The sequence below is a fragment of the Acidocella facilis ATCC 35904 genome, from assembly GCF_000687875.1.
Classification (GTDB): domain Bacteria; phylum Pseudomonadota; class Alphaproteobacteria; order Acetobacterales; family Acetobacteraceae; genus Acidocella; species Acidocella facilis.
This window is the reverse complement of record NZ_JHYG01000017.1, coordinates 1-41,743: the sequence shown is the minus strand read 5'-3', so window position 1 is coordinate 41,743 and position 41,743 is coordinate 1. Positions and strand designations below refer to the sequence as shown.

48 protein-coding genes and 1 tRNA gene are annotated in these 41,743 nt (G+C 64.6%); 25 read left to right on the top strand and 24 right to left on the bottom strand.

Features of this window, described 5'->3' with window-relative positions; genetic code table 11:
- A partial coding sequence (locus tag T331_RS0115130; protein WP_026440630.1) for an integrase core domain-containing protein occupies nt 1–227 on the top strand: 227 nt, incomplete at its 5' end.
- A 1-nt stretch (nt 228) separates the two neighbouring features.
- Here the strand turns inward: T331_RS0115130 and T331_RS0115125 are convergent.
- Nucleotides 229–735, bottom strand: a complete 507-nt coding sequence (locus tag T331_RS0115125) for a DUF6538 domain-containing protein (protein ID WP_322786143.1) — start codon at nt 733–735, stop codon at nt 229–231.
- A 65-nt stretch (nt 736–800) separates the two neighbouring features.
- A tRNA-Gln gene (locus T331_RS0115120) sits at nt 801–874 on the bottom strand.
- Between the two features lie 147 nt (nt 875–1,021).
- On the opposite strand from T331_RS0115120, the gene T331_RS0115115 reads away from it, so the two are divergent.
- From T331_RS0115115 to guaB, 3 genes are all read left to right on the top strand, one after another.
- Nucleotides 1,022–2,080 carry a Ppx/GppA phosphatase family protein gene (locus T331_RS0115115; RefSeq protein ID WP_026440628.1) on the top strand — a complete coding sequence of 353 codons (1,059 nt, stop codon included), beginning with the start codon at nt 1,022–1,024 and terminating at the stop codon, nt 2,078–2,080.
- Entirely contained in the window at nt 2,077–2,751 is a 675-nt protein-coding gene (locus T331_RS0115110; protein ID WP_026440627.1) for an RlmE family RNA methyltransferase, read from the top strand. The genes T331_RS0115115 and T331_RS0115110 overlap by 4 nt, the downstream gene beginning before the upstream one ends.
- Nucleotides 2,752–2,848: 97 nt before the next feature.
- Entirely contained in the window at nt 2,849–4,345 is a 1,497-nt protein-coding gene (gene guaB / locus T331_RS0115105; RefSeq protein WP_026440626.1) for an IMP dehydrogenase, read from the top strand.
- Here guaB and T331_RS20060 read toward each other — a convergent pair.
- Nucleotides 4,327–4,500 (bottom strand): hypothetical protein, encoded by a 174-nt coding sequence (locus T331_RS20060; RefSeq protein ID WP_155992747.1) that lies wholly within the window; start codon nt 4,498–4,500, stop codon nt 4,327–4,329. The two genes, guaB and T331_RS20060, sit on opposite strands and share 19 nt — an antisense overlap.
- Before the next feature lie 312 nt (nt 4,501–4,812).
- Between T331_RS20060 and T331_RS18605 the strand changes: the two genes are divergently transcribed.
- The 5 genes from T331_RS18605 (at nt 4,813) to T331_RS0115080 (ending at nt 8,233) form a co-directional block, all read left to right on the top strand.
- On the top strand, nt 4,813–5,151 hold the full coding sequence (locus T331_RS18605) for a hypothetical protein (protein ID WP_155992746.1): 339 nt from the start codon (nt 4,813–4,815) through the stop codon (nt 5,149–5,151).
- Between the two features lie 12 nt (nt 5,152–5,163).
- Nucleotides 5,164–5,376 (top strand): hypothetical protein, encoded by a 213-nt coding sequence (locus T331_RS0115095; protein WP_026440625.1) that lies wholly within the window; start codon nt 5,164–5,166, stop codon nt 5,374–5,376.
- Between the two features lie 98 nt (nt 5,377–5,474).
- Entirely contained in the window at nt 5,475–5,939 is a 465-nt protein-coding gene (locus T331_RS0115090; protein WP_026440624.1) for a hypothetical protein, read from the top strand.
- A gap of 156 nt (nt 5,940–6,095) precedes the next feature.
- Nucleotides 6,096–6,830: an ABC transporter ATP-binding protein gene (locus T331_RS0115085; protein ID WP_026440623.1), complete on the top strand. Its 735-nt coding sequence runs from the start codon at nt 6,096–6,098 to the stop codon at nt 6,828–6,830.
- The gene (locus tag T331_RS0115080; RefSeq protein ID WP_026440622.1) at nt 6,830–8,233 is read left to right on the top strand and encodes a hypothetical protein; all 1,404 of its coding nucleotides are present in this window, start codon (nt 6,830–6,832) and stop codon (nt 8,231–8,233) included. Before T331_RS0115085 ends, T331_RS0115080 begins: the two co-directional genes overlap by 1 nt.
- Nucleotides 8,234–8,239: 6 nt before the next feature.
- On the opposite strand, the gene T331_RS0115075 is transcribed toward T331_RS0115080, so the two are convergent.
- Both T331_RS0115075 and panC read right to left on the bottom strand, forming a co-directional pair.
- Complete coding sequence (locus T331_RS0115075; protein WP_008492714.1) at nt 8,240–8,536, bottom strand: PilZ domain-containing protein; 297 nt, start codon at nt 8,534–8,536, stop codon at nt 8,240–8,242.
- Nucleotides 8,537–8,649: 113 nt separating this feature from the next.
- Nucleotides 8,650–9,474 carry a pantoate--beta-alanine ligase gene (panC, locus tag T331_RS0115070; RefSeq protein WP_008492716.1) on the bottom strand — a complete coding sequence of 275 codons (825 nt, stop codon included), beginning with the start codon at nt 9,472–9,474 and terminating at the stop codon, nt 8,650–8,652.
- 77 nt (nt 9,475–9,551) lie between these two features.
- Here panC and cydD point away from each other — a divergent pair, with 77 nt between their 5' ends.
- Together cydD and cydC are read left to right on the top strand one after the other, a co-directional pair.
- On the top strand, nt 9,552–11,237 hold the full coding sequence (cydD, locus tag T331_RS0115065) for a thiol reductant ABC exporter subunit CydD (protein WP_026440621.1): 1,686 nt from the start codon (nt 9,552–9,554) through the stop codon (nt 11,235–11,237).
- Nucleotides 11,234–12,862 (top strand): thiol reductant ABC exporter subunit CydC, encoded by a 1,629-nt coding sequence (gene cydC / locus T331_RS0115060; protein ID WP_051622417.1) that lies wholly within the window; start codon nt 11,234–11,236, stop codon nt 12,860–12,862. The genes cydD and cydC overlap by 4 nt, the downstream gene beginning before the upstream one ends.
- A gap of 107 nt (nt 12,863–12,969) precedes the next feature.
- Here the strand turns inward: cydC and T331_RS19270 are convergent, their stop codons facing one another.
- Complete coding sequence (locus tag T331_RS19270) at nt 12,970–13,851, bottom strand: PrsW family glutamic-type intramembrane protease (protein ID WP_051622416.1); 882 nt, start codon at nt 13,849–13,851, stop codon at nt 12,970–12,972.
- 224 nt (nt 13,852–14,075) lie between these two features.
- Here T331_RS19270 and T331_RS0115050 point away from each other — a divergent pair, with 224 nt between their 5' ends.
- On the top strand, nt 14,076–14,534 hold the full coding sequence (locus T331_RS0115050; protein WP_008492720.1) for an Hsp20 family protein: 459 nt from the start codon (nt 14,076–14,078) through the stop codon (nt 14,532–14,534).
- A 164-nt stretch (nt 14,535–14,698) separates the two neighbouring features.
- On the opposite strand, the gene prfB is transcribed toward T331_RS0115050, so the two are convergent.
- Nucleotides 14,699–15,830 (bottom strand): peptide chain release factor 2 gene (gene prfB / locus T331_RS0115045; protein WP_155992745.1). Its coding sequence is split into 2 segments (ribosomal slippage): nt 14,699–15,760 and nt 15,762–15,830, totalling 1,131 coding nucleotides; the frame shifts between segments, so codons are not numbered across the junction.
- 76 nt (nt 15,831–15,906) lie between these two features.
- Here prfB and T331_RS0115040 point away from each other — a divergent pair.
- Nucleotides 15,907–17,376, top strand: a complete 1,470-nt coding sequence (locus tag T331_RS0115040) for a glycosyltransferase family 39 protein (RefSeq protein ID WP_244876975.1) — start codon at nt 15,907–15,909, stop codon at nt 17,374–17,376.
- 99 nt (nt 17,377–17,475) lie between these two features.
- On the opposite strand, the gene T331_RS0115035 is transcribed toward T331_RS0115040, so the two are convergent.
- The gene (locus T331_RS0115035; RefSeq protein WP_026440617.1) at nt 17,476–18,438 is read right to left on the bottom strand and encodes a M14 family metallopeptidase; all 963 of its coding nucleotides are present in this window, start codon (nt 18,436–18,438) and stop codon (nt 17,476–17,478) included.
- Nucleotides 18,439–18,522: 84 nt separating this feature from the next.
- On the opposite strand from T331_RS0115035, the gene T331_RS0115030 reads away from it, so the two are divergent.
- The 3 genes from T331_RS0115030 to T331_RS0115020 all read left to right on the top strand — a co-directional run bounded on the left by T331_RS0115030 (nt 18,523) and on the right by T331_RS0115020 (nt 22,532).
- The gene (locus tag T331_RS0115030) at nt 18,523–19,452 is read left to right on the top strand and encodes a mitochondrial fission ELM1 family protein (protein WP_026440616.1); all 930 of its coding nucleotides are present in this window, start codon (nt 18,523–18,525) and stop codon (nt 19,450–19,452) included.
- A 3-nt stretch (nt 19,453–19,455) separates the two neighbouring features.
- Nucleotides 19,456–21,342 carry a hypothetical protein gene (locus T331_RS0115025; protein WP_026440615.1) on the top strand — a complete coding sequence of 629 codons (1,887 nt, stop codon included), beginning with the start codon at nt 19,456–19,458 and terminating at the stop codon, nt 21,340–21,342.
- 335 nt (nt 21,343–21,677) lie between these two features.
- Entirely contained in the window at nt 21,678–22,532 is an 855-nt protein-coding gene (locus tag T331_RS0115020) for a hypothetical protein (protein WP_008492727.1), read from the top strand.
- Between the two features lie 145 nt (nt 22,533–22,677).
- On the opposite strand, the gene T331_RS0115015 is transcribed toward T331_RS0115020, so the two are convergent.
- The 4 genes from T331_RS0115015 to T331_RS0115000 form a co-directional block, all read right to left on the bottom strand.
- Complete coding sequence (locus tag T331_RS0115015; protein WP_026440614.1) at nt 22,678–23,247, bottom strand: lipocalin family protein; 570 nt, start codon at nt 23,245–23,247, stop codon at nt 22,678–22,680.
- Nucleotides 23,248–23,314: 67 nt separating this feature from the next.
- The gene (locus T331_RS0115010; RefSeq protein ID WP_026440613.1) at nt 23,315–24,076 is read right to left on the bottom strand and encodes an arginyltransferase; all 762 of its coding nucleotides are present in this window, start codon (nt 24,074–24,076) and stop codon (nt 23,315–23,317) included.
- A 34-nt stretch (nt 24,077–24,110) separates the two neighbouring features.
- Nucleotides 24,111–24,569 (bottom strand): RDD family protein, encoded by a 459-nt coding sequence (locus tag T331_RS0115005; protein ID WP_026440612.1) that lies wholly within the window; start codon nt 24,567–24,569, stop codon nt 24,111–24,113.
- Nucleotides 24,535–25,725 (bottom strand): glycosyltransferase family 87 protein, encoded by a 1,191-nt coding sequence (locus tag T331_RS0115000; protein ID WP_026440611.1) that lies wholly within the window; start codon nt 25,723–25,725, stop codon nt 24,535–24,537. The genes T331_RS0115005 and T331_RS0115000 overlap by 35 nt, the downstream gene beginning before the upstream one ends.
- 49 nt (nt 25,726–25,774) lie before the next feature.
- Between T331_RS0115000 and T331_RS0114995 the strand changes: the two genes are divergently transcribed.
- Together T331_RS0114995 and T331_RS0114990 are read left to right on the top strand one after the other, a co-directional pair.
- Nucleotides 25,775–26,629, top strand: coding sequence for an alpha/beta fold hydrolase (locus T331_RS0114995; protein WP_008492733.1), 855 nt, complete (start codon nt 25,775–25,777; stop codon nt 26,627–26,629).
- 73 nt (nt 26,630–26,702) lie between these two features.
- Complete coding sequence (locus tag T331_RS0114990; protein WP_026440610.1) at nt 26,703–27,569, top strand: YihY/virulence factor BrkB family protein; 867 nt, start codon at nt 26,703–26,705, stop codon at nt 27,567–27,569.
- Between the two features lie 98 nt (nt 27,570–27,667).
- Here T331_RS0114990 and T331_RS0114985 read toward each other — a convergent pair whose 3' ends face one another.
- A complete protein-coding gene (locus T331_RS0114985; protein WP_026440609.1) occupies nt 27,668–28,477 on the bottom strand; it encodes a sulfite exporter TauE/SafE family protein in 810 nt (269 codons plus the stop codon).
- Between the two features lie 92 nt (nt 28,478–28,569).
- On the opposite strand from T331_RS0114985, the gene T331_RS18595 reads away from it, so the two are divergent.
- The 4 genes from T331_RS18595 to T331_RS0114965 are packed head-to-tail and all read left to right on the top strand — an operon-like array spanning nt 28,570 to nt 32,289.
- Nucleotides 28,570–29,205, top strand: a complete 636-nt coding sequence (locus tag T331_RS18595) for a lysophospholipid acyltransferase family protein (RefSeq protein WP_244876974.1) — start codon at nt 28,570–28,572, stop codon at nt 29,203–29,205.
- Complete coding sequence (locus tag T331_RS0114975; RefSeq protein WP_026440608.1) at nt 29,202–30,434, top strand: 3-deoxy-D-manno-octulosonic acid transferase; 1,233 nt, start codon at nt 29,202–29,204, stop codon at nt 30,432–30,434. Before T331_RS18595 ends, T331_RS0114975 begins: the two co-directional genes overlap by 4 nt.
- Complete coding sequence (gene lpxK / locus T331_RS0114970; protein ID WP_008492739.1) at nt 30,431–31,375, top strand: tetraacyldisaccharide 4'-kinase; 945 nt, start codon at nt 30,431–30,433, stop codon at nt 31,373–31,375. The genes T331_RS0114975 and lpxK overlap by 4 nt, the downstream gene beginning before the upstream one ends.
- Entirely contained in the window at nt 31,372–32,289 is a 918-nt protein-coding gene (locus T331_RS0114965; protein WP_035180371.1) for a lysophospholipid acyltransferase family protein, read from the top strand. Before lpxK ends, T331_RS0114965 begins: the two co-directional genes overlap by 4 nt.
- Before the next feature lie 161 nt (nt 32,290–32,450).
- Here the strand turns inward: T331_RS0114965 and T331_RS0114960 are convergent, their stop codons facing one another.
- The 3 genes from T331_RS0114960 to T331_RS0114950 form a co-directional block, all read right to left on the bottom strand.
- Nucleotides 32,451–32,753, bottom strand: a complete 303-nt coding sequence (locus T331_RS0114960; RefSeq protein ID WP_026440606.1) for a DUF2218 domain-containing protein — start codon at nt 32,751–32,753, stop codon at nt 32,451–32,453.
- An 89-nt stretch (nt 32,754–32,842) separates the two neighbouring features.
- Nucleotides 32,843–33,355 (bottom strand): PadR family transcriptional regulator, encoded by a 513-nt coding sequence (locus tag T331_RS18590; protein WP_051622414.1) that lies wholly within the window; start codon nt 33,353–33,355, stop codon nt 32,843–32,845.
- A gap of 121 nt (nt 33,356–33,476) precedes the next feature.
- On the bottom strand, nt 33,477–34,169 hold the full coding sequence (locus tag T331_RS0114950) for an SDR family oxidoreductase (protein ID WP_008492743.1): 693 nt from the start codon (nt 34,167–34,169) through the stop codon (nt 33,477–33,479).
- Nucleotides 34,170–34,392: 223 nt separating this feature from the next.
- Between T331_RS0114950 and T331_RS0114945 the strand changes: the two genes are divergently transcribed.
- Nucleotides 34,393–34,872 (top strand): hypothetical protein, encoded by a 480-nt coding sequence (locus tag T331_RS0114945; protein WP_155992744.1) that lies wholly within the window; start codon nt 34,393–34,395, stop codon nt 34,870–34,872.
- Nucleotides 34,873–35,481: 609 nt separating this feature from the next.
- Here T331_RS0114945 and T331_RS20230 read toward each other — a convergent pair.
- The 7 genes from T331_RS20230 to fdhD form a co-directional block, all read right to left on the bottom strand.
- Entirely contained in the window at nt 35,482–35,646 is a 165-nt protein-coding gene (locus T331_RS20230; RefSeq protein WP_169738209.1) for a hypothetical protein, read from the bottom strand.
- The gene (locus T331_RS20175) at nt 35,624–35,953 is read right to left on the bottom strand and encodes a hypothetical protein (RefSeq protein ID WP_162173916.1); all 330 of its coding nucleotides are present in this window, start codon (nt 35,951–35,953) and stop codon (nt 35,624–35,626) included. The genes T331_RS20230 and T331_RS20175 overlap by 23 nt, the downstream gene beginning before the upstream one ends.
- Nucleotides 35,954–36,162: 209 nt before the next feature.
- On the bottom strand, nt 36,163–36,795 hold the full coding sequence (locus tag T331_RS19265) for a hypothetical protein (RefSeq protein WP_211248740.1): 633 nt from the start codon (nt 36,793–36,795) through the stop codon (nt 36,163–36,165).
- 116 nt (nt 36,796–36,911) lie between these two features.
- Nucleotides 36,912–37,835 (bottom strand): IS1595 family transposase, encoded by a 924-nt coding sequence (locus T331_RS0114925; protein ID WP_035180369.1) that lies wholly within the window; start codon nt 37,833–37,835, stop codon nt 36,912–36,914.
- 153 nt (nt 37,836–37,988) lie between these two features.
- Nucleotides 37,989–39,158, bottom strand: coding sequence for a 23S rRNA (adenine(2503)-C(2))-methyltransferase RlmN (rlmN, locus tag T331_RS0114920; protein ID WP_026440602.1), 1,170 nt, complete (start codon nt 39,156–39,158; stop codon nt 37,989–37,991).
- Nucleotides 39,149–39,646: an invasion associated locus B family protein gene (locus tag T331_RS0114915; RefSeq protein ID WP_026440601.1), complete on the bottom strand. Its 498-nt coding sequence runs from the start codon at nt 39,644–39,646 to the stop codon at nt 39,149–39,151. The genes rlmN and T331_RS0114915 overlap by 10 nt, the downstream gene beginning before the upstream one ends.
- A 179-nt stretch (nt 39,647–39,825) precedes the next feature.
- Nucleotides 39,826–40,635: a formate dehydrogenase accessory sulfurtransferase FdhD gene (gene fdhD, locus T331_RS0114910; protein WP_035180366.1), complete on the bottom strand. Its 810-nt coding sequence runs from the start codon at nt 40,633–40,635 to the stop codon at nt 39,826–39,828.
- Between the two features lie 140 nt (nt 40,636–40,775).
- Here fdhD and T331_RS0114905 point away from each other — a divergent pair, with 140 nt between their 5' ends.
- A complete protein-coding gene (locus tag T331_RS0114905; protein WP_155992741.1) occupies nt 40,776–41,099 on the top strand; it encodes a hypothetical protein in 324 nt (107 codons plus the stop codon).
- 27 nt (nt 41,100–41,126) lie between these two features.
- On the opposite strand, the gene T331_RS0114900 is transcribed toward T331_RS0114905, so the two are convergent.
- Nucleotides 41,127–41,342: a hypothetical protein gene (locus T331_RS0114900; protein ID WP_008492750.1), complete on the bottom strand. Its 216-nt coding sequence runs from the start codon at nt 41,340–41,342 to the stop codon at nt 41,127–41,129.
- Nucleotides 41,343–41,558: 216 nt separating this feature from the next.
- Here T331_RS0114900 and T331_RS19585 point away from each other — a divergent pair.
- The coding region (locus T331_RS19585; protein WP_155992740.1) for a transposase at nt 41,559–41,743 on the top strand (185 nt) is incomplete at its 3' end.

Sequence of the window (41,743 nt, the reverse complement as noted above, 5' to 3'; positions counted from 1 at the left end):
ACAGCTACGACAATGCCCTGGCCGAGACGATCAACGGCCTGTACAAGGCTGAGGTCATCCACAGGCGGGGCTCTTGGCGATCCTTTGAGGAGATCGAGTACGCCACGCTGAAATGGGTCGACTGGTTCAACCATCGCCGGATCATGGAGCCCATAGGCTACATGTCGCCGGATGAAGCCGAGAAACCCTACTACGCCGCGCTGCGAGAGCAGTCCATGGCAGCGTGACTCAAACCAAATAGCCTCCGGGAAAACCGGAGCGGTTCACTGGAGGCAGGCCGCGCTCCTTAATCAGGGCAGCCGCATAGTCCCCCATCTCTACCGGGCTGTTCTGCGCGAGGTCTCGCCTCAGGCTGTCCTGGGCGTTCCGAATGGCCCACAGGTCTGCCTCGTCGGAAGTCTGTGGGTCCCCGATCTCCCACCAGTGCGCGTAGACAGCCGAGAAGGGCTTGCGGGTCATCCGCCGTTCCAGGTCCTCGTCCAGGAAGGTCTTGAGCTTGGCCTTGAGGATGGCCTGTATCTCTGCCTCCGCGCTCATGGCCCGGTCTCGCAATTGCGGTAAGGCCCGTCCAAATTCAGCATCCAGCATCCCGGCAAGGTACTCGGCTTCCCTGTAGTTTCGCGTCTTGAGGTTGATCCATACCTCACCGAAACGCGAACCAGGAAGACGCCGCCGGTAGTAATACGTGCGCCGTTTGCGGGTGATGTGGGAACACTTGTGGGAACAATTGGGCACAAAGCAGGTCCTGCGGGCTGGGCCGTCCGCGTAAGACCTTACTTTTCATGAGGTTACCGATTTTTTGGCTGGGGGACCTGGATTCGAACCAAGGCTGTCCGAGTCAGAGTCGGAAGTTCTACCGCTAAACTATCCCCCAAGCGGTATCGGTGGCGAGCATCTAGCATCGCCATTTGGCGGGGGCAAGCCCGGTCTGTCATTCAATCAACACAAAATCTGCGGGTCGGGTTTGCGGGGGGCGGATTTGCGTCTTGCTCCGCTGGGATATTCCGCGAATATATAGAGTATGGCCAGTCAGTTCTCCCTCGCGCAGCCGACGCGGCCGGTTTCCCACCGGCGGGGAAAACGCCGCGCCGTGTTCGGGGGCATCGATCTCGGGACCAATAATTGCCGCATGCTGGTCGGCACCCCGACGGCGCAGGGTTTTCATATTCTCGATAGTTTCTCCCGAGTCGTGCGGCTGGGGGAAGGGTTGTATGAAACCGGGCAGCTCTCCGAGCTGGCGATGGAGCGCGCCATCGCCTCGCTCAGCATCTGTGCGGAGCGGGTCCGGCGCTTCGCGGGGGATGAGCTGAACGGCCCCATCCGGCTGCGCGCCATCGCCACCGAGGCCTGCCGGCAGGCGGAAAACGGCCATGAATTCGTCCGCCGGGTGCGCCAGACCACGGGCTTGCCGCTGGAGATCATCAACCCGCGCGAGGAGGCGGAGCTGGCGGTGGAGAGCTGCGCGCCGCTGCTGCGCCGCGCCGGGCGGCGGGCGCTTTTGTTCGATATTGGCGGCGGCTCGACCGAGATTGCCTGGGTGCGGCTGGATGCCGGGCCGCATCCCGAGCTGATCGGCTATCTCTCGCTGCCGGTGGGGGTGGTCACGCTCTCCGAGCGTTGCGCTGGCGCCTGTTACCAGAATGAGGGGTTTTCCCGGCTGGCCGAGGATATCGTCGCGATGCTGCGCCCGTTCGAGGCGGTGCATCGGATTGGCGAGGAAATCCGGCGCGGCGGGGTGGTGATGGTCGGCACCTCGGGCACCGTCACCACGCTGGCGGGGGTCTCGCTGAAGCTGGAGCGCTATAAGCGCGGGCTGGTGGATGGGGTCTCGCTGTCGCGCCGCGCGGTCGATGAGGCGCTGGCCGAGGCCCGGGCGCTGGGGCGCGAAGGGCTCTCGCGCCATCCTTGCATCGGCCATGAGCGGGTGGAATTCGTGCTGCCCGGCTGTGCCATTTTCGCCGCGATTCATGAATTATGGCAGGCGCCACGGCTGATGGTGGCCGATAGGGGCTTGCGCGAAGGCATGTTGATGAGGCTGATGCGCGACATGCACGCTCATAAATCCCGTCTGCACGCATGACCGACCCGACCTCCAAGCTGCCGCCCCGCCGGGATGCCGTGCGGCTGAAGAATGCGCGCAAGCTCTCCAGCTCCTCGCAACGCTGGCTGCAGCGCCAGCTCAACGACCCCTACGTGACCGCCGCCAAGGCCGCCGGCTGGCGCTCGCGCGCCGCCTTCAAGCTGATCGAGCTGGATGAGAAATATAAACTGATCGGCAAGGGCAGCCGGGTGCTGGATCTGGGCGCGGCTCCCGGCGGCTGGAGCCAGGTGGCGCTGGAGCGGGGGGCGGCCAAGGTGGTCGGCATCGACCTGCTGGAGATCCAGCCGGTGGCGGGGGCCGATTTCATCCAGGCCGATTTCCTGGAGGAGGGCATCGAGGCGCGGCTGACCGCGTTGCTTGGCGGCAAGGCGGATCTGGTGCTTTCGGACATGGCGCCGAACACCTCCGGCCACGTCGCCACCGACCATATCCGCATCATGGCCCTGGCCGAGACGGCTTTGGCCTTCGCCTGCGAGATTCTGGCGCCGGACGGCGCCTTCGTCGCCAAATTGTTCCAGGGTGGGGCGGAGAAGGACATGTTGAACACGCTGAAAGCCCGGTTTCGCAGCGTGAAGCACGCCAAGCCCCCGGCCAGCCGCAAGGATTCCAAGGAGATGTACGTGGTCGCCACCGGCTTTCGGCCGGCATAGGCCGCTTACGCCCGGCGCGCATGGCACATGCGACTTGCGCGGGCCGGGAGAGCCGGATAATGGGAGCCGCCAAGGTCTCTATAGGTGGGCATTGGCGATGGCATCGGATTTTTCACACAGCACGGAACTCTCCAACCGGATCGCGGAGGCGCTGGCTTTCGACGACGTGCTGATGGTGCCTGGCTATTCCCAGGTTCTCCCGGCCACGGTGAAAACCGCGACCAAGCTGACCCGCAATATTTCCCTGAACATCCCGCTGATCTCGGCGGCGATGGATACCGTGACCGAGGCGCAAATGGCGATCGCCATGGCGCAGCAGGGTGGCATCGGCGTTATTCATAAAAACTTCACCATCGAGGAGCAGGCCGCCCAGGTCCGCAAGGTGAAGAAGTTCGAGAGCGGCATGGTGGTCAATCCGCTGACCATCTATCCCGACCAGACCCTTGAAGATGCCCGTGCGCTGATGGCCCAGCACAACATCTCCGGCTTTCCGGTGGTGGAGCGCGACGGCAAGCTGGTCGGCATTCTCACCCATCGCGATGTGCGCTTCGCCACGGATCTGAGCACCAAGGTCTATGAGCTGATGACCCGCGAAAATCTGGCGGTGGTGACGGCGGGGGTGTCTCCTGAGGAGGCGCGCGCCTTGCTGCATAAGCGCCGGCTGGAGAAGCTGCTGGTGGTGGACGAGGCCTTCCACTGCGTGGGGCTGATGACGGTGAAGGATATGGACAAGGCGCAGGCCTATCCGCTGGCCAATAAGGACGAGCTGGGCCGGCTGCGCGTGGCCGCCGCCACCGGCGTCGGCGCCGATGGCATGGCCCGCGCCGAGGCGCTGATTGAGGCCGGGGTGGATGTGGTGGTGGTGGACACCGCCCATGGCCATTCGGACGGGGTGTTGAAGGCGGTGGCGAAGATCAAGCAGGCCTCCAATGCGGTGCAGATCATCGCCGGCAATGTCGCCACCCCGGAAGGCGCGCAGGCGCTGATCGATAGCGGCGCGGATGCGGTGAAGATCGGCATCGGGCCGGGCTCGATTTGCACCACCCGCGTGGTGGCCGGCGTCGGCGTGCCGCAATTCACCGCGGTGATGGAAACCGCCGCCGCCTGCCGCAAGGCCGGGGTGCCGGCGATTGCCGATGGCGGTATCCGCGCCTCGGGCGACATGGTGAAGGCGCTGGCGGCGGGGGCGGATGCGGTAATGGTCGGCTCGATGCTGGCCGGCACCGATGAGGCGCCGGGCGAGGTGTTCCTGTATCAGGGCCGCTCGTATAAATCCTATCGCGGCATGGGCTCGCTGGGGGCGATGGCGCGTGGTTCCGCCGACCGCTATTTCCAGCAGGAGATCAAGGACAGCCTGAAGCTGGTGCCGGAAGGCATCGAGGGCCGGGTGGGCTATAAGGGCCCGATGGCGGCGGTGGTGCATCAGCTGGTCGGCGGCTTGCGGGCTGGCATGGGCTATACCGGCAGCGCGGATATCGAGGCGCTGCAGACCCAGACCAAGTTCCGCCGCATCACCGGGGCGGGGCTGCGCGAGAGCCATGTGCATGACGTGGCGATTACCCGCGAGGCGCCGAATTACCGCCAGGAAGGCTGAAAAACTTCTTTTGTAAGCAAAAGTTTTTGGAGGGCGGAGGCGGCCAAGGTTCCGCCGCCGCCCAGCGGCGGGGGAAAGCCGCCGGAGGGGTGGGGTGTTTTTTCAAAAACACCCCACCTCTTTCTGAAAAAGCCGCCTCCGGGCGGCTTTTTCATTGGCATCCTCCGGATGAATGGGCTTTCATGAAACCGGTAGAAATCTCGCGCCGGTTTCGCGCCTTTTTAAAATTTGTTGAAAGCGCAAGCCTTTGCGCGATGCGCCCGGCGGAATGTCAGAGGCCGGCGCGGCATTTCTAACATTCGGCTTGCCGCGCTTTAATCGCGCGGCCCTTTTTCCGCCTCACTCAGCGCCCAGATTCGATTTGCTAAACGAAAGATCGTGATCCCGGTTCGATTATTTGAACCCGCTTCCTGCCCGATGGTGTGGCGGCGTTGGTCCGGTCGAACTCAACAGCAAGGAGAATGACCATGAAATTCGGTTTTATGGCTGGCATGGCCGCGAGTTTGATGATGGGCGGGATGGCGCTGGCGCAGAGTGCCACCTACTCGCAGAGCACCACCACCACGACAAGCGCGCCGGCGATGAGCGCGCCCGCCCCGGTGGTGCCGCCCGCCCCCGGTACGCTGAGCACCACGGAAACCACCAAGGCCACGGATGGTTATGGTAATTCCTACCAATCCACCAAGACCACCTACGGCAACGTGAACGGCGCGGCCTCCGACAGCACTACGACGACGACCAGCGTGCCGGCGCAGACCTATTATTCGAAGAAGACCACGACCACGACCACAACCGGCAACGATTAAGGCGACGGAGATATGAAAAAATTCAATATTGCGCTGGCGATTCCGATGATCGTGGCGGCGGGTGCGCTCAGCGCCTGCGCCGATAATCCGCCGCAGACGACGACCACGACCACCGAGACGGTGCAGAGCGCGGGCCAGGTGCAGCCGCAGGCGGCGCCGATGCTGCCGCCCGGCAGCACCACGACGACCCAGACCACGCATGCGGTCACCGTCCCGGCGCAGTGAGGCTGGGCTTCATCTAACGGAACGTTAGAAAACGCTGGGCGGCTCGCCGCCCGGCTGGTTTCATGAACAGGAGCTTTCAAATGCGCTTGGCAAAACCAATGATTTTCAGCGCGATGCTGTTGGCGGCGCCGCTGGCGATGGCGCAGAGCGCGCCGCAGAGCATGACCGGCGCGCGACCTGGCAATGATATCGGCACGCGCTCCTCGCTGCCGCTATCGCCCAAGGCCAGCAACATCAACGGCATGGATACGAAATCCACGATCGCGCCGACGCCGCCGGCTCCTCAGGTCGGCCCGGATGCGAATGTGGCGATGCTGCTGATGAGCGCCAACCAGTCTCTCATGCACCATCAGACCGGCACCGCAGACGAGGCGCTGGAACGCGCCGAGACCAATATTCTGCAGCGCAGTGTCGTGGCCACGCGCGCCAATGACCCGAGCCAGGATCCGGTGGTGGTGCAGATCGAGCAGGCCCGCCAGGCGATCGGCCGGCACGACCTGCAGGGCGCGCAGGCGACGATCCAGCAGATCCTGGGCAGCAATGCGCCGGAGCTGAGCCTTTAGAGCCATCAAGCTAAAAGCTTGATGGCTCTAAGTTTTGTTTTAGCGAGCAATTTCATGTGTTTATCTTGACGCTGGCGCGTCAACCTAAACACATATTGCTCTAAGCTCAGGTCATTGCCTCTGGCCGCCGCCGCCGCGCATCGGTAGGCTGGCGGCATGGAGACCGCATGGGCGCTGAATGCGCAGGGCTTGAGTAAATCCTTCGGGCGCAAGGTGGTGGAGGGGCTGACCCTGACCATCCGCCCGGGGGAGTTCTACGCGCTGCTCGGCGCCAATGGCGCCGGCAAGACCACGACATTGCGGATGATCGCCGGGCTGACCCCGCCCGATGCCGGGCGCATCGAGGTGTTCGGGCGCGACGTGGTAAAAGACCCGCTGGGGGCGAAGGCGATCATGGCCTGGCTGCCGGATGAGCCACTGCTTTACGACAAGCTGAGCCCGCTGGAATATCTGGAATTCATCGCCGGGCTCTGGCAGGTGCCGCCGGAGCTGGCCCGCCGCCGGGCCGATGAGCTGCTGGAGCTGCTGGGCCTCTGGCCGCACCGGGCCGAGCGCTGTGAGGGGTTTTCGCGCGGCATGAAGCAGAAGACCGTGCTAGCCGGCGCGTTGATCCATGATCCGAAATTTCTGTTGCTGGATGAGCCCTTCACCGGGCTGGATGCCGGCTCCGCCCGTTTGGTGAAAAATCTGCTGACCAGACATGTCGAGAATGGCGCGGCGATTATTCTCACCACCCATATTCTGGAAGTGGCAGAGCGGCTGGCCAGCCGCATCGGCATTCTCGCTGGCGGGACGCTTGTGGCCGAGGGCGGGCTGGAGGCGTTGCGCGGCCATGCCGGGTTTGAGAGCGGCACGCTGGAGGATGTGTTTCTCCAGCTCACTGCCGGCTGATGTTCAAGCCGCCCGGATTTCTCTGGCTGCTGCGCCATGAGCTGAAAGTGCTGTGGCGCGGCTCCATTCTCGTGCGCACCCATCGCTATGTGCTGGTGCCGGCGAGCATCGTGATTTTGATGTTCCAGGCTTTCGGTGTGTTGGTGGGGCATCTGATCATGCGCCATCCGGTGGCGCCGGAGATCATGCTGCTGGCGCTCAACATCAATCTCGCGTTCCTCTTCGTGCTGATGTTCTCGCGCGCGATGATGGCCTGCATCGACGTGCTCTATGCCCGCGGCGACGCGGATTTCCTGCTCGCCTCGCCGATTGCGCCCAACCGGGTGCTGGCGGTGCGCATGTTGGGCGTGGCGCTGAGCATCCTCGCCCCCTGGCTGCTGCTGGCGGGGATGCTGGCCAACGGGCTGATCATTTTCGGGCAGCTCTGGGCGCTCGCGGTCTATCCGATGCTGCTGGCCGAGGCGCTGGTGGTGGCGGCGTTGGCCTTCGCGTTGGTGGTGGTGCTGGTCGGGCGGATCGGGCCGATGGCGGCGCGCCGGGCCGGACATTCTTTGGCGCTGTTCACCGGGGTCGGCATCTTCATTCTCGGCCAGACCCCGCATTTCGTGCCGCACGCGGCGCTGGCGGGGTTCTGGTCCGGGCTGCTGCCGGGGCCTGGCGGGGGCGGGCTGGCTTATCTGTTCGCGCGCGGTGTGCTGGGTCAGCCAGGGCCGCTGCTGGCCGCGCTGGCGCTGGCGGCGTTGGTGTTCTGCCTGGTCTGGGTGTTCCTGGCCGGGCCGTTCGCGCGCGGGGCGATCAGTGCCGCCAGCTACCGGCCGGCGGGGCGGGAGGGGGCGCAGCAGGCGCGGTTCCGGCACAGCGCCTTTTCCAGCCTGATGGCGAAGGACCGCCGGCTGCTGGCACGCTTTCCCGGGCTGGTCTCGCAGATCGCCTATCGTTCCCTCACCTTGATCCCGGTGGTGGCGATTTTGCTCGGCAAGGTGGTGATCGGGCTGGCGGTCACGGTGCCGTTGCTGGTGTTTCTGGCTGGGCAGCTCGGGCTGTTCTTCATCTCGGTGCTGGCACAGATGAACGACATGCCGGCCCTCATCGCGTCGGCCCCGGTGGCGGCGCGGGCGCCGCGCCGTGCGGCGTATCTGGTCTGCGCCCAGACGGCTTTGGCGATTATCGGCCTGCCGGTTGTGGCGGTGCTGGTGAAAGGCCCGGCTTTGGCGCCGGTCATGCTGCTGGGGGTGGCGGGGGCATTGGCCAGCAATCTCTGGCTCGGGCGCCGACTGCCGATTCCGCTCAGCCGCGCGGCCTTTGGCAAAACTCAGGTCGGCACGCTGTTGGGGCTGGTTCTGGGGGTATCGATCAGCGCCGGCTGGGCGCTGGCGGCCTGGCTGGTGGTGACGTTCGTCTGAAGGCGGTTATTCGTTGGGCGGCGGGTCCAGGAATTCCAGCCCGACGGCATTGCCCCGGCTCCAGACCCGGCGCGCCCGGCGTGCCGGCTGTTCGCCGACCTGGATCTTGAACAGATCCGGCACCTGCACCACGGCGCTGGTCTCGATCCGCGCGCCATTGTCCGAATATTCCATGATCAGGCAATCATAGACGGTAGGGCTGAACATGCCGACATAGAGTTTCGCCCGGCCGAGCACGCGCTGGCGCGGCTCCTTGCGTTTATCTTCGGGTTTCAGCGCATCGGGCGGCGGCAGCTTTGACATTGCAGGAAAGGCCTGGATGTTGAGACGGTTGGCCTACATGCAAACACAGAGTCGCGCAAGCGGATTGTGGATGATCCGCTTGTTTCCAGGGTGTTAAATGATAGTTAGTTTTGTTAGCCGATCGGCAGATTATCCAACAGGCGGACATGCCCGAGTTTTGCTGCGGCGATCAGCCGTGCCGGCGTCTGCAGTGCGGCGATCGGCTCCAGCGTCTGCGCCTGCACCAGCGCCACATAATCGGGCACCATGCCGGCGGCGGCGAGCTCCATGCGGGTGTGATGCAGAATTGCGGCCGGCTCCTTGCCCTGTTGCAGATATTTCACCGCATGCTGCAGGGCGGCGTGCAGCTTTGGCGCGGCGCGGCGCTCCTCGGGGCTGAGATAGGCGTTGCGCGAGGACAGCGCGAGCCCATCCGCCTCGCGCACGGTGGGGACCGGGACGATGCGCACCGGCAGCAGCAGATCCGCCACCATCCGCCGCACCACCTGCACCTGCTGCCAGTCCTTCTCGCCGAAAAACGCCGCCTGCGGGCGTATCTGGCCGAATAGCTTGGCCACCACAGTGGCCACGCCGTTGAAATGGCCGGGGCGGGTGGCGCCCTCCCAGCGCTGGCTGGGGCCGGCGACATGGATGCTCGTCGCCGCATCGGCCGGGTACATCTCCTCGACGCCAGGCATCCAGACCAGCTTGCAGCCGGCCGCTTCGAGCTTGGCGATGTCCCCGGCCTCATCGCGCGGATAGCGGGCGAAATCCTCCTTCGGGCCGAACTGGGTCGGGTTGACGAAAATGCTGGCAACCGGGGTAAGGTCGGCTTCCCGCGCCGCCTCCACGAGCTTCAGGTGCCCGGCATGCAGGGCGCCCATGGTGGGGACGAAACCGACATCGCCCAGCGTGGCGCGGGCGGCGGTGAGCTCTTCGAGAGTCCTGGCGATGATCATTTGGCGCGGCTTTTCAACATTTTTTGTCACTCGTCCAGCCCTGGGCAAGCTGGGGAGGGGAGGCTAGATAGAACGCCATGAATAGTGCCACGAAACCCTGGATAAAATCTGAACAAAAACTTGGGTTTCGTGCGGCGAATTTATCGTTTCTCTTCGGCGGATTGGGGGTGGTCTGCGGCATCATCCAGGCCGGGGCGGCGGCACGGCTGCTGGCCTCGCTGCTGCATGTGCAGCGCGGCGGGATTTCAGCCAGCATCGCTGGGCTGGTCTTCGCGCTGGCGGTGCTGGCGCGCGCGGGGCTGCAATTGCGCAATGAGCGCGGCAATTTCGAGCTGGGGGCCGCGGCCCGCCGGCGGCTGCGCGGCCAGGTGCTGAGCGCGCTGCTGGCGCTGGGGCCGGCGGGCTTGCGCGGGCGCCATTCGGCCGAGCTGGCCGCCAGCGCGGTGGACCGGGTGGAGGCGATGGACGGGTTTCACGCCCGCTGGGTGCCCGCCACCGGCATGGCGATCATCGGGCCGGGGCTGATCGGGCTGGTGGCGCTGCTGCTGGATTGGCGCAGCGGGCTGATCCTCATCCTCGCCGGGCTGTTCGTGCCCTTTGCCATGGCGGTGGCGGGGATCGGTGCGGGCATCGCCGCGAAGAAGCAGTTTCTGGCGATGACCCGGCTGCAGGTGCGCTTCATGGACCGCATTCGCGGCATTTCCACGATCGTGCTGGCCGGGCGCAGCGAGGATGAGGCGCGGGCTTTGGCCGGTGCGGCGCGGGAGTTGCGGGAGCGCACCATGCGGGTGCTGCGGGTGGCCTTCCTGTCCTCCACGGCGCTGGATCTGGCGGCGGCGGCGGCTTTGATTTTGATCGTGGTGCGGTTCGCCCCGGCCTTGCACGGCGCACATGAGCTGGCGCCGACGGCTCTGTTCCTGGTGCTGCTGGTGCCGGAGTTTTTCGCGCCTCTGCGCGCGTTCTCGGCGGTTTATGGCGACCGCATGGCGGTGGAGGCGGTGGCGGAGGAGCTTTCCACCCTGCCGGATGCGCCGGCCCCGGTGCCGCCGGTCGATATACGCTCCGTCGCCGCGCAGGGGGTCACGCTGGCCTTCGAGCATGTCACCTATGGCTGGCACCCGGCGCGGCCGGTGGTTGAGGATCTCTCCTTCAAGGTCGGGCGCGGCGAGATGCTGCTGCTCACCGGCGCCTCGGGCACCGGCAAATCCACCATCATCGACCTCATCCTGGGCTTTCTGGCGCCGCAGGGTGGGCGCATCACCATCAATGGCGCGGTGCTGGAGGATCTGGTGCCGGCGGCGCGCACCCGGATGCTGGGCTGGATCGGCCAGAAGCCGGTGATTTTCGCCGGGACGATCGAAGAGAATATCCGCTTCGCCAACCCCGCCGCGAGCGAGGATGAGCTGAAGGATGCCATCCGCAACGCGCATCTGGAGGAGCTGGTGGCGGCACTGCCGCAAGGTGTGCGCACGCCGTTGGGCGAGGGCGGGTTCGGTGTTTCCGGCGGGCAGGCGCAGCGCATCGCCATCGCCCGCGCCTTTCTGAAGGATGCCCCCTTGCTGCTGCTTGATGAGCCGACCTCGCATCTCGACCCTGCCGTGGAGCGCGATATTCTGGAAAGCCTGAAGCATCTCGCCGCCGGGCGTACCGTGGTGCTGGCCACCCATTCCACCCAGGCGCTGGATCTCGCCAAGACCATCGGTGCCAAGCGGGTGGATCTCGATGCCTTGCGCTATGCCAGCTGGCGGGGGGCGCAGGCATGAGCCCGCTGTCGCGCGTCACCGGCCTCTGGCTGCGTCATCCGGGCTGGCTGGCGCTGGCCGTGCTGCTGGCGGTGGCGGCGCTGCTGGCGGCGATCACCATGATGGGCCTCTCCGGCCATGCGCTGGCGCTGGCCATCGCCGGCTTCGCGCTGACGGTGCCGGCTTTGCTCTCCTGGATGGGCGTGGCGCGGGTGCTGTTGCGCTATGGCGAGCGTGTGGTCGGGCATGAGGCGATTTTCCGGGCGCTGGGGGATTTGCGGATCTGGCTGTTTCGCGGGCTGGCGCGCAGTGCCGCCGGCGGGCTGGGGCTGCGCCGCTCGGGCGATGCGCTGTCGCGGCTGGTGAATGATGTCGACACGCTGGACGGGCTGTTCCTGCGGATTTTCGTGCCGCTGCTGAGCGCTGTGGTGCTGCTGCCGGTGCTGGGCTGGGTGCTGTGGGCCGAGCATGGGCTGGCGGTGCTGGCGCTGCTGCCCTTTGCGTTTGTCGCCTTCTACCTACCCTGGCGCGCGGCACGGGCGGCGCAGGCCAATGCGGCCAAGGCCGGGCTGGCGATGGCCGGCTTGCGCACCGCCGCCCTGGATGCGCTGCATGGTTTGCGGGAAGTGAAAATCTTTGCCGCTGAGGGCCGTATGCTGGCTGAGGTGCAGGCGCGCGAGGCGCAGCTTCTGGCCGCCCAGCGCGAGCTGGTGGGGGAGGGGGCGCGGCTGAACGCCATCGCTTTCATCGCCGCCCAGGCCGGCATTTTGCTGGCGATCATTCTCGGGTTTTTCGGCCTGCCGATCGAGGCGGTGGCCGCGGTGCTGGTGCTGACGGCTGGCTTTGAGGCGGTGATCGGCCTGCCGCGCGCCGGGCTGCTCTATGGCCAGGCGAAGATGGCGGCGGTTCGGGTGGTGCAGGCGGCGGATGCGCCAGCACCGGTGCCCGAGCCGGCAACGCCGATGGCGATGCCGACGCGCAACGCCATCGCCTTCGAGCATGTGAGCTTCCGCTACGGCGCGGACCGGCCCTTCGTGTTCGAAAACCTCTCTCTGCAGCTGCCGGAGGGCTCGCGTACGGCGATTCTGGGGCCGTCAGGGGCGGGGAAATCCACCATCGCGGCGATGATCCTGAAGCTGATCAAGCCGGTCTCGGGCCAGATCCGTTTTGGCGGGGTGGATATCGCGCAGCTGCCGGCGGAGGCGCTGCGCCATCGCATTGCCTATCTCGGCCAGACCACGCATCTATTTGCCGACAGCATCCGCAATAATCTGCTGCTGGGCGATCCCACAGCGGACGAGGCGCGGCTCTGGGCGGCGCTTGAGGCGGCGCAGGTGGCGGATGTGGTGCGGGCGCTGCCGGAGGGGCTGGAGAGCTGGCTGGGTGAAGGCGGGACGACGCTCTCAGGCGGGCAGGGGCGGCGTTTGGCGCTGGCCCGCACGCTGCTGATGGACGCGCCGATCATTCTGCTGGACGAGCCCTGCGCCGGGCTGGATGCGGCGACCGAGCAGGAATTCTTCCGGGTGTTCAATGCCGCGACGGAGGGCCGCACCGTGCTGCTGATCCTGCATCGTCTGACCGGGGTGGAGCATCTGGACCGGATCTGGCGCTTTACCGGCGGTACGCTGGTGGCCGCGGCTGGGTAAAGTGTTGTTATAAAAATTACAAAAGTTTTTTGGTGCCGCTTTTTTTCAAAAAAGCGGCGAAAAACGCCGGGGCTTGTTGAGAGACGCCTTAAAACCCAAAACGTCCATCACGCATATCCATTCGCCCTGGCCATCGCGACCAGCCCCATATCCAGCGTGAACACCAGCGGCAGTGCCGCGCACATCAGCAGCCCATGGGCGCCGGGGAAATGCAAGGCGACGGCCAGCACCAGCACGGTCAGCGCCAGCATCACCGCGGAGAAGACCAGCGCGCGGTGACCGCTGGCATCCACCGGATCGCGATGGCCATAAAGCGCGGTTTTGCCGTTCACCGCATGGTTGGTGAGGACCAGGGCAAAAATGCCTTCCACCAGCATCACCGGCGGCAGAATTTGCATCGGCCAGCGCAGGCGCGGCAGCTCATGATGCAGGTTGAGCAGGAAATCATAAGAGAAATGGAAGCTGATCGGCACGATCAGGGCGAGCAGGATCAGCCGGCTGTCGGCGCCGCCTTTCTGCTGCCAGGCCAGGGCCATGAAGCTGCCCATGGTGAAGCCAAAAATCGCGTGCATCGGCACGGCGGTGACGGCGCGCACCAGCCAGACGCCAAAGCCGCCATGCACCACATAGAGCTTGTTCTCCAGCACCGCGAAGCCGAGCGAGCAGCCCACCGCGATGAGAATGGCGATGCCGGGGCCGATCTCGTTCAGCTCTTTCTTGCCGAAGCGGCTGACGGCGGCGAATTTCACCAGCTCCTCCGGCACCGCGGCCAGCAGCAGGGCGCCCACCGCCGCATGCGCCACCGGGGAGAGGCCACTCTCCGGCACCAGCCCTTCCAGGATTTCGATGATCAGAGCCAGGATGGCGAAGCGCGCGCCGAGCTTGAACATGCGCTTGCGCGTTGTCTTCGGCAGCCGCACATTCACCTTGATCGAGGCGATTTCCCAGATGAACAAGGCGGGCAGGGCGGCGATGAACAGGCTCAGCATGGCGCCTCGGTTGCGGATTGTTGCGCGATAGAAGGATGTTGCGTCGGTTTGCGCAATCGCCCGCTATTCATTTTTTCTTGAAGCGCGCAAAAAAACGCTTATTATATCCGATGCGCGGTCGCCTCGATGAGGGGCCGGGCGCTCATACGGTTCGCCGTTTCGGGGATCGCAGGAGCTGTTCAAAACAGATGTTTTTTCGACCTTGCTTTTGAAGGAGGTTACACATGACCTATGATTTCGCGCCTTTGTTCCGTACCGCCGTCGGGTTTGATCGTCTCGCCCGGCTCGTGGACACGCTGCCGCAGGATTCCGCCAGCTATCCCCCTTACAATATCGAAAAAACCGGGGAAGATTCCTATCGGGTCAGCCTTGCGGTTGCCGGTTTCGCGCCGGAAAATATCGAGGTCACGGTGAAGGATAACGCGCTTCTGGTCGCCGGCCATCTGGCCGAGGAGGCGAAGGGCGAGTTCCTGCATCGCGGTATCGCCACCCGGGCGTTCCAGCGCCGGTTTGTGCTGGCCGAGCATATGGTGGTGGATGGGGCGGAGCTGAATAACGGCTTGCTGAATGTGAGCCTGCGCCGGGTGATACCGGAAAGCGCCAAGCCGCGCCGCATCGAGATCGTCACCGCCAAGTCTGCGCCGCAGACGGTTGAAGCCCCGGCTTTGCCGCACGCCGCGTAACGGAGCAAAAGTTTTTGGGGGTGTGGGGACTTTTTTCAAAAAGTCCCCACGAAGATATGGGGTTGTGACGGCTTTCGTGCCGCCGCCCCCGCGTTTTTGCCGCTTTTTTGAAAAAGAGCGGCGCAAAAAACTTTTGCAAATGAAAGGGGCCTTTCGGCCCCTTTTTATTCCGCCATCGCCGAGGCTTCGGAGCGCGTGGCACCCACCCGTGCGGCGAGCGAGGAGGCCAGGAACGGGTCCAGCGCGCCATCCAGCACCGCGGCCGGGTTGCCGCTTTCGTGGTTGCTGCGCAGATCCTTCACCAGCTGGTACGGGGCCAGCACGTAAGAGCGGATCTGGTGGCCCCAGCCGATATCGGTCTTCGCCGCCTCGGTCGCGGCGGAGGCGGCTTCGCGCTTCTGCAGCTCCTGCTCATACATCCGCGCTTTCAGCATGTTCATCGCGGTGGCGCGGTTGCGGTGCTGGGAGCGGTCGGTCTGGCAGGCGACGACGATGCCTGTCGGGATATGGGTGATGCGGATCGCCGATTCGGTCTTGTTCACGTGCTGGCCGCCGGCACCGGAGGCGCGGAACGTGTCCACTTTCAAGTCGGCCGGGTTGATCTCGATCTCGATCGTGTCATCGACCACCGGATAGACCCAGACCGAGGCGAAGCTGGTCTGGCGCCTGGCGTTGGCATCGAAGGGCGAGATGCGCACCAGCCGGTGCACCCCGGCTTCGGTCTTCAGCCAGCCATAGGCGTTGGTGCCGAAGATCTGGATGGTCATGGATTTGATCCCGGCCTGTTCGCCCTCGGATTCTTCCATGATCTCGGTCTTGAAGCCCTTGCGCTCGGCCCAGCGCAGATACATGCGCGCCAGCATCTGCGCCCAATCCTGCGCTTCGGTGCCGCCGGCGCCGGCATTGATTTCGATGAAGGCATCGCGGCTATCGGCCTCGCCGGAGAGCAGGGATTCGATCTCCTTCTCCTTGGCGGTGGCGGCCAGGCGCTCCAGCGTGGCCAGGCCATCCTTCACCATACCCTCATCGCCCTCGGCCTCGGCCAGCTCGATCAGCTCGAGCGTGTCCTTGGTTTCGGTTTCGATGGCGTTGACGCCATCGACCATCGAGGCGAGGCGGTTGCGCTCGCGCATCACCGCCTGGGCGGCCTCCGCATCGTTCCAGAGATTCGGGTCTTCGGCCCGGTGGTTCAGCTCAGCGAGCTTTAGGACTGCGGCATCCCAGTCAAAGATGCCTCCTCAGCAGGGCGACCGAGCGGCCGATCTGCTCATTCAGTTGGATGGATTCAGCGGACATTGCGCGGATATACGCGCATGGCAGGGGAATTGGTAGAGGCTTGCCAAGCCGGTCTCCGGTTGCGATGCAGGCGCGCATGAAATCCGCCCTGCTGGTCGTCCTTACCGCGCTGCTGTTCCGGCTGATCCTGGCCGCCTTCTCCGGGCTGGGGATCGATGAAAGCTACATGGTGGCGGCGAGTTCGCATTTCGCCGCCTCCTATTTCGACCATCCGCTCGCCTCCTGGTGGCTGGAGCTGGGGGCGCGGCATCTGTTCGGGTCGGCGGCGCCGATCGTGGTGCGGCTGCCCTTCGTGCTGCTCTCCGGCGTTGCCTCCTGGCTGCTCTATCTGGTCACGGCGCGGCTGTATGGGGTGAAGGCCGCGTTCTGGGCGGTGCTGGCCTACAGCCTGTCGCCGGTCTTTTCCCTCGCCTTCGGGAGCTGGGTGCTGCCGGATGGGCCGCTGAATACGGCGCTTTTGGCGGTCCTCTACGCGCTGATCCGCGCGCTGGGGCTGCCGGAGGGCAAGCCGGCGCCGCGCTGGTGGCTGGCGGCGGGGCTGTTCGCCGGGCTGGCGATGCTCTCGAAATATAGCGCGGCCTTGGTGCTCGTGGGCGCGGCGCTGGGCGTGCTGCTGGACAAGGTGGGCCGGCGCGAGCTGGCGCGGCCCTGGCCATGGCTGGGTGTAATGCTGGCGCTGGCGTTGTTCGCGCCGGTGGTGGTGTGGAATGCGCAGCATCATTGGGCGAGTTTTGGCTACCAGGGCGGCCGGGCCGAGGGGGTTCGGATCAGGCCGCTGATGCCGCTTTCGATCTGGGGCGGGGAGGCGTTGTTCGTGCTGCCCTGGCTCTGGGCGCCGATGGTCTGGCTGCTCGTTCGTGCTTTTCTGGCCGGTGCGACGGCGCGGGTCTCCTGGCTGCTGGGCTGGGCGGCGATCATCCCGGTGCTGCTATTTGCCGTGGTCGGGTTCTGGTCCTCCACCCATATTCTGTTTCACTGGGCCGCACCCGGCTATCTGATGCTGTTCCCGCTGCTGGGGGATTGGGCGACGCGCCGGTCGGTTCGGATGCTGCGGATTGTGGCCGTCATCACTGGCGGGTTGCTGGTGGCGGCGTCCTTGATCATCGTGGCGCTGGTGCAGTTCGGGCTGCCGCCTTTGCTGGCGCATAGCTTCAAGCCCGGCAAATCGCCGATGTTGCAGGCGGTGGACTGGACCAGCATCGGCCCGGCGCTGCCGCCGGGGATCGATGCGATCGCCGCGCAGCGCTGGTTCGATGCCGGGAAGATCGGCTATGCGCTGCGCCGCGACGGGATCAAGCTGCCGGTGACGGTGTTCGGGCCGGAGCCGCACCAGTTCGCGTTCACCACGCCGCCGGCAAGTTTGCTGGGCAAGGATGTGCTGATCATCGCGATGCCGGGCGCGTTGATGCAAACTTACGAGCGTTTTGCACCGGATTTCGCGAGCCTGAAGCCGGGGCCGGTATTGCCGGTGCTGGATCACGGCCAGATGCTGCTGGCGATTCCGACATTCATTGGCGCAGATATGAAGAAAGCGCCGCAGGCGTAAAAATTTTTGGGGCTGTCCCAGATCACTTTCAGGCTAATACCGTCAACGCCTCGAAGGATCGACATAATGTCCCGGTAAATGAAGATCTGGGACAGCCCCTTATTTTACCGGCCTGGCCAGCCTTACCGCCGTATGCCCGTGGCTCACCTTCAGGCTCGGCATGATCATGATCAGATCATCCTCCGGCGTGCGGATTTCGGCATCGCCGTCATGCGCGATCAGCGTCCCCGCCTGCGCGATCACCTCGCCCCCGACAAAATCCCGCACGAAGGCAAACCGGTTGGTCCGCGCGGTGATCACGCTCACCACCTCGGCGAAGTGCGATGATGGCGTCGGGGCCGGCCCCTCGATCATTCCGGCATGGCGCAGCAGCGCCATCACGCTCGCCCGGCTCTGCGCCACCGCGCTGTGGCGCCAATGCGGCCCGGCCTCCACCAGCAGGCAGGCCGCACCGTTGGGGCCGGTCTCGGTGAAGCGGCCATAATCGATCAGCCTCTTGCCGCCGGCATGGCCGGTATCGGCCACCACCAGCCCCGGCGTGCCCACCGCCTGGCCCAAAGCCCGCCCGCGCGGCCCGGCACCGCAAAGCAGCACCGGATTCGAGGGCCAGAGCATGGAATGCAAATCCAGCAGCATGTCGGCCGAATCGATGATCGGCTTGATCTCCCGCGCCCGGTCCAGCTCCGCCGAGCGGCGCACCCCGAACAAGGCGAAATCATCCCAGACCCGGTTCATATCCTCTTCGACATAGCGCGAGGCGATCGGGTTGGCGGCATCGAAGCGGGCATAGGCGGCGAGATTGGCAAAGCCGAGCGTGACCTTGCCGCAAAGCGGGGTGAAGCCGCTCTCCAGCAGCTCCTTCAGCACGATGGCGCCGGCGAACTCATTGCCGTGGATTAACGAAACCAGCACCACATGCGGGCCGGGGCGGCCGGAATCGCGGCAGGTGAAGCCCTGCACCCCGGTATTGCCCTGCAAATGGGCGGATAGATCCGGCGGCGGAATGTCCACCGTGAAGAAGGGCAGGTCATTCGGCAGGGCGGAGGCGGAGCCTGTCGTCATGAACAACACTCTAGCGAAGCCGGAGGCAGGCGCAATCCAGCCGGGTTGACGGGGGCGCGCGCACCCCGCAAAGCCCAGCCTATCATGCTTGACGCGCGCATCATCTGTACCGATCTGGCCGGGCTGAAATCCCAGGCGCTGGGGCTGGCCGAGGCGGCCGGGCTGGCGGCGGAATTCCGGCCGCTGCGCTTTCGCACCCCCTGGGCGCATATCCCCACCAATTTCTGGTTCAACCCGCGCTGGGCGGTGGCGCCCGCGCTGTTCGCGGGGCCGTTGCCGCCGGTGGTGATCGGCGCTGGCGGGGCCGGGGCACGGGTGGCGGCCGCCTTGCGGTCGCGTGAGGTGAAGGCGGTGTGCATTCAGCATCCGCGCATGGCGCTTTCGAAATTCGATGCGATTCTGGCCGGCCGGCATGACGGCATCGAGGGGCCGAATGTCATCGTCACCCGCACCGCCCTGCACCGCGTGACCCAGGCGCGGCTGGCGGCGGAGCGGGACATCTGGGCGCCGCGCTTCGCGCATCTGCCCCGGCCTCTGGTCGCGGTGCTGCTGGGCGGCTCCAACGGGCGCTATAAATTCGAGGCCGCCGAGGGCCAGGCGCTCGCCGCCCAGCTGGCGGCGCTGGCGCGGCAAGGGGCGGGGCTGATGATCACCCCGTCGCGCCGCACCGCCCCTGAGGTGGTGGCGGCCTTGCGCGCGGCGCTGGAACCGCTGGGCGCCTGGATCTGGGATTTCACCGGCGAGAACCCGTATTTCGGCATGCTCGCCTGCGCCGATGCCATTATCGTCACCGCTGACAGCGTCTCCATGGTCTCCGAGGCCGTGGCCACCAGCGCGCCGGTCTTGCTGGCACGGCTGCCGGGTAAGTCCGCGCGCATCGGCGCCTTCATGGACGCTCTGGTACAGGATGGCCGGGTGCGGGATTTTGCCGGGCGGCTGGAGCTGTGGGATACAGCGCCCCTGGATGACACGGAATGGGCGGGCCAGGAGCTGCGCCGGCGCCTCGGAGTTTAGTGAATGCTGGATATCGAGACTTTCGACAATCTGCGCGGCGGCAATGTCGTCTATAAGGCGCTCTCGCATCCTTTGGCAGCCAAGGCGCTGGCCGCCCTCGCCGCGCGTGCCGGGGCGGTGGCTTTGTTCGACCCGGACGGCATCGCCGGGCCGCTGCTCGCCCTCTGCCCGGATTTCGAGATCGAGGGGCTTTATGTGCAGGATACGCTGGCGCTGGGCCAGCCACGCGCCGGATATATCGCCCGGCCGCTGACCGAGCTGCCGCAGGCGCGGGTACACACGGTGCTGCTGGCCGCCTTTGATGCCGCCAAGCGCGCCCAGCATCTGCACGCTTTGCTGCCGCCGGGGGCCGAGCTGGTGACGCTTGATGCGGTGAAGCTGCCGGAAGCGTGGCTCTCCGAGCCGAAGCGCTATCTGGAGCCGCGCAATTTCGCCACCAATTTCGTGTTTTTCCGCGATGATGACCGCTTCGCCACCCGCCTGACCACGGCCAATTACTGGGCCGGCTATGGCGCGAAGGAGGTGCTGTTCCAGCATATTCTGTTCGGCCAGGGCGGGCAGGTTCTCGCCGAATGGTCGCAGAGTGCCCCCTCCGGCACCGGCGGTTATGTGCTGGACAGCCGCGAGATCCGCGCCCGTTTCGGGCTGAAGCCCTTCACCGGGCAGCTCTTCATCCACGCCATCGGTGTCGCCGGGCATGATGTGGTGAAATACGCGCTGGATACCTACGCCACCGATAACGGCGCCTCGCTCTCCTGCACCCATGACGCCAATGCCTGGCCCTCGGCGCGTTTCGCCGGGCTGCCGGCGCCGCGCGCGGATGAGCGGGTGATCCTCTGGATCCAGAACAGCCATGCCGTGCCGATCCCGGCTGGGGATTTCGCGCTGGACCGGATGGGCGCCGACGCCCCGGTGGCGCTGGAGGAGGAGATCCCGCCTTTCGCCACCCGCGCCTTGGACGTGGCCGAGCTGTTTCCGGATCTGCGCTGGCCCGCCCAGCTGGAAGTTCGGGCCGGCCGGCATGTGGTGCGCCCGCGCTATGAGGTGGTGCGCGATGGGCGTACCCGCATCGCGCATGTGAATGTCGAGCGGGCGGACCTCAAGCCCGACCCCGGCATCAAAACCCTGCATCCGGCGATGGGGCGTGGCTTTCTACTGCCCTTCCCGATTTTGCCGCGCGGGCGGTTTCGCACCATCGCGCTGCCGACCCCGATGGTGGAGGCCGAGCGCGACATGCCGTTGCGCCTGGATGTGTTCGCGCCGGATGGCGGCAAGGTGGCGGAGCGGTTTCTCGGCCGGCTGCCGCGCGACCATGATTTCGCGGTGGATCTCGACGATGTGCTGGCCCCCGACGCGCTGCCCGAAGGCGGCCATGCCGAGCTGGTCTATGATTTTCGCGAGGGTGGCGAGGCGGATGGCTGGTTGCACGCTTTGTTCCGCTTTGAGGACCGCGCCAATAATCATGCGGCGGAGAGCAGCTTCGGCGCGCATATTTTCAACACGCTGATGGTCTATAAGAACGAGCCGCAGAGCTATACCGGCAAGCCGCCCGGGCTCTCTACCAGGCTGTTCCTAAAACTGGGCTTTGGCGGGCGGGAGAGTTTCTGCGTGCTGATCTACCCGGCCTCCGGCCCGTGGTTGGAAAGTTCCAGCACGGTGCTGGAACTCTATGATGGGCAGGGGGTGAAGCTGGAGACGGCGCAGCTCGCCATCGCCTGTTCCGGTTCGCATATCGTCAGGCCAAGCCAGCATTTTTCGGAAGCTTCGTTGCGCGCGGCGGGCGAGACCGGCTATGTGCTGATCCGCGATGTCACCTGCCGGCTGTTCGGCTTCCATGGGTTGGAGGATGCGTCCGGCGGCTTTTCGCTCGACCACATGTTCGGCTTCTGACAAACAGCTCAAAAATAATTTAGCACAAGTTTTTTGGGTGCAGCCTTTTTTACAAAAAAGGCTGCAAAACGTTCGGGCGGACGCAAGCAGCCGTCACGCCAGCGGCCTTTAAAACCGATCCGCCCACCCAAATCACGGCCGCGCTAACGCCGCCATGTCATTGCCGTCATCTAAGTAATCTTCGCTTGAAGCAAAGCGCGTGGGGCCAAAATTCTGCCCGGTAACAATATCTGCTCAAGGGGGTTTTGCAATGCCGTATATCCTGCTCTGGCTGCTTGGCATACCGCTGCCGATCATCATCATCCTGCTCCTGCTCTTCCACTGAGGAGATCGCAATGAGCGAGGTTTACGCAACGCCGGTTGAGGCGGCGGCGCCGGTTTCGAGCCAGTCCGCTGTTTCCTGGGCGGCGATTTTCGCGGGCGGTGTCGCCGCCGCGGCGATCGCCATCATTCTCACCATCCTTGGCGCCGGTCTTGGCCTCGCTTCCGTATCTCCCTGGGCTGGCCAGGGTGTTTCGGCGGTGGGCTTCACCATCATGGCGGCGGTGTGGCTGATCATCGTGCAATGGGTGGCGTCCTTCTTCGGCGGCTTCATCGCCGGGCGGCTGCGCACCAAATGGGTGGCAGTGCATACCGATGAGGTCGGCTTCCGCGATACCGCGCATGGCTTCCTGGCCTGGGCGGTGGCGCTGCTGATCACGGTCGGCGCGCTGGCCATGGCGGGCTCGAATGCCGTCCGGCTGGGTTCCGATGCGGCGTCCAAGGCGGCGGATACCAAGATCGCCCAGACCTATTATCTGAGCGAGCTGCTGCGTCCCGCGGCGTCGGGGAGCGGCGGTACGGCTGCCGGGCTCTCCCTGCCGGGCATGACGCCGCAGCAGATCCGGGACGATGCCAGCGCGGTGCTGACGCAATCCGCCGTCACCGGCAACGCGCCGCAAGCCGACAAGGATTATCTGGCGACGCTGGTGATGGCCGCGACTGGCATGGATCAGGCGTCCGCCCAGGCCCGGGTGAATGACGTGCTGACGCATGAGCAGGCCGACATCACCAAGGCCAAGCAGGTGGCCAATGCGGCGCGCAAGAGCGCGGCGGCGGCGGCGATCTACACCTTCTTCTCGGCACTCATCGGCGCCTTCATCGCCGCTGTCGCGGGGGCGATCGGTGGGCGCATCCGGGATTGGTATTAAAAGTCAAAACGGGCTGCAAAACTCTGGGGTGTTGGCATTGCCGCTGCCAACACCCCAGACGTTTGTGGGGACTTTTTGAAAAAAGTCCCCACACCCCCAAAAACTTTTGCGAACAAAAAGCCGCCTCTCGCGAGGCGGCTTTTTGTCAGGGCTGGCGGGTTATTACCAGCTGGTTGGTGTTGTAGCCCAACGCCGCCACGCGGTTGATCAGCATCCGCAAGGCCGCCGCATCCGGATGGGGGTTGCGCGCCAATATCCAGAGATACCGCCCGGACGGGTCACCGACGATCGACCAGGCATAATCCGGCGCATGGTCCAGCACCCAGTAATTGCCGAAATAGAACGGGCCGAAAAAGCTGACCTTCAGCTTTGCGCCATCGGAGCCGGGCACGATTTTGGCGGTGCCATGCGCCACCTGTTCCTTGCCGTCCGGCTTGGTGCAGCGATTGACGATGGCGATCTTGCCGTCCGGCCGCAGGCTGTAATCGGCGGTCACCGCGTCGCAATTTTTCTCGAAAAACTGGTCATAGCGCGCCAGCTCATACCAGCGGCCGAGATATTCATGCAGCGCGACCGGCTTCAGCGGCTCGGGCACATGCGCATTGCCGACCGGATGGCGCGTGTAAAGCGCGGCGCAACCGGCCAGCGCCAGCACCGGCAAGGCGATAGCGGCAACCCGCAACGCCGTGGAGGAAGATGAGCGGGACCCCGCCATGGAAAATCACCCCTTTTGCAGTAACAGAGATCAGATGGGGGCGATGGGCAGGGGCGTCCAGCCCGGATCAGGCGGGCTGGGAGATCATGCAGGCCGGCAGCGTGGCGGCATCGCCCAAGGGGCGCCAGACCCCGCCGCGCAGCACCTCGCTGGGGTGGAACTTCGCCTTATAGGACATCTTGCGGCTGTCCTCGACCCAATAGCCGAGATAGACATGCTCAAGGCGCAAGCTCACCGCCCGGCGCGCCAGCCAGATGATGGCGTAGGTGCCGAGCGAGCGCGCGTTCATCTCAGTTTCGAAAAAACTATACACCGCAGAGAGCCCATCCCCCAGCCGGTCGGTCAGGCACGCGCCGACCAACTGGCCGCTGGGCAGGCGGAATTCCACCAGCGAGGTCTCGATCGGTGTGTCCTCGACCATGGCGCGGTAATCATAGAAGCTCATGGTCGACATATCGCCATCGCCATGCCGTGCCTGCTGATAGGCCTGGAACAGCGCATATTGCTCGGCGGTGGCCCGCGGCGGCATTTCCTGCACCAGGAGATCGGCATTGCGCTTCTCGATGCGCCTCTGGGTGCGGTCCGGCTCGAATTCATGCGCGCGGATGCGGATCGGCACGCAGGCATTGCAGCCGGCGCAGACCGGCGCATAGGCGATGTTGTGGCTGCGCCGAAAACCGCCCCGGCTCAGCCGGTCATGCAGTGTCTCCGCGGAGACGCCCGCAAGCTCTGTCACCACCTTGCGCTCCGTCCGGCCCGGGACATAAGGGCAGGGCAGCGGTGCCGTGGTATAGAAGAAATGCGGACGTCTGGCGGGCTTGAAGCTCATTCGGATGATATGTTTGGGTCTGGGCGTGTCCGCGTCAATAAGGAATTTGCGCAACACGCATCAGGGTCAGGCCGCTGAGCATGTCATGCGCCGCGCGCCGGCGCGGATTGAGGAAGGCGAGCAGGAAAGGCAGCCCGGCCAGTGCGAAGCTGAGCCAGAGCAGCAGCGTCCAGACAAAGGCCTGGGCCAGGCTGGGGGGCGCCAGGGTCGCGTCCTGGCGGACGACGATGCCGGTGAGCCGCTGGCCTGGCGTGGCGCCGGTGCCGCCGATCAGCAGCGTGTAATAGACGAGGGGCAGCCAGGGCAGGATGTGAAAGGCGATCCAGCCAAAGCCGAAGGTGAGCACCCCGAAGATCGCGATGGCGAAGACCATCGCCCAGCCGAACAAGGCCATGCCGATCATATCGAGCAGCAGGGCGGCGCAGCGCCGGGTGATGACGCCGTGGAACAGGGTTTGTTCAGGCGAGGGGGGGTAGTAAAGGGTCTGGCTCATGGTTTGAATCTGCGCCGTTTCGTGCCGCGAACGCAAGGGTGATGATGCCCGTCAGGCATGCGGCGAGCAGCGTCGCGTCGATAAAGGCCCGGTGCCAGGGCGAGAGCAGCAGCAACGGCGCCAGATAGGTGGCCATTCCCAGCGCCACCCAGATTGCCCCAGGCCGGGCTTCCAGCGCCAGCGCCAGTGCCGCCACCACGGCGATGCTGTCATAAGCATAAGCGTGCGGCTGCGCCAGGAAGCCCGCTACCAGCGTCACCGCCACCGCCAGCCGGTAGGGCGCGCGCCGTGCCGCCCAGATCACCACCCCGGCCATCGCCAGCGCGCACAGCATCTGCACCGCCCAGGCCAGGCCAATGCTCCCACCAAGCGCGACGATGTTGGCGGACGGGGTGATGAGGATGTTGAGATTGAGCGCTTTGGCGGCGTGGAAATAGCTGTCCTGATAGGCCGGCAATGTCCGCCACCAGAGCCGCCAGAGCCGCGCCGGATAGATCACCGCGCTGGCGCCGTTCAGCACCAGAGCGGTGAGGCAGGCGGCCAGAATGGCTTTGACCTCCCGGCGCGCCAGCAGGAAGAACGGCAGCATCACACCCAGTTGCGGCTTCAGCGTCAGCAGCCCGAACCACAGCCCGGCCAGCAGCGGGGCGCGCGGCAGCGCCGCGAACCCGGCCAGCAACAAGGCGGTGGTGAATAGGCCGGTCTCGCCGGTGGCCAGGCACAGCAAGGCCGCCGGGCTGGCCAGCAGCGCCGCCAGCACACCGCCTGCGCGCCCGGGAAAAGCCGCGCGGCAGGCCAGAGCGAGGGCGCCAATTCCCAGCGCCCCCCAGGCCAGCTTGGCCGCGCCGAAGGGCAAAGCCCGCAGCCAGGACAGCGCCAGCAGCAAGGTCGGCGGGTAGAGATAGGGATAGAAGCTGTGAAACCCGGCATAAAGCTGCTGTTCGAAGGCCTGCAGCTGGGCGCTGTCATAAAGCGCCGCCGGATCATGCGCCGCGATGAAGCGCGGATAGGCCCAGAAGGCCATGAAATCGCTGTTCAGCCGCCCTGGGGCGGCGATCAGCGACACCAGCATGAACAGGCTGAGTGCACCGCACAGCGCGATCATCGCGGTCAGGTAGGGACGGGTGGGGCCGGTTGTGGCGCGCGAACGCATCATCTATGCCCTTAGGCCAGGAATTTGGCGTGGTCGAGAGAAGGAGTAGGGCATGGCGCGGTCGGGGTCGGTCAATTATCTGTTTGGCACGCGCTTCTACAAGATGGCCTTTGTCGAGTTCGGCAACCCAGCCGCCCCGGCGGTGGTCTGCGTGCATGGCCTCACCCGCAATGGCCGCGATTTCGACCAGCTGGCCGAAGCGCTTTCCGACCGGTTCCACGTGATCTGCCCAGATCTGCCCGGGCGCGGCAAGTCCGAATGGCTGCCGGACGGGCTGGCCTATCAGCCGCCGACCTACGTGGTGGCGCTGGCGCATCTGCTGGCGCAGATCAACAAGCCGGTCGCCTGGGTCGGCACCTCGCTGGGCGGCATTTGCGGCATGATGATCGCCGCCGCCCAGAACACCCCGATCACCCGGCTGGTGCTCAACGATATCGGCCCGCATATCCCCGCCGCCTCGCTGCAGCGGATTCGCGATTACATGATGGGCGCGCCGGAGCGCTTCACCTCGGTGAAGGAGCTGACCGCGCATCTGCGCGAGATCCACGCCCCGTTCGGCCTGCTCTCGGACGCGGAATGGGCGCATCTGGGCCGCTTCTCCGCCCGCCAGGTGCTCGACCCGACCGGCGAGGGCAAGACCACGGCGCTGCATTACGATCCGAAAATCATCGACCCGATCCGCGCCACCGTGCCGCTGGATGTCGATATGTGGCCGATCTGGGAGCATATCCACGCCCCGCGCCTGGTCATTCGCGGCGCCCAGAGCGACCTGCTGCTGCCCGAAACCTATGAGCGGATGCAAGCCGAGGGGGCGGAGGGCTATGTGGTGCCCGATGCCGGCCACGCCCCGGCGCTGATGGATTATGAGAGCCAGGCGCGGATCAAGGCGTTTCTGCTGGAAGGCTGAGGCTTCGCCTTACCCGCGGGTTACGGTTTTGTGGCGCGATTGATCGCGCCGCCGCAGGCTTTACATAAAGTTGATGGTGGACCGGATTTTCGACCGCGCGCATGTCCCGCTGGTCAAGAAAGCTTTGATTTTGGCCGTGCAGAGCACCGCCTCCCAGCGCGTGTCGCTGGTCGCGGCGGGCTGCGCGTTTTACGCGACATTGGCTCTGTTCCCGACCATCACCATGCTGATTTCGCTCTACGGGCTGGTGTTTAACCCGGCGACGGTGCAGCCGCAGCTGCATTATCTGCAAAGCTTCATGCCGCCGGATGTGTATTCGCTGATTTCCCAGCGCATCCAGAGCCTGGTTTCGGAGCCAGCCAAGGGGCTGGGGGTGTCCTTCGCCATCTCGCTGCTGCTGTCGCTCTGGTCCTCCTCCACCGGCACCAAATCCGTGATCAACGCGCTCACCCTGGCCTATAATGAGCGCGAGACCCGGGGGATGATCAAATTTCAGCTGGTGGCGCTGGGGATGACCTTCATCGCCGTGCTGGGCACGGTGTTTGCCATCGGTTTCCTGGTGGCGCTGCCGGTGGCGATCGCGTTTCTCGGCCTGCCTTCCAGCCTGAAATTCCTGGTCGGGCTGCTCAGCTTCGCGGCGATGATCGCCTTCATCGTGGTCGCGCTCGGCCTGCTCTACCGGTTCGGCCCGGCGGGGAACCGCCGGACCTTCTATGCGCCGGGGGCCGGCATCGCCACAGTGGCGTGGCTGGCGGTGTGCTGGGGGTTTGGGCTTTATGTCGGGCATTTTGCCGCCTACAGCGCCACTTACGGTCCGCTGGCGACGATGATCGGCCTGATGATGTGGTTCTACATCTCGGCCTATGTCGTTCTGTTCGGCGCCGAGTTCAACGCGGCGCTGGACCGGGCCTGGCGCCACCGGCTGGGTGGCGGGCGTTAGAGCATCAAGCTTTTAGCTTGATGCTCTAGGTTTTGTTTTAGCGAGCAATTTCATGTGTTTATCTTGACGGTGGCGCGTCAACCTAAACACATATTGCTCTAAGGCCCGTGCAGGAACCCGGCCCGCACCAGCATCTGCACCGCCGCCGCCATGATGAACAGCAGCACCACGGCGCGGAACAATTTCGGCGGCAGCGCATCGCGCAGCGGCCGCCCGGCGAGAATGCCGGCGATCACCGGCAGCGCGGCAAGGGCAGAGATCACCAGATCGCCCCGGCTGGCATGGCCGGACTGGCCGAACACCGCGATCAGCACCGCGATGGAAATCACCAGCACCAGGGCGATTTCCTTGGTGAAGCGTTTACCGGTGGCGCCGGTGGCGATCAGATAGGTCGCCAGCAGCGGCCCGGGAATCGCCGAAACCCCCTCCATCAGCCCGCTGACAAACCCGGCCAGCAGCCCGGTCAGCCCGGCGGATTTTTTCGGCAGGCTGAATTTCGGCGCGAACAGCAAGGCCAGCGCCGCGATGATCAGGATGATCCCGGCCAGCCCGACGGCGAAATGCGCCGGAATCGCGAACAGGATTTTCACCCCTAGCGCGATGCCGAGCACCGCGCCGATGACCAGCAGGGCGATCGATTTCAGCGCCGCCCCGGTTTTGCCGCCCTCCAGCGCCTGCGGGATATTGCCGAGGATGATCGGCAGCGAGAGCAGCAGCACCACCTGCTTGACGCTGAGCAGCCCGGTGAGCAGCGGAATCGCGACCAGCGGCACGCCGATGCTCACCACCCCCTTCACCAGCCCGCCGACGAACAAAGCCGCCAGCACCAGCAGCCAGCCTCGGGTGGAAAGCCCGGAGAGGGTCGGCCAGAGCAGCCCATGGGCCAGAGCAAAGTGTAAATTCAGCATCCCCGCCGGGTAGCCCGGGCGCGCCACGTTGGCAATGCCGGCCGGTTGATGCTACCCGCGCGGCTGTGAGCGGCTTCCTGAAATCCGAGCCCGTGCGGGCTTGTCTGGCCCGGCTTCTGGCCCTGTATATCCAAGCGGCGCTGCGCCTGCAGTTTGGCTGCCGGATCGAGGGCGAGGTGCATATGCGCGCCTTGACCGGCACGGCGCCGATGATCGCCGCCTTCTGGCATGAAACCCTGCCGACCATGCCGGCCCTCTGGCGCGAGGTCCGGCGTGCCGGCATGACCCGCCCGGCCGCGGTGCTCGCCAGCCGCCATCGCGATGGCCAGCTCATCGGCAATATCATGCGCGCTCTGGGGCTGGGGCTGGTCTCCGGCTCCAGCTCCAAGGGCGGCGCGGCCAGCCTGCATCAGCTGGTGCGGCTGATCCAGTCCGGCAGCCATATCGTCATCACCCCGGACGGTCCGCGCGGCCCCGCCCGGGTGCCGGCCCCCGGGGTGGCGGCGCTGGCGGGGATGACCGGCGCGCTGATCCTGCCCTGCGGCGCGGCCACCACCCGCTTCATCACGCTGCGCAAGAGCTGGGACGGGATGCGCATCCCGCTGCCCTTCGGCCGGCTGGTGCTGGTCTGCGGCGCGCCGCTGGCGGTGCCACGCGACGCGTGGCGGGAGGCGCTGCCCGCCATCGCCGCGGCGCTGGATGATGCCCAGGCGCGGGCAAAGCCGTGATCCTGCGCCTTTACGCCGCCGCCACTGCGCTGGCGGCACCCTATCTCACCCGCATGCTGGCCAGGCGCGCGGGCAGGGGCAAGGAAATCCCCGCCCGTCTGGCCGAGCGCCAGGGCATCGCCAGCCTGGCGCGTCCGGCGGGGCGGCTGGTCTGGGTGCATGCGGCGAGTGTCGGCGAGACGATGTCCGCCTTGCCGTTGCTGCGGCTGCTGGTGGCGCGCGGCCCGGTGCTGCTGACCACCGGCACCGTCACCTCGGCCAGGCTGGCGCAAGAGCGCCTGGCGCCCGGCGTGGTGCATCAATTCGTGCCGCTGGATGTGCCGGGCTGGGCGGCGCGGTTTCTGGAGCATTGGCGCCCGGATGTGGCGGTGTTTCTGGAGAGCGAGATATGGCCCAACCTGCTCACCGGCTGCGATGCGCGGGGCATCAGGCGGGTGCTGGTCAATGGCCGTATGTCGCCCGGCTCGGCCCGCAACTGGGCGCGCGTGCCGAAAACGGCGCGCCGGCTGCTCGGTGGGTTTGCCGCCATCCACGCCCAATCCGCCGGCGATGCCGCGCAGTTTCGCGGGCTGGGGGCGGCCAATGTGCGCGAATGGGGCAATCTGAAATTCTTCGCCGCCCCCTTGCCAGTGGAGGATGCGGCGCTGGCCCGGCTGCAAGCCGCGATTCCCGGCCCGGTCTGGCTCGCCGCCAGCACCCATGCGGGCGAGGAGGCGCAGATTTATGCGGCGCATCAGGCGCTGCTCTCCGATTATCCCGATCTGGTCACGCTGCTCGTCCCTCGCCACCCTGAGCGCGGCGGCGAGGTGGCGACCTTGTGCGGCAGCGCCCCGCGCCGCTCCCTGGGCGAGATGCCGCTGGCGGGCCAGGTCTATGTCGCCGACACGCTGGGCGAGCTGGGTTTGTTCTTCCGAGCCGCCCCCTTCGCCTTCGTCGGCAATTCCTTGACGGGGTTCGGCGGCCATAACATCGTCGAACCGGCTTTGCTGGCCCGGCCGGTGATCTGCGGGCCGCATCTTGAGAATTTCATTGAGGCGGCGGCGCGCCTGCGCGGCGCCGGGGCGCTGTTGGATGTGCTTGATGTTCCAGGCCTTATCGAAGCCGTGCGCGGCTGGCTGGCGGACCCGGCGGCCGCGCATGCGGCCGGCGCGCGCGGGCAGGCGGTTTTTGCAGGCGCGGAGCGATTGCCTGAACGGCTCGTTGGCCTCATCTTGGGGGCCGAGCCATGAAAGCCCCGACATTCTGGACCAGGCGCGGCCCCACCGCGCAATTGCTGCGCCCTTTTGGGCTGGTCACCCGTCTCGCGACGGCGCGGCGGCTGCGCAAGCCGGGTCTGGAGATCGGTGTGCGGACCATCTGTGTCGGCAATGCCGGTGTCGGCGGCGCGGGCAAGACGGTGGTGGCGCTGGATATCCTCTCCCGCCTGACCGGCCATCCCTTCGCGCTGACCCGTGGCTATGGCGGCAGCCTGAGCGGGCCGTTGCTGGTGGAGCGCGGCCTGCACAGCCCGGCCGAGGTCGGCGATGAGGCGCTGCTGCTGGCCGATGTTGCCCCCACGGTGAAATCCCGCGACCGCGCCGCCGGTGCCCGGCTGGCTCTGGCCGAGGGCGCCACCGCCATCGTCATGGATGACGGGTTGCAGAACCCGGCCGTGCAGAAGGATCTCTCGCTGTTGGTGATCGATGGCGGTTATGGTTTTGGCAACGGGCTGCTGCTGCCCGCCGGGCCGCTGCGCGAGCCGGTGGAGGTCGCCGCCCAGCGCTGCCACGCCGCGGTGCTGATCGGTGAGGACGAGACCGGGGCGCTGGCGCGCCTGCCGGCCTCGATGCCGGTGCTGCGCGCGCATCTGGTGCCGGACTGCGCCGAGCCGCTGGGCCGCCGCCCGGTGATCGCCTTCGCCGGCATCGGCCGGCCAGAGAAATTCTTCCGCTCCGTGCTCTCGCTGGGGGCGGAGCTGGTGGCGCAGCACGCCTATCCGGACCATCACGTCTATGAGGCGCGCGATGCCTCGGCGCTGCTGGCCGAGGCCGCTTATAAGGGCGCCAAACTGGTCACCACGGCCAAGGATTTCGTCAAGCTGCCGGCCAATTTGCGCGCCGCCTGCCTGGTCGTGCAGGCGCATCTGGCCTGGGAGGATGAGATGGCGCTGGAGCTGTTGCTGAGCGCATGAGCCGCCCGCCATTGTCTCTTACCGCCCGGGCCGAGGCGCTGCTGGTGCGCGGGCTGATCGGGCTGCTGCGGGCGCTGCCGGTGACCACGGCGTCCCGGCTGGGCGGGGCGGTGACGCGCAGCATCGGCCCGCTGCTGCCGGTGACGCGCAAGGTGGGGGACGCCAATCTGCGCCTGGCGATGCCGGAGCTGAACGCGGCGCAGCGCCAGGCGATATTGCGCGATGTCTGGACCAATCTCGGCCAGAGCATCGCCGAGCTGGTGCGGTTGCGGGCGATGACCCGCCACCCCCAAGGCAGCACCGCGCCGGGCTATACGCTGTCGGGCTGGGAGGAGCATGTGCTCCCCCACATCGTCCCCGGCAAGCCGCTGCTGTTCTTCACCGCCCATATCGGCAATTGGGAGATCATGCCGCTGATCGCCGAGCGCAGCGGGGTGGAATTCGGCTTCATGTACCGCGCCGCCTCGAACGCGGCGGTGGATGAGATTTTGCGTGGCCTGCGCCGGGATGGTTATCGCAGCGCGGTCAAAATGTTCGCCAAAGGGGCGGCTGGGGGGCGCGCGGCGCTGGCGCATCTGCGCCAGGGCGGGGCGCTGGGGCTGCTGGTGGACCAGAAGCTGGATACCGGGCTCAGCGTGCCGTTCTTCGGTAAACCGGCGATGACGATGGACGCGCTGGCCAGTTTCGCGCTGAAATTCCAGTGCCCGGTGATCCCGATCCATGTCGAACGGCAGGGCCCGGCGCGGCTGCATGTGGTGATCGAGCCGCCTTTGGCGCTGCCGGAGAGTGGGGATCGCAAGGCGGATCTGCTGGCGCTGACCGGGACGATGAACCGGATCGTGGAGGGGTGGGTGAGGGCGCGCCCGGGGGACTGGCTGTGGCTGCACCGGCGTTGGCCGAAGGGCAGCGTTTAAACCCCGCCTGTAAAATTGCAAAAGTTTTTTGGTGCCGCTTTTTTACAAAAAAGCGGCGAAAACGTTCGGGGTGTTGGCACAGACATTGCCAAAACCCCGAACGTTTTGCGGCCCTTTTTGAAAAAAGGGCCGCCCCCCAAAAACTTTTGCAAATGATTCAATCAGCCCTCCGGCGCCGGGTGCTCGTTCCATTCGATGGATAGCTCCTCCTGCGCCGCCAGAAGCAGCAAATGCTGGTCGATGGTGCGCTTCAACGCCTCCAGCGCCTGCGCGTCACCCGCATTGACAATGATGGAGAGCTTGCGCGCATCCGCGTCCAGCGTGCAGAGGCCAGCGGAAAAACTGACTTCCCCGGCGCTATTGTCCGCCTCGCGCAGCGCCGGCAGCCGGGGTGCGAAATGGCTGACAAATTGCCCAAGATAGTCCCGCGCCTGCGCGGTGGGGATGATGGCCGTGGCATTCATGCGTCGCGGTCTCCTTCTCTCCTGGAGGCGGGCAGCGCGCCCGCCTTGGTCGTCAGGCGCGGGGCTTCCCCCGCGCGGGTCGTCTCGGCTCAGAGCGCCTCGATCTTGCGCACCAGATCGTCGATCATCTCGGTCACCTGGGCCAATGTCTGTGCATCGGCATCGCGGCCGCCAAAGCGCATCCGCAGCGCCGTGCGCAGATTCTCCATCGCCCGTCGCACCGGCAGCACCGAGGCATGGGACGGGCTGGCGAGGCTGATCCGCTCCAGCATCGCATCCAGCACCGGACGCGAGCGGTTGAGCATTTCGCGCCCGGCTTCGGTGATGGTGAAGAGCTTCTTCGCGCCTTCGGTGGTCGCCTCAACCTGGCCCATCTCCTCGAGCATGGTGAGGGTCGGGTAGATCACGCCGGGGCTGGGCACATAGGCGCCGCCGGTCAGCTCCTCGATCGCCTTGATCAGCTCATAGCCATGACGCGGGCTTTCATTGATCAGGTTCAGCAGCAGCAGCCGCAGATCACCATGTTCGAGCAGGCGCTTCAGCCGGCCGCCGCGATGGTGCCGCGTGTCACGCTCCTCCAGCCGCTCACGCATGTCGCGCATGAAGCGACGGCCGGGATGTTCGTGTCGAGAGCCGAAAAAATGATGGGGTTTCATAAGAGGATTCATCCTTCTGATGGTTTAGATAGTTTTAGATATATCTAAACACAGTCGAATGTCAAATCTATTCGGCATAAATCATCTTCCGGGTCATCCCCCCATCGACGGTGAACTCCGCCCCGGTGATGAATTCCGCATCCGGCCCCAGCAGAAACGCCGCCAGATTGGCGATATCTTCCACTTTGCCGACGCGCCCGGCCGGGTGCTGGGCGTCGTCCTCGGGGCGGATCGGGTAATGGCCGGTATCGATCCAGCCCGGCGAAATGCAGTTGACCCGAATATCCGGCCCCAGGCTGACCGCCAGCGCATGGGTGAGTGCCACCAGCCCGCCTTTGGAGGCGGCGTAAGATTCCGTATCCGGCTCGGACATATGGGCGCGGGTGGAGGCGATGGTGACCACCGCGCCCTTGCTGGCGCGCAGCATCTTGGCGCCGCAGCGCACCAGCAGAAAGGCGCTGGTGAGGTTGGTGGCCAGCACCGCGTTGAATTCCTCCGGCGTCAGCTCTTCCAGTGGCTTGCGGATCATGAAGCCGGCATTGCAGATGATGCCGTCCAGCCGCTCCTCCACCGCCTCGATGCCGGTGAACAGGCTGGCGACCTGCGCGGGGTCCGAGACATCGCAGATCACCGCGCGGGCGGCGCTGCTCTCGGGCTTGGCCTTGTCGGCGATGACGACACGATGCCCGTCCGCCAGCAATTTCGTCGCGATGCCGGCCCCGATGCCCTTGGCCCCGCCACTGATCAGATACACGCCCATATCTCGGTCTCCTGTCTTCGCTTTGGCCATCCTCAGCCGGAGATGTCGGGAGAAGATGACCATGTTCAAGCGAAAATAAGGCTTTCCAAAGGTAAGCTTATGTTGCGGCGCAGGGGCGTGGGTGTTGCGGCGTGGTAACGCCTTACTTCGTCTTCATGTTTTGGTGGTGGGCGGGCGTGGATGGCTTGGTTAAGCAAACCTATACGGCAGGGAAAGGATCTTCATGCGGCGTATGATTTTGCTGACATTGCTGGGCCTGGGCGGCTGTGCGGTGAATGATTCGCGGGTGGCGCTGAAGGCACAGCACCAGCTGGTCGGGCTGACGGAATTACAGCTGGAGACCTGCGCGGGGGTGCCGGATGAGAAAGCCAGTTTCGGCGGCACCGATATTCTCACCTATTACGCGACCTCGACCAGCTCGACCGGGCTGACCATTCCGCTGATTGGCGGCATCAGCAAATCCTATGGCGGCTATTGCCATACGATTTTCCGGGTGGATGACGGCAAGGTGACGTCGGTGCGGTATGTGGGCGAGAAGGATGCGGTGGCGGCGGTGGATGCGTTCTGTGCCAACACCGTGCGCGGCTGCCTGGCCTCGCCGCCGCCGGATACGCCCGCGGCACCGGCGATGGGTGCCAGCCCCGCAATCATTGAGACCCGGCCGCCGCAGCCCGCCCAGCCGCCGGGCGTGCCGACGGCCTGAAAAAGTTGCAAAAGTTTTTGGGGTGCAGCCCTTTTTTCAAAAGGCGATATTATACTTGCCAAACCCGCAACAATATCTGGTATGATACATCCTCACCGAGTCGTGGGGTTCTATGGACACATATCAGTTATTGCGGTCTGCGGTTTTGAACCGGCAGCAGGCCGCATTCTACTATGACGGCCATCTTAGGGTCTGCTGTCCTCATGCCGTTGGTATGAGAGACGGAAAGCGCCGCGTCATGGCGTTTCAGTTTGAAGGCGGTAGCTCAAACGGTCTACCGCCAGGCGGTCAGTGGCGCTGCTTTGAAATTGCCAAGATTGATGGTCTCGACATTCAGGATGGACCATGGCACACGGGCACAAGTCACTCCAGGCCAAATTCATGCATTACGATTGTTGATGTAGAGACGCGCGGTTAGGCGTACTCTCGCTCGACCGTGGCGCCCTGGTATTTCCAGACGGCATACTCATGCGCCCTCGCTTGAGCGTCAGGGCCAGAGAAGATCGTCACGTCAACGGACCCGTCGTTGTCTATATCATTGGCTTCTACGGTCCAAGTCACGGGAATTTCATCGTTTTTAACGATAACAACTGAGCTTTTCATGTCGCCTCACTGGCTTTCCGGTGGATTCTTTAGCGTAGCATTTCCCCCCGGTGGTTGGGCAAGCTTTTTCAGCTTTTCGTCAAAAGCAGCCTCGCTCTCGTCCACCTCAAGCTGGCGGGCGGCCTCCTTGAAGCGATCAATCTGGCTTTTATCCTTGGGAGGCTGGGGCATCTTCTAATATCTCTTGTATGTCGCGTTGAGCATATTCAGGCGGCAGGTCTAGCTCCCAGGAATGCTTCACCGTTAACCCGGCATGAGCCGCGAAATTACTCTGGGATGAGTCATCCGTATAAAACACCTTAGCGCCTGACGCCTTTGCTACGGCTACTATTTGCCGGTCAAACTTTACTTCTTGCTTGGTTCCAGAGGCTTTAAGACCGACACCTTGTGCGGTTTGAGTAATAATAGCCAATTCAATCGAAGCTTTTACATCAAATGGCGCCAACTGAATCACGCTATAGGACTTTATGACTTCCATGATCTTTTGAATGTCCCTGGCTCCGATAAGAGATTCCGCCAAACACGGAGTAGGGATAATTATTTTAACCTTAGATTCACTAAGGCGATCAACAAGGGCCTCAATCCGTTGCTTCCAGTGAGCGACGACTTGCCCTGTTGCAGGGTCCCTTCCTGGCTGAGACGCGGGATTTAGAATTAGCGACAGAAAGGTATTGTCAAACGCAACAATCACTGGAGATGGCTGCCATTTTGGTCGTGGCCATCATTTGTCTCAAAAACATCCTCTGGCCAGTCAATATCGATCTGGCGCAGCTCGTCTATGACGGAGCGGAGGCTCGTAGATTTAACAGGAACAACTTCTTTAATCTCAAGTTTGAGGGCCGCCCACGCACCATCAGTGTCTCTTGCCCATATGCCGGGGCCGGACACTTTAACCGTCTCAAACAAGTGACTGCGAAGCTTCTTTGCGATTTCGTCGGTGACGGTGCACATAAGCGTGTTGCCGCTTTCCAGCTTTATCCGCGCATGGAACTCTCGCCCTGCGTCAGAGAGCATATACAGATAGCCTATAACCGTCCCCTCGTCAGGAACTTCCAGCGCCATATTTTGAGCGGGACGTGTGCCAGGAAAACGAATTACCACCCCCTTCTGCTCTCGAAGGAGACCCGTGGTCTTGTCCTCTGCAACCATCCTATTGATGGCAGCAGACGCGTTCATTGCGTCCGCAGGCGCCTTTTTTTCTCTGATCGCTCTAACTTGGGCACGCACCTTACCCGCTGTCCTAGGATCAATTTTTGCAACCAGAGCGGTACAGTTGTTTTCAACGCGTTGAAAATGCACAGCGCCTTCATAGCCAAGCATTTTGGCCATTTGCCGCAAGTATTCTGCGAGCCGAGACATAGGAATGGTATCAGGGGTAAAACCCTCCAATACCAATCTATACTCAGTTCCAAACTGCATTTCGACGGCCCATTTGTTCAGCCCGTGGCGCCAACCGCCAGCGAGTCCCGGTATGTCAACCGCTTTCCGACAATACCACTTAAGGCATTGTCTGCACGAGCGTTATCATCGAATCCCAGCTTCACGCGATTGTTATAGCGGAAGTCAAATTCAGCCAGATAACGATGCAGATGCCTCTCCGCACAGTGTTGATAAACGCCCTTCATGCCGCGTTTGAAGATGCTGAAATAGCCTTCAATCGTGTTGCTGTGTACGTCGCCGCGTACGTATTCGCCCTGCCCGTGACGGGTGAACTCATGGCAGGCAAAGTGTTGATTAACCTTATGGTATTGCCCGGCTTCATCGGTCATGATCGCCGTTTCCTTGGCGATATTGGCCTTAAGGATCGGCATAACGTCATCCGTGCTGGTGCCGTCCACATGGAAAGAGCGCACCGCGCCACCACGCTCCACGAGGCTCAGAACGGCGCGCTTATGGCTGTAACCACGGCGCTTCACGGCACCTTCCTTACGGCCGATAAAGGTCTCGTCGGCCTCAACCACGGCGCCCAAACCGCCCAGCGGCTCCAAGCCGCCAGAGCGCATAGCCTCGCGGATGCGTTGGCTCATGAACCAGCCGGTCTTGACCGTCACGCCCAGCACGCGGGCAAGCTGGTTGCTGCTGATGCCCTTCTTGCTGGCGCACATCAGATAGACCGCTTGCAGCCAGACGTGCAGCTTGACATGGCTGCTCTCAAACGCAGTCCCCACGGTGACGCGGGACTGCTTGCGGCAGGCGTAGCACTTATACAGACCGGGGCGGGTGGCCTTACCCTCAAGCCGCTTCATGCGCTCCATAGTACCGCAATGCGGGCAAACAGGACCGTGCGGCCACACGACGCTTTCCAGCTTCGCGTATGCCGCTTCTTCATCCTGAAAATAGGGCGCATTGAGAATGCTCATGCCCAAACACTACATAATGCGGTTGGGTTTGGCAAGTATAATATCGCCTTTCAAAAAGGGTTGCAAAACGTCTGGGGTGTTGACGACGGCGTTGCACACGCCCCGGCCTCTTCGCCGCTTTTTGAAAAAAGCGGCACCAAAAACTTTTATAACTTATTCCGCCGCGTTCTGCTTTTCGACGTCGCTCTTCAACTGCCCGCACGCGGCCAGAATATCGCGCCCGCGCGGGGTGCGGATCGGCGAGGCATAGCCCGCCTGCATCACGATCGCCGCAAATTTCTTCAGCGCCTCCGGCGTCGAAGGCTGATAGGCCGAGCCCGGCCAGGGGTTGAAGGGGATCAGATTCACCTTCGCCGGCAATCCGGCGATCAGCCGCACCAGCTCATGCGCCTCCGCCTCGGAATCATTCACCCCGCGCAGCATCACATATTCAAACGTGATCCGCCGCGCGTTCGAGGCGCCGGGATAGCGATGGCACGCCTCGATCAGCTCCTTGATCGGGTATTTGCGGTTCAGCGGCACCAGCTCGTCGCGCAGATCATCGCGCACCGCATGCAGCGACACCGCCAGGTTTACCCCCAGCTCCTCGCCCGCCCGGTCCATCATCGGCACCACGCCGGAGGTGGAGAGGGTAATGCGCCGGCGCGAGAGCGCGATGCCCTCGCCATCCATGATGATCTTCATCGCCTTGGCGACGTTCTCGTAATTATAAAGCGGCTCGCCCATGCCCATCAGCACGATGGTGGAGAGCAAACGCGGGGTTTCGCCGCGCGGGCTCGGCCACTCGCCATAGGCATCGCGCGCCGCCATGAACTGGCCGACAATCTCCGCCGCCGAGAGGTTGCGCGAGAGGCGCTGCGTGCCGGTATGGCAGAAGCGGCAGGAGAGGGTGCAGCCGACCTGGGAGGAGAGGCAGACCGCGCCGCGATCCTCCTGGCGGTCCGGAATATACACCGTCTCCACCGCCTCATGGTCGCGGAAGCGGAACAGGAATTTGCGGGTCTCGTCCTTGGAGAGCTGGTCGGTCGCCACCTCCGGCCGGCCGATGACGAAGCGCTGCGCCAGCTTCTCCTGCAAGGGCTTGGCGATGTTGGACATTGCCGCGAAATCCCGCACGCCCTGGTGATAGATCCAGTGCCAGAGCTGCTTGGCGCGGAACGGCTTCTCGCCGAACGCCGCCACCTCCTCCAGCAGCTCCTCGCGCGAGAGCCCGACCAGATCCCGCCGCCCATCCGGCAGAATATGCGGCGGCGGCGAGAAATGCGCCGCCTTGGCGAGGATGCGCTCGCGCTCGGCGGCGGTGAGGTCGAGTGTCACTGACATGCGTCGGATATCGCCTTGTAGGCGGCTGAGAAGCCGGAGAGGGAGAACTGGTCGGTGACGGTGATCTTGCCCTTCGGCCCGGGGCTGGTGACGACCGCGTCATTGCCGGATTTGAACGCGGCCACGGCTTTCGCGCCATCGGCGGTGAAGGCGACATTCTTCTGGGTGTAGAAACCGAAATCCTGGGGGCCGACGCTCAGCTTCACCTTCGCGTCCTTGGGGTAATCATAGCCGGCGGTGACGGACACCTCGTTGGCGGAGCCTTTGCGGTTGGTCACGGTCAGCATCACCTTGCCGCGTGAGGCAATGGCCGGCTTGGCGCTCTGCACAGTGGTGAAGGCGTAGCAGATCTTGGCCGCGCCCGTGCCGTAGGTGGCGGCTGTCCAATCGCCATATTTGCCGCCATTGGGGCCAAGGGCGGTCGGGCCGGCGGCCAGGGCGGAGGCGGGGAGCAGGGCGAGCAGGGAGGTGGCGAGCAATCTCTTCATGGGCGAGCATTTAAAACAAACGCCGCCCACATGAAAGCCGGACCTGATTACCGTTTCCAAAGCCACGGCATAAAGTTATAAAAGTTTTGCCGATATCACCCGCCTCAGACCCAGACAGTGTTGTGGGGGCGCGGCAATCTCACCCCGCGCAATGTTCAGAAACGCGGCGCCAAACAGCTTTATTCCGCTATAGTTCCCGTGAACAAAATCTGGCCATCGCGCCGCGCGATCGCCAGCACCGTCATCCCCGCCTGCTCCGCCACCCGCAGCGCCAGCCCGGTGGGCGCGGAAATCGCCACAATTGCGCGCATCCCGGCAATCACCGCCTTCTGCACCATCTCGTAAGAGCAGCGCGAGGTCAGCAGGCAGAACCCATCGGCGAAATCGACCCTGCCGCGCATCCCCGCCCCGATCAGCTTGTCCAGCGCATTATGCCGGCCGACATCCTCGCGGATCAGCCTGATCTCCCCGTCCGGCCCGCACCAGGCGGCGCCATGCACCATATGCACGTCGCGGTTCAGCGCCTGATGCGTCTCCAACGTGCCCAACGCATGGCGGATGGCGGCCAGCGATGCCGGCTTCCCGTCCGGCACGCGGGGCAAGGGCCGCAAAATCTGGCCCGCATCCTCCACCCCGCAAACCCCGCAGCCAGTGCGGCCCACCACGGTGCGCCGCGCCGCCTGCATCAGCCTATGAAACGCCTCGGCCGGGATGCGCAGATCGGCCGTGATCCCCTCCGGGCCGGCGGTCAGGGCGATGGAGCGGATCTCCTCGGCCCGCGCCACGATGCCTTCCGTCAGCGAGAAGCCGACGCAGAAATCCTCGATATCCCGGGCTGTGGCCATCATCACCGCGTGGCGCATGGTATTGTAGCTGAGGCTGATCGGCGTCTCTTCCGCCAGTTGCCGCGCCACCGCCTGCGGGGCGTCTCCGTCAGCCAGGCGCTGGGCCGGCCAACTGCACGAAACCGGGGGAAGGGGAGGCACCATGGCGGCAAATTAGGGTGTGGCGGTGAAAGCGCAAGAGGTGCCGCAAGCCGGACCGATACGCAAACATAACCGGTTCGCGCATATGAAAATCCGCCGGTCTATGCCTATATCTCAGATGACCGAGATGTAAGGAGCGTGCGATGGTCCGGTTATCGTTGGATAGATCCTCTCTGGGGCTGATGATGGCGATGGGGCTGGGCAGCGCCGCCCTGGCGCAGAGCGCCACGACGGGTACGGCGACCATTACCCAAAATCCCAACAGCTCGGTGGTTCAGCCCGGCCTGGCGAAGCCGCCCAGCAGCGCGCCGGCGCCGAAAGCCGCGCACAAGCCCGCCGGCACCCAGCCCACCCTGCCGAATAACCCGACCCTGCCGCAAATTGCCCTGCACCCGACCGCGACGATCGGCTCGCCCGTCCCCATCGCCGGGCCGGGCGGCACCACCAAGCAACCGACAGGGGAATAAGCGCCGGCGCGCCGGGTTTCGGCCGGGTCAACCCCGGCCGGTACGCAGGCTTTGCGGCCCGTCCGCCGGTTTCACGATTTCATCGCTCCGGCAGATACATTCGACATATTTGCCGTGATGTTCGCGAAATACCCAGCCATCTTCGATATAGATACGTTCCTGCGCGTGACTGCCGGCGCCAGCAAGCTGGGTCTTCAGCGCGACAATCCGGGAAGCGGCAGAGAGTGTGTGGAGCTGTTTCATCGTTCCCACCCTTTGTTCTCGGATGAGCAATCATAGGCGGAATTGGCGCCTGGCATCAAACGCAAAAACACAATCTTGCCAAATTTTATTCCCGGTAAGCGGCGGGTAAAAATTCGTCGCGCTGCGGCGAATTTTCAGATTTCTTAGGTCGTGTCTGCATTCATAGATTCCCTTTGTTTGTGATTTCTGATTCAAGGCTTGAGGAGGGTTCTTGCCTTGAGCAGACGGACACTGACGGACGAACAATGGAACCGCATTGAGGGTCACTTGCCTGGCCGTGTTGGCACCCCTGGCCGAAGCGGGGTGGACAACCGACTTTTTGTTGATGCGATCTTATGGATGGCTGGCAATGCGGCGCGTTGGCGAGATTTGCCGGAGATGTTTGGCAAATGGACGGCGGT

Bases quoted from the DNA above. Each gene is read 5' to 3' on its own strand.
- T331_RS0115115 (WP_026440628.1), top strand. From the start codon at position 1,022: ATGGCCAGTCAGTTCTCCCTCGCGCAGCCGACGCGGCCGGTTTCCCAC.
- T331_RS0115110 (WP_026440627.1), top strand. From the start codon at position 2,077: ATGACCGACCCGACCTCCAAGCTGCCGCCCCGCCGGGATGCCGTGCGG.
- guaB (WP_026440626.1), top strand. From the start codon at position 2,849: ATGGCATCGGATTTTTCACACAGCACGGAACTCTCCAACCGGATCGCG.
- T331_RS20060 (WP_155992747.1), bottom strand. From the start codon at position 4,500: ATGAAAAAGCCGCCCGGAGGCGGCTTTTTCAGAAAGAGGTGGGGTGTT.
- T331_RS18605 (WP_155992746.1), top strand. From the start codon at position 4,813: ATGAAATTCGGTTTTATGGCTGGCATGGCCGCGAGTTTGATGATGGGC.
- T331_RS0115095 (WP_026440625.1), top strand. From the start codon at position 5,164: ATGAAAAAATTCAATATTGCGCTGGCGATTCCGATGATCGTGGCGGCG.
- T331_RS0115090 (WP_026440624.1), top strand. From the start codon at position 5,475: ATGATTTTCAGCGCGATGCTGTTGGCGGCGCCGCTGGCGATGGCGCAG.
- T331_RS0115085 (WP_026440623.1), top strand. From the start codon at position 6,096: ATGGAGACCGCATGGGCGCTGAATGCGCAGGGCTTGAGTAAATCCTTC.
- T331_RS0115080 (WP_026440622.1), top strand. From the start codon at position 6,830: ATGTTCAAGCCGCCCGGATTTCTCTGGCTGCTGCGCCATGAGCTGAAA.
- T331_RS0115075 (WP_008492714.1), bottom strand. From the start codon at position 8,536: ATGTCAAAGCTGCCGCCGCCCGATGCGCTGAAACCCGAAGATAAACGC.
- panC (WP_008492716.1), bottom strand. From the start codon at position 9,474: ATGATCATCGCCAGGACTCTCGAAGAGCTCACCGCCGCCCGCGCCACG.
- cydD (WP_026440621.1), top strand. From the start codon at position 9,552: ATGAATAGTGCCACGAAACCCTGGATAAAATCTGAACAAAAACTTGGG.
- cydC (WP_051622417.1), top strand. From the start codon at position 11,234: ATGAGCCCGCTGTCGCGCGTCACCGGCCTCTGGCTGCGTCATCCGGGC.
- T331_RS19270 (WP_051622416.1), bottom strand. From the start codon at position 13,851: ATGCTGAGCCTGTTCATCGCCGCCCTGCCCGCCTTGTTCATCTGGGAA.
- T331_RS0115050 (WP_008492720.1), top strand. From the start codon at position 14,076: ATGACCTATGATTTCGCGCCTTTGTTCCGTACCGCCGTCGGGTTTGAT.
- T331_RS0115040 (WP_244876975.1), top strand. From the start codon at position 15,907: ATGAAATCCGCCCTGCTGGTCGTCCTTACCGCGCTGCTGTTCCGGCTG.
- T331_RS0115035 (WP_026440617.1), bottom strand. From the start codon at position 18,438: ATGACGACAGGCTCCGCCTCCGCCCTGCCGAATGACCTGCCCTTCTTC.
- T331_RS0115030 (WP_026440616.1), top strand. From the start codon at position 18,523: ATGCTTGACGCGCGCATCATCTGTACCGATCTGGCCGGGCTGAAATCC.
- T331_RS0115025 (WP_026440615.1), top strand. From the start codon at position 19,456: ATGCTGGATATCGAGACTTTCGACAATCTGCGCGGCGGCAATGTCGTC.
- T331_RS0115020 (WP_008492727.1), top strand. From the start codon at position 21,678: ATGAGCGAGGTTTACGCAACGCCGGTTGAGGCGGCGGCGCCGGTTTCG.
- T331_RS0115015 (WP_026440614.1), bottom strand. From the start codon at position 23,247: ATGGCGGGGTCCCGCTCATCTTCCTCCACGGCGTTGCGGGTTGCCGCT.
- T331_RS0115010 (WP_026440613.1), bottom strand. From the start codon at position 24,076: ATGAGCTTCAAGCCCGCCAGACGTCCGCATTTCTTCTATACCACGGCA.
- T331_RS0115005 (WP_026440612.1), bottom strand. From the start codon at position 24,569: ATGAGCCAGACCCTTTACTACCCCCCCTCGCCTGAACAAACCCTGTTC.
- T331_RS0115000 (WP_026440611.1), bottom strand. From the start codon at position 25,725: ATGATGCGTTCGCGCGCCACAACCGGCCCCACCCGTCCCTACCTGACC.
- T331_RS0114995 (WP_008492733.1), top strand. From the start codon at position 25,775: ATGGCGCGGTCGGGGTCGGTCAATTATCTGTTTGGCACGCGCTTCTAC.
- T331_RS0114990 (WP_026440610.1), top strand. From the start codon at position 26,703: ATGGTGGACCGGATTTTCGACCGCGCGCATGTCCCGCTGGTCAAGAAA.
- T331_RS0114985 (WP_026440609.1), bottom strand. From the start codon at position 28,477: ATGCTGAATTTACACTTTGCTCTGGCCCATGGGCTGCTCTGGCCGACC.
- lpxK (WP_008492739.1), top strand. From the start codon at position 30,431: ATGAAAGCCCCGACATTCTGGACCAGGCGCGGCCCCACCGCGCAATTG.
- T331_RS0114965 (WP_035180371.1), top strand. From the start codon at position 31,372: ATGAGCCGCCCGCCATTGTCTCTTACCGCCCGGGCCGAGGCGCTGCTG.
- T331_RS0114960 (WP_026440606.1), bottom strand. From the start codon at position 32,753: ATGAATGCCACGGCCATCATCCCCACCGCGCAGGCGCGGGACTATCTT.
- T331_RS18590 (WP_051622414.1), bottom strand. From the start codon at position 33,355: ATGCGCGACATGCGTGAGCGGCTGGAGGAGCGTGACACGCGGCACCAT.
- T331_RS0114950 (WP_008492743.1), bottom strand. From the start codon at position 34,169: ATGGGCGTGTATCTGATCAGTGGCGGGGCCAAGGGCATCGGGGCCGGC.
- T331_RS0114945 (WP_155992744.1), top strand. From the start codon at position 34,393: ATGCGGCGTATGATTTTGCTGACATTGCTGGGCCTGGGCGGCTGTGCG.
- T331_RS20230 (WP_169738209.1), bottom strand. From the start codon at position 35,646: ATGCCCCAGCCTCCCAAGGATAAAAGCCAGATTGATCGCTTCAAGGAG.
- T331_RS20175 (WP_162173916.1), bottom strand. From the start codon at position 35,953: ATGGAAGTCATAAAGTCCTATAGCGTGATTCAGTTGGCGCCATTTGAT.
- T331_RS19265 (WP_211248740.1), bottom strand. From the start codon at position 36,795: ATGCTTGGCTATGAAGGCGCTGTGCATTTTCAACGCGTTGAAAACAAC.
- T331_RS0114925 (WP_035180369.1), bottom strand. From the start codon at position 37,835: ATGAGCATTCTCAATGCGCCCTATTTTCAGGATGAAGAAGCGGCATAC.
- rlmN (WP_026440602.1), bottom strand. From the start codon at position 39,158: ATGTCAGTGACACTCGACCTCACCGCCGCCGAGCGCGAGCGCATCCTC.
- T331_RS0114915 (WP_026440601.1), bottom strand. From the start codon at position 39,646: ATGAAGAGATTGCTCGCCACCTCCCTGCTCGCCCTGCTCCCCGCCTCC.
- fdhD (WP_035180366.1), bottom strand. From the start codon at position 40,635: ATGGTGCCTCCCCTTCCCCCGGTTTCGTGCAGTTGGCCGGCCCAGCGC.
- T331_RS0114905 (WP_155992741.1), top strand. From the start codon at position 40,776: ATGGTCCGGTTATCGTTGGATAGATCCTCTCTGGGGCTGATGATGGCG.
- T331_RS0114900 (WP_008492750.1), bottom strand. From the start codon at position 41,342: ATGAAACAGCTCCACACACTCTCTGCCGCTTCCCGGATTGTCGCGCTG.